General features: G+C 49.2%; 46 protein-coding genes, 2 tRNA genes and 1 other annotated feature (2 of these 49 running past the window's edge). Of the genes, 38 read left to right on the forward strand and 10 right to left on the reverse strand.

The window, feature by feature from the left end; translation table 11 throughout:
- Positions 1–132: the end of a hypothetical protein gene (locus NYE29_RS16520; RefSeq protein WP_038595886.1), read on the forward strand. The gene continues 219 nt to the left of window position 1, outside the view; 132 of the gene's 351 nt are visible here — the last part of the coding sequence; its start codon lies off the left edge, out of view; its stop codon occupies positions 130–132.
- A gap of 280 nt (positions 133–412) precedes the next feature.
- Positions 413–486: transfer RNA gene (locus NYE29_RS16525), tRNA-Arg, on the forward strand.
- 474 nt (positions 487–960) lie between these two features.
- Here NYE29_RS16525 and NYE29_RS16530 read toward each other — a convergent pair.
- The 3 genes from NYE29_RS16530 to NYE29_RS16540 form a co-directional block, all read right to left on the reverse strand.
- Positions 961–3,000 carry an arginine--tRNA ligase gene (locus NYE29_RS16530; RefSeq protein ID WP_340896798.1) on the reverse strand — a complete coding sequence of 680 codons (2,040 nt, stop codon included), beginning with the start codon at positions 2,998–3,000 and terminating at the stop codon, positions 961–963.
- Between the two features lie 88 nt (positions 3,001–3,088).
- Positions 3,089–3,310 (reverse strand) — a binding site (T-box leader).
- Between the two features lie 53 nt (positions 3,311–3,363).
- On the reverse strand, positions 3,364–4,200 hold the full coding sequence (locus NYE29_RS16535; protein ID WP_076110745.1) for a YitT family protein: 837 nt from the start codon (positions 4,198–4,200) through the stop codon (positions 3,364–3,366).
- Between the two features lie 318 nt (positions 4,201–4,518).
- The gene (locus NYE29_RS16540) at positions 4,519–4,734 is read right to left on the reverse strand and encodes a hypothetical protein (RefSeq protein WP_256718105.1); all 216 of its coding nucleotides are present in this window, start codon (positions 4,732–4,734) and stop codon (positions 4,519–4,521) included.
- 320 nt (positions 4,735–5,054) lie between these two features.
- Between NYE29_RS16540 and NYE29_RS16545 the strand changes: the two genes are divergently transcribed.
- The gene (locus NYE29_RS16545) at positions 5,055–5,411 is read left to right on the forward strand and encodes a hypothetical protein (protein ID WP_076110743.1); all 357 of its coding nucleotides are present in this window, start codon (positions 5,055–5,057) and stop codon (positions 5,409–5,411) included.
- 136 nt (positions 5,412–5,547) lie between these two features.
- Here the strand turns inward: NYE29_RS16545 and NYE29_RS16550 are convergent, their stop codons facing one another.
- The 4 genes from NYE29_RS16550 to NYE29_RS16565 all read right to left on the reverse strand — a co-directional run bounded on the left by NYE29_RS16550 (position 5,548) and on the right by NYE29_RS16565 (position 11,670).
- Entirely contained in the window at positions 5,548–8,946 is a 3,399-nt protein-coding gene (locus NYE29_RS16550; RefSeq protein ID WP_340896799.1) for a DEAD/DEAH box helicase, read from the reverse strand.
- Positions 8,947–9,139: 193 nt separating this feature from the next.
- Complete coding sequence (locus NYE29_RS16555) at positions 9,140–9,841, reverse strand: TetR/AcrR family transcriptional regulator (RefSeq protein ID WP_076110741.1); 702 nt, start codon at positions 9,839–9,841, stop codon at positions 9,140–9,142.
- A 57-nt stretch (positions 9,842–9,898) separates the two neighbouring features.
- Complete coding sequence (locus tag NYE29_RS16560; protein ID WP_076110740.1) at positions 9,899–10,942, reverse strand: ABC transporter permease; 1,044 nt, start codon at positions 10,940–10,942, stop codon at positions 9,899–9,901.
- Complete coding sequence (locus NYE29_RS16565) at positions 10,939–11,670, reverse strand: ABC transporter ATP-binding protein (protein WP_340899734.1); 732 nt, start codon at positions 11,668–11,670, stop codon at positions 10,939–10,941. The genes NYE29_RS16560 and NYE29_RS16565 overlap by 4 nt, the downstream gene beginning before the upstream one ends.
- 203 nt (positions 11,671–11,873) lie before the next feature.
- Between NYE29_RS16565 and NYE29_RS16570 the strand changes: the two genes are divergently transcribed.
- The 6 genes from NYE29_RS16570 to NYE29_RS16595 all read left to right on the forward strand — a co-directional run bounded on the left by NYE29_RS16570 (position 11,874) and on the right by NYE29_RS16595 (position 18,837).
- Positions 11,874–12,317 (forward strand): hypothetical protein, encoded by a 444-nt coding sequence (locus tag NYE29_RS16570; protein WP_340896800.1) that lies wholly within the window; start codon positions 11,874–11,876, stop codon positions 12,315–12,317.
- A gap of 270 nt (positions 12,318–12,587) precedes the next feature.
- Positions 12,588–13,934 (forward strand): stalk domain-containing protein, encoded by a 1,347-nt coding sequence (locus NYE29_RS16575; RefSeq protein ID WP_340896801.1) that lies wholly within the window; start codon positions 12,588–12,590, stop codon positions 13,932–13,934.
- A 66-nt stretch (positions 13,935–14,000) separates the two neighbouring features.
- On the forward strand, positions 14,001–14,864 hold the full coding sequence (locus NYE29_RS16580; RefSeq protein ID WP_076110736.1) for a phosphate ABC transporter substrate-binding protein: 864 nt from the start codon (positions 14,001–14,003) through the stop codon (positions 14,862–14,864).
- Positions 14,865–14,946: 82 nt separating this feature from the next.
- Positions 14,947–15,891, forward strand: coding sequence for a phosphate ABC transporter permease subunit PstC (pstC, locus tag NYE29_RS16585; RefSeq protein WP_340896802.1), 945 nt, complete (start codon positions 14,947–14,949; stop codon positions 15,889–15,891).
- Positions 15,891–16,772: a phosphate ABC transporter permease PstA gene (gene pstA / locus NYE29_RS16590; RefSeq protein WP_038595858.1), complete on the forward strand. Its 882-nt coding sequence runs from the start codon at positions 15,891–15,893 to the stop codon at positions 16,770–16,772. The genes pstC and pstA overlap by 1 nt, the downstream gene beginning before the upstream one ends.
- Positions 16,773–16,965: 193 nt before the next feature.
- A complete protein-coding gene (locus NYE29_RS16595) occupies positions 16,966–18,837 on the forward strand; it encodes a FapA family protein (RefSeq protein WP_340896803.1) in 1,872 nt (623 codons plus the stop codon).
- Positions 18,838–18,971: 134 nt separating this feature from the next.
- On the opposite strand, the gene murQ is transcribed toward NYE29_RS16595, so the two are convergent.
- A complete protein-coding gene (gene murQ / locus NYE29_RS16600; protein ID WP_340896804.1) occupies positions 18,972–19,868 on the reverse strand; it encodes an N-acetylmuramic acid 6-phosphate etherase in 897 nt (298 codons plus the stop codon).
- 22 nt (positions 19,869–19,890) lie between these two features.
- Positions 19,891–20,841, reverse strand: coding sequence for a BadF/BadG/BcrA/BcrD ATPase family protein (locus NYE29_RS16605; protein WP_340896805.1), 951 nt, complete (start codon positions 20,839–20,841; stop codon positions 19,891–19,893).
- A gap of 231 nt (positions 20,842–21,072) precedes the next feature.
- On the opposite strand from NYE29_RS16605, the gene NYE29_RS16610 reads away from it, so the two are divergent.
- The 9 genes from NYE29_RS16610 to NYE29_RS16650 all read left to right on the forward strand — a co-directional run bounded on the left by NYE29_RS16610 (position 21,073) and on the right by NYE29_RS16650 (position 31,560).
- Positions 21,073–21,915 carry a MurR/RpiR family transcriptional regulator gene (locus NYE29_RS16610; protein WP_038595850.1) on the forward strand — a complete coding sequence of 281 codons (843 nt, stop codon included), beginning with the start codon at positions 21,073–21,075 and terminating at the stop codon, positions 21,913–21,915.
- 26 nt (positions 21,916–21,941) lie between these two features.
- Positions 21,942–23,294 carry an ABC transporter substrate-binding protein gene (locus NYE29_RS16615; protein ID WP_038595847.1) on the forward strand — a complete coding sequence of 451 codons (1,353 nt, stop codon included), beginning with the start codon at positions 21,942–21,944 and terminating at the stop codon, positions 23,292–23,294.
- Positions 23,295–23,364: 70 nt separating this feature from the next.
- A complete protein-coding gene (locus NYE29_RS16620; protein WP_038595844.1) occupies positions 23,365–24,276 on the forward strand; it encodes a carbohydrate ABC transporter permease in 912 nt (303 codons plus the stop codon).
- Between the two features lie 21 nt (positions 24,277–24,297).
- Entirely contained in the window at positions 24,298–25,131 is an 834-nt protein-coding gene (locus tag NYE29_RS16625) for a carbohydrate ABC transporter permease (protein ID WP_038595842.1), read from the forward strand.
- Positions 25,132–25,185: 54 nt separating this feature from the next.
- A complete protein-coding gene (locus tag NYE29_RS16630; RefSeq protein ID WP_038595838.1) occupies positions 25,186–26,292 on the forward strand; it encodes an ABC transporter ATP-binding protein in 1,107 nt (368 codons plus the stop codon).
- Between the two features lie 46 nt (positions 26,293–26,338).
- On the forward strand, positions 26,339–27,040 hold the full coding sequence (locus NYE29_RS16635; RefSeq protein WP_340896806.1) for a hypothetical protein: 702 nt from the start codon (positions 26,339–26,341) through the stop codon (positions 27,038–27,040).
- Between the two features lie 191 nt (positions 27,041–27,231).
- Complete coding sequence (locus tag NYE29_RS16640; protein WP_340896807.1) at positions 27,232–28,404, forward strand: exo-beta-N-acetylmuramidase NamZ family protein; 1,173 nt, start codon at positions 27,232–27,234, stop codon at positions 28,402–28,404.
- A gap of 34 nt (positions 28,405–28,438) precedes the next feature.
- The gene (nagZ, locus tag NYE29_RS16645; RefSeq protein ID WP_340896808.1) at positions 28,439–30,376 is read left to right on the forward strand and encodes a beta-N-acetylhexosaminidase; all 1,938 of its coding nucleotides are present in this window, start codon (positions 28,439–28,441) and stop codon (positions 30,374–30,376) included.
- Positions 30,373–31,560, forward strand: coding sequence for an anhydro-N-acetylmuramic acid kinase (locus NYE29_RS16650; protein WP_340896809.1), 1,188 nt, complete (start codon positions 30,373–30,375; stop codon positions 31,558–31,560). The genes nagZ and NYE29_RS16650 overlap by 4 nt, the downstream gene beginning before the upstream one ends.
- Positions 31,561–32,692: 1,132 nt before the next feature.
- Here NYE29_RS16650 and NYE29_RS16655 read toward each other — a convergent pair.
- A tRNA-Arg gene (locus NYE29_RS16655) sits at positions 32,693–32,766 on the reverse strand.
- 221 nt (positions 32,767–32,987) lie between these two features.
- Here NYE29_RS16655 and NYE29_RS16660 point away from each other — a divergent pair.
- The 20 genes from NYE29_RS16660 to NYE29_RS16755 all read left to right on the forward strand — a co-directional run.
- The gene (locus tag NYE29_RS16660) at positions 32,988–33,833 is read left to right on the forward strand and encodes a hypothetical protein (RefSeq protein WP_038600573.1); all 846 of its coding nucleotides are present in this window, start codon (positions 32,988–32,990) and stop codon (positions 33,831–33,833) included.
- A 96-nt stretch (positions 33,834–33,929) separates the two neighbouring features.
- Positions 33,930–35,258 (forward strand): trigger factor, encoded by a 1,329-nt coding sequence (gene tig, locus NYE29_RS16665; RefSeq protein ID WP_038595831.1) that lies wholly within the window; start codon positions 33,930–33,932, stop codon positions 35,256–35,258.
- A 290-nt stretch (positions 35,259–35,548) separates the two neighbouring features.
- Complete coding sequence (clpP, locus tag NYE29_RS16670) at positions 35,549–36,139, forward strand: ATP-dependent Clp endopeptidase proteolytic subunit ClpP (protein WP_038595829.1); 591 nt, start codon at positions 35,549–35,551, stop codon at positions 36,137–36,139.
- Positions 36,140–36,151: 12 nt separating this feature from the next.
- On the forward strand, positions 36,152–37,408 hold the full coding sequence (clpX, locus tag NYE29_RS16675; protein WP_340896810.1) for an ATP-dependent protease ATP-binding subunit ClpX: 1,257 nt from the start codon (positions 36,152–36,154) through the stop codon (positions 37,406–37,408).
- A gap of 101 nt (positions 37,409–37,509) precedes the next feature.
- Positions 37,510–38,649 (forward strand): flavodoxin-dependent (E)-4-hydroxy-3-methylbut-2-enyl-diphosphate synthase, encoded by a 1,140-nt coding sequence (ispG, locus tag NYE29_RS16680; RefSeq protein ID WP_038600570.1) that lies wholly within the window; start codon positions 37,510–37,512, stop codon positions 38,647–38,649.
- A 440-nt stretch (positions 38,650–39,089) separates the two neighbouring features.
- On the forward strand, positions 39,090–39,761 hold the full coding sequence (locus tag NYE29_RS16685) for a DUF559 domain-containing protein (RefSeq protein WP_340896811.1): 672 nt from the start codon (positions 39,090–39,092) through the stop codon (positions 39,759–39,761).
- A 1,014-nt stretch (positions 39,762–40,775) separates the two neighbouring features.
- Positions 40,776–42,488 carry an ATP-dependent protease LonB gene (gene lonB, locus NYE29_RS16690; protein WP_340896812.1) on the forward strand — a complete coding sequence of 571 codons (1,713 nt, stop codon included), beginning with the start codon at positions 40,776–40,778 and terminating at the stop codon, positions 42,486–42,488.
- Positions 42,489–42,546: 58 nt separating this feature from the next.
- Entirely contained in the window at positions 42,547–42,969 is a 423-nt protein-coding gene (locus NYE29_RS16695; protein WP_340896813.1) for a VanZ family protein, read from the forward strand.
- A gap of 1,046 nt (positions 42,970–44,015) precedes the next feature.
- A complete protein-coding gene (locus NYE29_RS16700; RefSeq protein ID WP_340896814.1) occupies positions 44,016–44,996 on the forward strand; it encodes a GDSL-type esterase/lipase family protein in 981 nt (326 codons plus the stop codon).
- 78 nt (positions 44,997–45,074) lie between these two features.
- Complete coding sequence (locus tag NYE29_RS16705) at positions 45,075–45,260, forward strand: hypothetical protein (protein WP_340896815.1); 186 nt, start codon at positions 45,075–45,077, stop codon at positions 45,258–45,260.
- Positions 45,261–45,351: 91 nt separating this feature from the next.
- Complete coding sequence (locus NYE29_RS16710; protein WP_340896816.1) at positions 45,352–46,173, forward strand: hypothetical protein; 822 nt, start codon at positions 45,352–45,354, stop codon at positions 46,171–46,173.
- Between the two features lie 899 nt (positions 46,174–47,072).
- A complete protein-coding gene (lon, locus tag NYE29_RS16715; RefSeq protein ID WP_340896817.1) occupies positions 47,073–49,436 on the forward strand; it encodes an endopeptidase La in 2,364 nt (787 codons plus the stop codon).
- 12 nt (positions 49,437–49,448) lie between these two features.
- Complete coding sequence (gene yihA, locus NYE29_RS16720) at positions 49,449–50,114, forward strand: ribosome biogenesis GTP-binding protein YihA/YsxC (protein WP_340896818.1); 666 nt, start codon at positions 49,449–49,451, stop codon at positions 50,112–50,114.
- A 184-nt stretch (positions 50,115–50,298) separates the two neighbouring features.
- Entirely contained in the window at positions 50,299–50,886 is a 588-nt protein-coding gene (locus NYE29_RS16725; protein ID WP_340896819.1) for a non-ribosomal peptide synthetase module, read from the forward strand.
- Positions 50,887–50,989: 103 nt separating this feature from the next.
- Entirely contained in the window at positions 50,990–51,772 is a 783-nt protein-coding gene (locus NYE29_RS16730) for a tyrosine-protein phosphatase (protein WP_340896820.1), read from the forward strand.
- A 140-nt stretch (positions 51,773–51,912) separates the two neighbouring features.
- Positions 51,913–53,913 (forward strand): S-layer homology domain-containing protein, encoded by a 2,001-nt coding sequence (locus NYE29_RS16735; protein WP_340896821.1) that lies wholly within the window; start codon positions 51,913–51,915, stop codon positions 53,911–53,913.
- 99 nt (positions 53,914–54,012) lie between these two features.
- Positions 54,013–54,789: a YveK family protein gene (locus tag NYE29_RS16740; RefSeq protein WP_340896822.1), complete on the forward strand. Its 777-nt coding sequence runs from the start codon at positions 54,013–54,015 to the stop codon at positions 54,787–54,789.
- The gene (locus NYE29_RS16745; RefSeq protein ID WP_038595802.1) at positions 54,770–55,459 is read left to right on the forward strand and encodes a CpsD/CapB family tyrosine-protein kinase; all 690 of its coding nucleotides are present in this window, start codon (positions 54,770–54,772) and stop codon (positions 55,457–55,459) included. The genes NYE29_RS16740 and NYE29_RS16745 overlap by 20 nt, the downstream gene beginning before the upstream one ends.
- Before the next feature lie 42 nt (positions 55,460–55,501).
- Positions 55,502–57,334, forward strand: coding sequence for a polysaccharide biosynthesis protein (locus NYE29_RS16750; RefSeq protein WP_340896823.1), 1,833 nt, complete (start codon positions 55,502–55,504; stop codon positions 57,332–57,334).
- A gap of 51 nt (positions 57,335–57,385) precedes the next feature.
- Positions 57,386–57,671: the 5' portion of a hypothetical protein gene (locus tag NYE29_RS16755; protein ID WP_340896824.1), read on the forward strand. It continues 434 nt past the right edge of the window; the window shows 286 of its 720 coding nt (coding positions 1–286); it begins with the start codon at positions 57,386–57,388; its stop codon lies off the right edge, out of view.

Consider the following 57,671-nt stretch of genomic DNA (forward strand, 5'->3'; position numbering starts at 1 on the left):
CAGGATGTGACGGCCAGTGCTTTTACTGGCAGCATCATTATGAGCCCCGAGGATGAACGCTCCAAATTCCAGCGCGAACTGCTTATCTTCGGCGACTTGAAAAAGCAGCTGGAACAGCATTTCCACAAGTGACTCCTGAAATCCGGCGATTGGATGCGGCAATATTGCCGCAGTCTGCCCCGGGAGTAGAACGGATTGGGGTGAGCGGCTGACCGCCGCTGATTCTGCCCCGGGGACAGAAATGCTGTGGGAGGGTGACTGGTGAGGATAGGCTGATCTGCTGTGCTGCCGTTGCTGTTTCGCCGCATTTTAGTAAATTATATTGCTGCAGCCTTGAAAAAAAATCTGAATGCGGTATAATAGAGAACGTTGCGTGAATACATATGTTTTAGGAATTAATTACTTCACTTTTGTCCCGGTAGCTCAGTTGGATAGAGCATGCGCCTTCTAAGCGCACGGTCGGGGGTTCGAATCCCTTCCGGGACGTCACACAAAACAGCCTTCCTTCGGGAAGGCTGTTTGTGCGTCTGGGGGGGAGAGAAGCCTCTGGGGGCTGGGGGCGTTGGAGCATCCACATGGGGAGGATGAGCATCGCAAGAGGGGCGGCTTTATTACCCTCTTCTTTGGAGCACCCCATTTGCTGGTCCGCCTGATAATGCGCGCCTGCACTAGCGGGCAAACCGCCCGCTAATCCAGCATGCACCGAGGAATTGCAGCAACTAAAAGGAATAGCACCCGCTAATTTTCTACAGGGCGCTTAATCTAACGTCTGAGTGAAATTTATAGGGCAGGATTCCCTCTAAATCTAAAAAAGCAAAGCTTGAAGCAGAATTAACAGGCGTAATTCCCGCTGATCTTTTTCCCGCTCCGGGTAATCAGCTGCAGTGTTAAACATAGGAGAATACGTGTCTAGTCTATGGTTCGCACTGGATCCATACACAACAACTTCGTAATCCTCGGTTACATCCGCTCCGGCTTCGGCAGGCCAAGCACCTCAAGCACTTCGCCGAGCGTTTCCTGGAATGTCGAAGTAAGCCAGAGACGGAAGCGGATGGTAAGTTGCTCCCCTTTGAGAATCGGGCAGGCGGAATAAAAGTTATTGAACAGCGAGGCCAGAGTATGCGCGTAGTTACAGATTGTATTTGGCGTCAGCTCGATGCTCGCGCTGTATAAGGTGTCTTGCCAGATGCTGAGATGTCTCAGCAGGGCAAGCTCCGCTTTGTCCAGTGGGGCCGGGAAATCCGGCACCGCAGCTGGTTCGGATGCCGCATCCGCTGCCCCTTCCGCCGCCGCATCGACTGCCGCATCCGCTGTCCCATCCGCCGCCGCATCGACTGCTGTATCCGCCGCCAGTACCGCTCTCGCCGCCGTATTTACCGCCGACATTGCATCCGTCTTCAACGTTGCAGCTGCCGCTGCTCCTAATACGGCTCCTGCCTCCATTCCAGCGGCTTTACTGAGCACACTGCCTGCACGCGCATAGGTGTACATCAGGTATACGCCGGTATTGCCGGAAATCTCGGTCGCCTGCTTGAAATCAAACACAATCTCCGTCCCCAGATTGAAACGCAGCAGATAGTAACGGATTGCAGCTGTGGCGATCAGCCGGCTGGACAGGCCGTTTTTGTCGGAGCGGGTGGCTTCAATGGTGTTCTCCATGAGCTGCACCAGCTCGGTGACCTTAATGCCGATGCCCTGACGGCCGGACATGGCGTAAGAGGTTTTGCCATCCGAGGTATCGATCCCCAGTTCAGCGGCGGAAGCCGGACTAAGAGAAACCACGCCATAGCTTACATGATGAAGCTTCCCGGCTTGCCCGGCATATCCCAATACCTCTAAAGCCTGCTTCACCATCGCCTGCGGATACTCCTGCCGGTAATCAATGACGTTAACCACCATATCTGCCTCTCCAAAAGGCATCTGCTGTCCACTTGGACCCGTCGTCCAAACGCCTGCATTAAACTCGCTGTAGGAGAAGTTTTTGTCCAGCAGTCCAAATTTCCAGAGATGATAGGCAATGTCCTTGGCGGTGTAGGTTAAAATCCCGTTCGAGCGCACCAGCACCTTATCTTTCTGATGTTCCTCTGAATCCGCCCCTGTGCCTTCTGCTGCCGATTGCTTCAGAATCCAGCATCCCTCGAGCTTGCCCTCGGTTTCCTGAACAAAAACGGCCGTCTGTTCCAGCAGCGCAAAAGCGGAGGACCAAAATCCCTCTTTTAAAATACTGCTCTCCCACACCAGCAAATCGTAGGTGATGCCGAAGTTTTTCATTTCCTCAACATGCTCTCTCACAATCCGTTCAGCCACAAGGCTGCCGAGCCAAGCGGTATTGCTGTTTCCTTCTTCCAGTGCGTGGAGAATCTCCGTCCGTTTATGGACCGTCTCAGGATGCAACTCGTATTCCTTATTGATTCCGGCGTAGATATCCCAGCAATAATCACCGAAGCGGACATGATCACCCGCGAGCGGCACATTCATTAGCCCGACCACCGTATCTGCCAGCTGATTGCCAAGGTCATCCACATAGTTGTGAACTTCCACGTCGTAACCTGTTTTTTTCAAAATCCTAACCAGCGCATCTCCAATACAGGAGTTTCTCAGATGTCCAATATGCATGGATTTATTTGGGTTCACAGAAGTATGCTCAATGATCACCTTATTCCCGTTCCCTGGCGGCAGCTCAAAGCTGTGATTTGCCCATTCCTGCCAATTCACGTACATATTGATGAAGCCTGGAGCCGCAACTTCGATTCGCTGCAGCAATCCCTTGATGGCCTCCTGTTGCCCAAGCTCTGCTGTGATCAGCTCGGCAATAGCCATTGGGGCCTTGCGCAGGACTTTGGCCAGCTGCATGGCAATATTGCTGGAGTAGTCGCCGAAATCCGGATTAGCGGGCTGTTCAAGAGCGATGGTTAAATGTTCTGGTGCGGCAGCGCTCAGGCTGCTGAATACCTGCTGGACGCTTTGTTCCAAGCTTGTTCTGATAAGTTGGCTTAACACGGGATGAACCTCCTTTAAAATTCTTGAAGCAGATTTGCGTTACATGTACTTAGCGGGCTAAAAAACATCAAAAAAAGCCCACGTCTCTAAAAGAGACGAGGGCTTTAGCGCTCGCGGTACCACTCTCGTTGCTAAACACCTTGGTTTAGCCACCTTACAGGTTAACGGTCTTCAGCCGGGGCTTCCTACTATCAGTTCAGAAGTCCATCTCCCGGGTGCGCTTCATTAACTGGCCTGTACCGGCTCTCACTCTTCCGGCTCGCTGGGGACTAGGGTCCAAGGCAACTACTTTCCCGTTCATCGATTGTATATTGATTTTTATCAGTATAGCGAATTTCTGGAATAAATCAATAGCCGGTTGGCTTATTTAGAAATATCAATAAATCCTTCACCAAACACGTCGCGTACATCGTGGATCGTGACAAAAGCATTTTTGTCCTCAGCACGTACGATTTTTTTGAGCATGGAAACTTCCTGCTTGCTAATTACGATATAGAGGACTTCCTTTTCTTCGCCGGTGTAATAGCCGTATCCCCGCAGCACCGTTACTCCGCGGTCCATAATCTCCGTAACCCGTACGGCAATGCTGTCATAGTGTGCCGAGATGATGGTCACTGCTTTTTTAGGATTCAAGCCCTCGATAATGAACTCCATGGCTTTGGTTCCGATATAGAGGATGACGAACGTAAACATCATCTTTTCGATACCAATCACGAAGGCGGACAGTGCGGCAACGATAAGATCAAAGAACAGCAAGGCATAGCTGATATTCCAATCCCAATATTTATTGGCAAGACGAGCCAGAATTGTTGTACCTGCAGTCGTGCCGCCGACCCGGATGATCAGTCCAATCCCGACCCCGGCAAACAGACCCGCGAAAATAGCGTTAATCACTGGCTCATCCGAAGCGATCTGCCAGTTCTTGGTCAAGTACAGGAACAGAGAGTTAAAGGCAACGGCGATAATGGTATAGCCCGTCGTCTTTTTATCCAGCAGCTTGTAGCCGATGATCAGCAAAATCCCGTTCAAGATGATGCCGACCAGCGCAGGTGACCAATTCAGCAAATAATACAGAATGATCGATATCCCTGTCACGCCACCCTCACCAAAGTCATTGGGAATCACAAATAAATTGACTGCCAGCGCAAAAATAAATGCCCCGAGAAGCAGCATAACCATATCATGTACTCTTTTGTTCATACGATATACCTCCATGATTTTAAAGCTCACACAAAAAAGCGATTAAAGGAAAAAATCATCCTTTAATCGCTTTGTAGCAAACATAAGTTGCGCAGCTCTTTTGATACTTTAATCATAACAAGCCTTATATGGGATGTAAATGATTTTAATTCAAGTAAGGAGTCCCGTTTCAATCGGAAGTGGGCGCAGCGGTAAGATCCTTAATATCCGTTGAACCAAAGATAAGCAGCGCAATTACAATGACCAGCAGGATCCCCCCGGCAAAATCTTCACCGTCAAAATTGTCCATACGTGCTAGGCCTCCCTTTATTCCTCCACTCAAGAGTTGTCTGATTTTTTCTTCAAAGCGGCCATGATCTCGTTCAAGGTCAGGCTGCTGTTGTCGTCGAGAAAGCTGACCAGTTTATCAACGTTGCTGTCGCTCAAATTGCCAAGTGATTTATATTTGCCAACCAGGCTGACAAGAAGCGAAGCGTCCGTGAACATCTGGACAGAATCTACCTTTAACTTGCCTGATAAAAGAAGTGCAGCCACTGCAAACTCCAGCCCCTTTGGACTTTGCGTTTTAGGGTTTGCCGGTTGTTTTTTTATGCTCGTTTTCTTTCCTTTTCCAGGAGGGGGCATGGACTCCCTTCTTCCGTATACATTCTTTCAGAACAGCGGCCACTAGTGGGCGAACTCTCTTTTGTACACTTTATGCACTACTGCAGGATTTGGTGAATGGAGCCTGTCTTCTGTCCACACCGTCAGGGTAGCGCACGAATATTAATATATTGTGCGATCAATTAACACTACCGCTAGAATCAGAGTTTGATATTCACAAATGAGTGGGTTGAAAGGAGGAGTAAGACGGGATGACCACATTATCTACTGGACCTATAGAGAATAATCCTGTTCTTGGAGTAAGACCGGCGCAGCTTGTAACTGTAAAGATTGTGAATCGGGCTGCTGAAGAGGTACTGGTTATTAATATTCTAGGTTACTTCCTGGGCAATACAAGAACTTTATATGTGAGTGAAGTCGTCGAAATCGCACCCGACGAGGTGGTGACCAGAGACTACTTTGCCGATCTGGATTCTTTCGAATTTCTCTTTACAGGCGATGACCTAGGAGAAAAAGCAGGGATTTCAGTATGGGGCAAACAAGCTGACGGTCAATTGGTGGATGCCCATCGTGTTGTAACGCATGAGAAATGGAGTGACGAGTTGTAATATCTGCGGAGTCCGAACCCGGTAGAGTAAGAAATCCTTATGTCATTCTAAAAAATACAGCAAACAGGGACATCCCCAGCTTTAGGCTGTGAAAGTCCCTGTTTGCTGTGCAAGGAGATAAGCATCCATGGCCAACTTATGAAAGCATCAGGATTTCACGGATATCCTGCTCGCTTAAGGCAGACATGGCCTCCTGGCCCGGTTGGATGACTTCATCGATCAGGTTCTTCTTCTTCTGCTGAAGCTCGTACATCTTATCCTCGACAGTCCCCTGTGCTACGAGGCGGATCACCTGCACCACCTTCTTTTGCCCGATCCGGTGGGCCCGGTCGGCAGCTTGCTGCTCGACAGCGGGATTCCACCAGAGATCGTAGAGAATGACCGTGTCCGCTCCCGTCAGGTTCAGTCCGGTGCCGCCCGCTTTTAGTGAAATCAGGAAAAGATCGCGTTCACCCTCATTGAACCTGTTGCAGAGCTCCACCCGCTGGGCTGAAGGCGTCTGGCCATCGAGGTAGAAATGCTGTACACCCAGCAGGCCCAGTTCACGGCCGATCAGGCCGAGCATTTCGGTGAACTGGGAAAAAATCAGCATCCGTTTGCCGGAGCTGCGGCATTCTTCAATAATCTCCAGCAGCTGTTCGAATTTCGCCGAGCCGCCGGTATAGCCTGCAATGAACAGCGCGGGGTGGCAGCAGAGCTGGCGCAGCCGGGTCAGCCCGGCAAGCACCTTGATTCTGCCGTTGCCAAACCCGTCGTTGTCCAAATGCTTGAGCGCTTCCTTGCGCAGCCTGGCAAGATAGGCGACATACAATTTTTTCTGCTCAGGCAGCAGCTCCGAGGCCTGCAGAGATTCGATTTTGTCCGGCAGCTCTTTCAGTACATCGCTTTTTAGGCGGCGCAGCAGAAAAGGCCGTGCCCGCCTCGCAACCGTCTCCCGGGGCAGGTCATGAAAGGCCTTTTTGCCCGGAAACAGCCCCGGAAACACAACTCCGAAGATCGACCATAGATCCTCCAGAGCATTTTCTACCGGCGTTCCGGTAAGCGCGAAGCGGTAGCGTGCCTGCAATATTTTTACCGCCTGAGCCGTCTGGGTGGCATGGTTTTTGATGACCTGCGCCTCATCCAGAAACAGGGTGTGGAAGGAATGCTTGGCGTACTCTTCAATATCACGGCGCAGCAGCGGATAGGAGGTGATGATTACATCGTTTCCTGCGGTGTTCTTCAATGTCCGTCGGCGTTCGGTTAAGTTCCCGTCGGCTATGGCCGCTTTGATCTCCGGGGCGAATTTCTTCAGCTCATTCTGCCAGTTGTAGAGCAGGGAGGCCGGAGCGATGATCAGCGCAGGGTGGCCTCCCTGCCGGATATCCTTAAGCTCTGAGAGCAGGAAGGCGATGCTCTGCAGCGTTTTGCCGAGACCCATATCATCGGCGAGGATGCCGCCGAACCGGTAGTGGGCCAGCGTCTTCAGCCACTGGAAACCATATTGCTGATAATCCCGGAGTACGGGAACAAGGCTGTCCGGCACAGGGAAATCAAGATTTTCGGGATTCCGCATGTTGGCCAGAAGCCGGCGCAGGGAGCGTCCCATGGTGACGGAGTCCCCCGCGCTGTCGCCATTCAGATGCAGGCCGCGGGCCAGGGGGAGGGAGAACTGCGGGCTTTTGAGCTCATCCTGCCGGATTCCGATTTCGTTCATAAAGGTGATGATTTCTAAGAATTCCGCACTCTCCAGCGGCAGCAGCGCCCCATCCGGCAGCCGGTAATAACGGCGTTTCTCCTGCAGCGATTTCAGCACCAGTACAATTTCCGTTTCGGGGATTCCTTCCATGGCAAATTTGAAGTCCAGCCAGTCGGTTTTTTCATTCCAGCTTAAGGTTACCTTCGGCAGAGCTGTTCCGGTGAGCAGTCTTCCCTTGACAGCAGTAGTGGCATATACCTCAAGCAACGGCTCCAGCAGCGGCACGGTATGATAGAGAAAATCAAATTCGCCGTCCTCATCGCTCATAATATAGCCGCTTTCCGTTTGGGTAAAAGAAGCATGATCCATCAGTGCAAGAATCCGCCCTTCGGCTTCCCCGTCCCGCATCAGAATCACCTCATTGCCCCGTTCTCGTGCTTTCTCATCGAGCGGGTTAATCACAATATTGCCGTATTGAAACTCAAGGCCTGCGAGCAGCCGGTCTCTTATCCGGTCAAGATAAAGTCTGGCTTGAAGCTGTGCCTGGATGATGCGGCCTTGGATAGCCTCGGCAATATGCACATGGCCCAGCTTTTTCAGCCCGGGAATCACCTTGTCCATAAAAGGCTCCATTTGCTCCGGGGCAATGGCAATTTCATCTTTGCGGGAGGAGGCCAGCATTTTCTTAAGCTCGGAGAGACGCTGGCATTCCTGAACCGGCAGCTTCAGCAGCCTGCCTTCAGACAAGATAAGCCCGTAATCCTCCATGACTGTAAGCTGCGCAAGCCCCTGGATATCCAGCCGGTAGCTGTTATCCGTGGTTTGATCGAATTGAAAGCTCAGCGGAGGGGGAGCGTTTGTGATCTGAAGCCCTTCAGTGCTTATTCCCCCTTGCTGCAAATGGACAGAGGATACTGCTGTTAGCGCAGGCTGAACTTGCTCCCAGAAAAAAGGCGGAACCGGCAGCAGCCGCTCCCCTCCCGGGCCACCCGAATAATGCGTATGAGGACTGACAGCTTCATGGTACATCTTTTCATTTAAAAGGACTTCGATCAGCTTCAGAATCACCGCATTGTCTTCTTTATTGAAGCTGTGCAAGGAAGGGTCATAGATAAAATGCTTGGTGAACTCAAAGGACTCCCCGCGGTGGATGCGCTCTAGAAAAGCTCTGATTTTCTGCACAATATAAAGCCGCTCTAGTCCGATCTTCAGTTCAATTCCAAGCTTATGAGTGCCATCGGTGTACAGAACCGGCTTGCAGATGAACTCGACTTGAAGCGGAGTTCTGATATCGCTATAGGTTCCGGTGCCGCTCGGACGCTTCCGGGAGCTGCCGAACATATCCAGCATGCTGGTCACCAGTTTCCGGTCACCCGTATGTTCCCCTGAGCTAAAGGCTGCAGTTTCCGGATTACGCGGAGTAAGTCTGCCGCTCTCTCCGGTGGAGCCTCCGTGAAGGTGGAGACTGGGGCCGGCCATACTTCTGGAGAGTTCCGTGTCCATTTCCTGACGGAGTATATTCACGAGAACAGCTGCGATATGCTTGCAAAAAGCTCCGCCGTGGTGGTATGCAGGGCAGGTGCATTCCCCATTCACATCACCGTCACTGTCTATAGCAAGCACCACTTCGTAGCTTTCGAGGCCTTGAACCTCAGCCCGGTATTTTGAATATTCCAGCTCAACATTGTTCTCCGCATAGGTCAGCGTGACCTTATCCGCTTCATAATAAACCGTCCCCTGCTCCAAAGCAGCACCGCCGCATAGCAGCCTGATTACCCGTTCCGGCACATAGAAACCCACAGCGCTAATCACTTCCTTTTGTCTTGTCCATAAGTCCGAATTTGCTATAGTACCCATAATAACAGAACAGGCGTACGCCTTCAAAACCATTTACCGGAATCTCTGAACAGATGCTGCGGTGCGGGATCACTATAAGTGTTTACAATGTAAAAAAAGGCCATCTCCAAACTGCATTTCTGCCGCTTGGAGATGGCCTTCTATTGAAAGTGTCAGTGTAAATTTCCGGTGTCCTCAAAAGATCAGCCTAAGTTCACTTCGTTTCTGGGCGTACTGCCGGTCCGCTGATACCGTACAGCATGAAAGCCAAAGTCTGCTCAATCTCTTCTTCATCATTCCAATCGCTATCCGGCAGGAACAGCAGACGGGCCAGCAGATATCCGATTACAGAAGAGACCGTAAACCGGATAATTGCGGGTGTGGGCATGTCGATAATTTCGCCCTTTTCCTTGAAATGCTCGGTAATGGCGGTTACCCGCTCCAGTACCTGGCCGAGAACATTCTCGGCGAACTGTTCCCTTAATGCGGGCTGAAAGGGGATTTCCTGAATAAGAATTTTCAGAATCTTAAAGTTCTTGCGGGCGAATTCCAGCCGGTTGACCATAAAAGCCCGCAGAAATGCTTCATAGCTCTCGGGAGGACCATCCAGCACGCCGTCGAAATTGCGCATGACAAAGGGCGCGATCATGCGGCTCATCGTCGGCCCGACAATGGACAGCAGCAGATCCTTTTTGGTCTTGTAATAGCGGAAGATCGTCCCCTCCGCCACCCCCGCCTTCTGGGCAATTTCACTGGTAGCCGCAGCCGAATATCCTTTATCTGAAAATATTTCAATCGCCGCCTCCAGAATGGCGATCTGCTTCGGCGTCATTTTTTCTTCCTGACTGATGGCCAGCAGCTCCTCAATCCACTGCTCCCCCTCATGCTGCTGCTCCGCAGCATTGTCCGTCTCCATTCTTTTGCCCTCCAAACCTCGTATTTTCCGTTTATATTATCATAGCTGCATGCGTATTTACATTTTGCGGTGTTTGCGCAGGGCCAGCACATTCAGCAGCATGAACAGCAGAGAGAAACCGATCAGAACAAAGACATCCAGCGCGATGTCGCTCCAGCCTTTGCCGCGGATCATGATGTCCATCAGCGCCTCCGAGCCGTAATAGATCGGTGTCGCCAGCCCGATCCGCTGCAGCCACACCGGGAGCGTATCCATAGGGAACAGCCCGCTTAAGAAAATCTGCGGCACGATGATTAGCGGAATGAACTGCATCATCTGCAGCTCATTGGCAGCAAAAGCCGAGAGCAGCGTACCGAGCGTCAGCGCTGTCATTGACAGCAGCAGTGTCACAAGCAGCACATAACCGAAGCTGCCAGCCATCATAATTCCTAGCACCTGAATGGAGAACCAGGAGATCAGCAGCGCCTGGAATACGGTAAAAATCCCGAAACCGCACACGTAGCCAAGAACGACTTCCCAACGTTTCAGCGGGGTGGAGAGCAGACGTTCCAGGGTTCCGGTAGTCCGTTCCCGCAGCAAGGAAACGCCGGCAATCAGAAAGACGAAGAAGAAGACAAAGACGCCGATCATAATCGGACCGAAGCGGTCGATCGTACTCATATCTTCAGCGCCGTACAGATAGCTGATCTGCGGCTTCAGCTGACCTTGTCCCTGGCCCGGTATAGCAGGCTGCAGGCTCTGTACTGCTTCCTGTAAGGCCATCAGTGCCGCGCGGTTTGCCGTGGGATTGCTGCCTTCCAGCACAACTTCGGGAGCAGCGCCGCTTACTGTGACAAGCGCATCGATCTCGCCCTCCTTCAAAGCTTCGTTGCCCAGCTCTGCCGTGGTGTATTCGACAACAGCAGTGCTTTGCTTCTCAAACGCCGCAGAGATGGCTTGGGTATTTCCGTAAACACCAAACTTCGGTTCATAGTCATCGCCGTTAAACACAAGACTCATTAAGCTGAGAACAAGCAGGGGGGCAATGAACATCAGCGCCATCGTTCTTTTGTCATGAATAAACTGCTGGAGAATTCGCAGGGTGATCGCCCGGATTCTCATCGGCGGACACCTCCATAATATAGAAAGGCTTCTTCAAGAGAAGCAGAAGCGGTAGCGTTCAGCAGACCTGCAGGTGTATTCACCGCCAGCAGTTCACCGTCACGGATCATGGCCAGGCGGTCGCATTTTTCGGCTTCATCCATTACATGGGTTGTGAGTACAATGGTAGTTCCTTTGCGGTTCAGCGCCTTCAGTTCCTTCCAGATGGACTGGCGCAGCACGGGATCAATGCCAACCGTGGGCTCATCAAGAAGCAGAAGCGGAGGCTCATGCAATAAGGCGATCGCCAGTGACAGACGGCGTTTCATCCCCCCGGAATACTGATCAACTCTTTTGCGCAGATGATCCTGCAGATTGACCAGCTCCAAGACATCCCTGATCCGGCGGGTGCGGTTTCCGCCCTTTAGTCCATAGAGAGCGGCGAAGAATTCCAGATTCTCTTTTGCGCTCAGCTCCGTATACAAGGCGTCAGACTGAGCCATATATCCGATTTGCTGCAGCATGGCAAGCTTAGGCATGGGTATCCCCAATACACGCACTTCGCCCGAGGTCACTTCATCAATGCCGGTCAAGAGCTTCACCAGCGTAGTTTTGCCGGAGCCGGAAGGGCCCAGAACGCCGAAGGTTTCCGCCTTTGCAACCTGCAGGGAAATATCCTTCAACACTTCCTTGCTGCCAAACGTCCGGCAGACGTGGTTTACGGAAACAACAGAAGTTCCCTGATTCATAACTATCTCCTCAATTCTCATAATAATGAGTGAGTACTCACTCATAATATTAATGCAATCGGCTGCCGATGTAAATCTTTTTTCTGCGGATAGTTAAATATTTTAAATTTTAGAATATTGGTTTTCACAAGAATAAATCAGGGTAATTATGGGTATTGGTTAAAGCCCGACAACTCTATTTCATACAGGAGGAGGTTTATTTGATGTTCAACAAGAAGTTCGTTTTTCCCATGCTGGTGCTGTTTACTGCAGCGGGTCTCAGCGGTTGCAGCAGCTCCGGTCCGGGAACAGGCAGTGAGCATTTTCGCACCTTAGCGCAAGAAAGTGTGGACCAGGCGGAATATCTGCCCGGGGACTTTCCGATTCCTGTGGGTGCAGGCATTACGTTTACGGATGGGGAGCTGGTGGGCGGAAAGAAGTCATCCATGCTGATCTTTGAGACAGAAGAGAGTATGGACGCACTAGGTAGTACATATAAAGAGTATGTTAAGGCCAAGGAACTGGACCGGGGCACACAAATTGTGGATTCGAACAATCTGATTATTAACGGCAAAGTTCAGGGCGATTACTCTTATTCTATTATAGGGAGCAGCCTGGACACGAAACCGGGCGGTGCCGAAGTGATTGTTACGTGGATCGAGAATTAAGATATTCACACTGTTTTACATATATTGCCGATTTAACCCCAGTTTTAATAAAGCCGACCCAGAGGTTCCGGGGCCGGCTTTATTTATTCTTAAGGATTTGGCCCACTTAACATTTCCATAACATTCCTCTAGAACAGAATTGACATTCGTAGATGAAAATAACATTAGCAGTTACCTAAGGGAAAAGGGTGAATCTAATTGAAGAATAGTAAATGGTTGAGTGCGGCTTTGGCTTCTTCGCTTCTTGTAACAGGAGGAGTGGTAAGTGTTTTGGCAACAAGTAACAGCGCTGAGGCCGCCGCCGTCCAGTCAGCTGCAGTCAAAGAAGGTACGACTACGTGGACTGTGAACGGTACACCGGTTGCACTCAGCACAATAGACAAAAACGGCTATAAATTATATTCGTTAAGTCAGGTTGCCGGGGAGCTTGGAGCCCATGTGAAAGTCAGCAGCAGCGGTTTTGAACTCAACGACAGCAAAGGATTACATACTATACAAATTCAAACGGGAGCTAAAAGCTATCTGGTAGATGGCACCAAGCAGGAGTTCACTGTAGCACCTGTTTTCTATAATGGTAAAACCTATGTAGAATTGACAAAATTGGTCACTGGTCTTGGCGGTGAGCTGCAGGCGGATTCGGCTACTGTTCTCAGCTTTGCCCTTCCGGAAGGTGATTTTGATACACTGCACTGGAGTGCGGATGGAAGCCTGATCGCCAATAAAAGTGATGCGGAAACAACCCAGCTCTTGAAATTCAGCAACACGCCGGGGAATTATGAGCTGTTCTCCTCCAATGACGGAGCTGTCGATTTCGCCGTTTCCGCTGACCAGAAGTGGGGTGCGTTTAGTGACGAGACAGGCCAGCTTAAGCTGATCAATCTGTTCAATGGGGTGATCACACCGCTCGGCAAGGATACCAGTGTTAAGACTGATTTGGTTTGGTCGCAGGACGGCAAGAAGATTTACTTCATCCAGGGCGACAAGCAGGAGAAGATTGCTCAAATTTCGCTGGAAACCGGAACGGTTAAAACCTTGCTTGAAGATAAAGTAGAGAATAAATCCGAGCTCCGCGTATCCGCCGACGAGAAGAACGTGGTCTATATCGTCAACGTTACCGGTGTAGCTAAAAATGATGCGGACAGCACCGAGGATTCGCTGACGGTAGATTTCAGCAAGGCTGGAGAACAGCTGTACAAGCTGGATCTGATAACCAAAGATGCGAAGCCGGCAGCATTGACGACTGAACTGGATAACAAGCTCTACCCGGAAATTTTGAATAACGGCAGCATTGTGTATCTGAGTGCAGATCCCGAAGGCAACTCGGCGAACAGCCTGAAATCAATCGGAGCCGATGGCAAAAGCTCGAATATTGCCCTTGATGGCGAAGCGAACTGGGCAGCTGGTGTAAGTGGTGGTCTGGTTGTATCCGCTGTGACGGCGGACGGAAGTACCGTAATTTATGCTATCAGTGCTGACGGGGCCAAGAGTGAACTGTTCCGCACAGCCGAAGACGTGACTGAAGTTTCTGCATCCCATGACGGCAGCAAGCTCGCTCTCGTTAGCGGCGGCACACTCTGGCTGGTTCAGAACGGCAAAGCCCTGCAGCTGTCGAAATAAGATTATATTCCCTGCTTCAGAACCAACAACATTTAACGGCGCAACCGCCGGGAGGAGATTTTACTCATGAAGATTTTTAAAAAATTTACAGTTACAGCATTGACCGCGGTTATCGCGGTAACCGCATCGTTTGCCGGAGTGGCAGCCGCCGCTGACACACTTAAAGGCAAAATCACAGTGAACGGCTCGACAGCGCTGCTGCCGTTGACGCTGCAAGCAGCCAAGGAGTTCCAGAAGCTGCACCCTAAAGTGAAGATCGCTGCTTCAGGCAAAGGCTCCGTTACCGGACCGCAGGCCGTGAAGAAAGGCATCGCCGACATCGGCGCTTGTGACTGGGATGCCAGCATTGACGTTCCGGGCTTTAAAGCTTTTGACGGACAAGTAGCAAACAAGGTAGCTGTCATTCCTTTCGCCACCATCGTGAACAAGAATGTGGGCGTAGACAACCTGACGACGGAACAGCTGCAAGGCATTTACTCCGGTAAAATCACCAACTGGAAGGAAGTCGGCGGATCGGATGCGAACATTGTCGTGATTACCCGCGCTTTCGGTTCCGGTACACGCGTAAACTATCAGGCTAAAGCTCTTGCGGGCGGAGATATCGTCAAGAAAGAGAAGAACTACAAGGAGACCGGTTCCAGCGGTGACATGAAGACAGCCGTTGCCACTACACCTAATGCCATCGGTTATATCGACCTTGTCTATGTAAGCGGCAGCGACATCAAAGCTGTGAAATTCAATGGCATTGAAGCATCTACTGACAATGTAATCAATGGCTCGTACAAAATTTGGGCCTATGGTTATTACATGACTAAAGGTCAGCCAACCGGTGTTACCAAAGAGTTCATCGATTATGTTCAGAGCAAAAAGTTCCAAACCGGCTCGCTCAAAAAGCTTAAATTCATTCCGATCGCAGCAATGAAATCCTAGTCATCATTCTTCACTATATTGAACGGTACATGCGGCCAGCCCCGGATTCCACACGGGGGTGGCCGCTTACAGGAGGGAACGTATGGGGGCACCAGTCCAGGGCCTGGCATCAAGGGCACAAAAGGGTCTATCCGAAGTTAAAGTCAGTGAGAAACGCCATAGCAGACATTTGTTCAGCAATACCTTATCCCGCTATTATTTTATATTCAGCATTCTTGCGCTTTGCTTTGTGCTTGGACTTGTTATTATTTTCATCGGCAAAACGGCGCTGCTTCTGTTCGCTCATCTCTCACCGGCTGAATTTTTCTTCTCCTTTAACTGGACGCCGGAAGAGGATGCCTTCGGGGCTGCTGCCTTCATTGTAAATACATTGTCTCTTACAGCACTGACGCTGCTGATTGCCGTGCCGATCTCCGTAGGCATGGCCGTGCTGTGTGCCGAAATTGCTCCGAAATGGATGAAGAACTTTATCCGGCCAGTGCTCGACCTGCTCGTCGGAATTCCTTCTATAGTATATGGTTATCTGGGCCTTACGGTCCTCCTGCCTTTTCTGCGCAGAGTCAGCGGGGAAGGGCTGGGTGACGGATTGCTCGCCGCTGCGCTCGTACTGGCATTGATGGTGCTGCCGACGATCTGCCGGATCAGCGACGATGCCATTGTTGCCGTTCCGCGCAAATACCGGGATGCCGCTTATGCCCTCGGTTCGACCCGCCTTCAGGTCATTATGCGGGTGATCCTGCCTGCGGCCAGCAGAGGCATCATCTCGGCCATCATCCTCGGGATGACCCGGGCTGTCGGGGAGACCATGGCCGTTGTTATGGTCATCGGCAATACCCCGCAGCTGGCCAAGACGCTGTTCACGCCATCATCTGTGCTGACCAGTAATATCGTGATGCAAATCTCCAATGTGGAGTTTGACTCTACCTGGAACTATGCATTGCATATGATGGCTTTCCTGCTGCTGCTCATTTCCTTTGTGCTGATCCTGGTGATCCGCATCCTGGGACGGAAAAGGAGGGATGCGTAATGAACGGTTTCACACGTACCCGTTATACTGCCCGTGCCCAGCGGCGCAACAAAATTGCGACCTTTGGTTTTTATACCCTCGGTGCTCTCGTGATGCTGCTGATCTTCTGGCTGCTCTTTACGATCCTGAGCAAGGGACTGCCGGCGCTTAGACCCGATTTCCTGATCAAGCAGCCGGAGGAGATTGATCCCGGCGGAGGGATCGGACCGGTCCTGTTCAACTCCTTCTACATCCTGTTCATTTCGTTGTTGATTTCCATACCGATTGGGATCGGCGCCGGCATCTACATGGCGGAATATGCCCCGGACAATCGCTTTACCGGCGCGTTGCGCATCTGCGTGGAGTCGTTGTCCTCGGTACCCTCGATTGTGTTTGGGATGCTGGGTCTGGCGATTTTTGCCGAATACTTCGGTGTCGGCCTGACGATTCTTGGCGGCGGTGTCAGCCTGGCGCTGCTTAACCTGCCGATGCTGACCCGGGTGACGGAGGAAGCTGTGCAGGCGGTTCCCCGTGAAATCCGTGAAGCCGGATATGCGCTTGGCATGACCAAATTCCATGTCATCCGCAAAGTGGTGCTTCCGGTAGCCATGTCGTCGATTGTCACCGGTGTCTGTCTTGTGGCCGGCCGTGCCTTCGGCGAATCGGCGGTTATTATTCTGACCGCAGGACTCAGCACCTCCGGAGAAATGTGGGACTTTAATCTGTTCTCGCCTGGAGAGACGCTCGCTGTGCATCTTTGGTATGTGCAATCCGAAGCCATTGTCGAAGACGCGCGGCAGATCGCTGACAAATCGGCGGCGGTGCTGGTCTTCGTAGTCCTGCTGATCAACTTTGTCTTCCGCTTTCCTTTATGGCTCGGAAATCGCCGCAAGGGGCGCTGAACAATTAAATTTCATTGAATACAAAAAACAGACTGCCAGCAGCAGCTTCATGCCGCGAGTGCAGTCTGTTTTTATATGGCGGATAGGGAAGGGAAGAGAAGAGAATCCGGAATGTTAATTGCTTAAAATTCTTAATAATACTAAAATGAAAGCAGTTACATAGTAGGTAGTCCCTAACCAGGAGGTGCGAGTGATGGCGGAGCACATGTCCGAGAAGGAACTCAATAAACTGATTAACATGCTGGAGCTTTCACGGATTGAGAGTGAGGTGAGCATCGAAGAATCTTTTATGAAAGACGATAATTCCGACAATGAAAGGGATGGACGGCTGCTGGTCCGGGCGGGAAAGATATTTGTTCAGGACCCGCTTCCAGGCGGATCACCAGCAGTGATATCGGCCCTGCTCCCGGTGCTGCTTCATGTAAACGGTCAAGTGCTTACAGAGCCGTCAGCTGTCACCTCGCAAGACATCATAGAATGGGAGATCGTCGAACCGCCGCTTTATACCATTACTGTTTCCGAGGACAGGCTGCTGGCCTTTTTCACCCTACTTGGATCTAAAAGATTTCCCTGGAAATTAAACGACCATTTCACAGCCAGCATAGTAGAGGTGAAAGCATCGCAGGATCCGGCGAATGTCATCGGCATGCTTGGCCTGAATCAGATCATTGTTGATTTTGAGCAAAAGAAGATCATCCAGAACCTGAACATCTCCGGCATTCATGCCGAACTTCAGAATCCGACCTATCAGCCGATTACTGCTGCCAAAGGGAGAGCGGCTGTGCCTGGGGAGAATGCGTATCTGGAATTGTTTTTCTCCGAGACGATTGAGAATGAATTTAGTGAAATTGAAGGACAGGTGGATTACCGCAGCCATCTCCGCATTCCTTCAGTGATCCGCGGTGAGGTCATTGCCCGCAAGATTCCGGTCGTCGAAGGGATTCCCGGCTATGATGTATATGGAGAAATTCTTTATCCGCCTGAGCCAGCTGATGTCACGGTGACTGCAAGGAATAACACAGTGCTGCTAATCAACAATGAGGTCCGCGCGCTGCGTGAAGGCAGGCCCAGAGTGACTGGTGACAAAGTCAAATGTTTTGACATCTGCACTTCATACCTCGTTCCCGGCAATGTGAGCATCCACACCGGCAATATCGTCTTCTCGGGTGATGTGATTATCCGCGGCAATGTAGAGGACAACATGATTATTGAATCCTTGGGCAATGTCTATGTTTCCGGAAGTGTCTACAACTCCACAATTACTGCTACCGGGAGCATTCTAGTGAAAGGAAACGTGGTTAACAGCAAGCTGTATTCCGGTTATTTCGGCGTCATGTACAACCGGATCTACAACTTCTCCAAGCAGCTGATTGAGGAGTGCAAGGTCTTGCAAAATGCTACTCAGATGCTCGTACAGGCCGTACAAAGCCACAAAAAGAGTGTCAAGTACGGACAGGCTGTGCTGCTGCTGCTGGAAAGCAAGTTTCAGAAAATCCCCCAGCTCATTAAAGAGCTCCTCTTGGTGCTGGATACGGTGAAGGCTTCCTTTCATCAGGATCTGGAACAGACCCTGCATTTTCTCAATCTGTTCCTGAAGCCGGTGCAGCTGGTCGATTTCCTGACGGAGACTTCGCTCAGTGGTGTTATCGGTATATTGGAGGAGCTGCATGTTGGTGTGGCACGGATGCAGGAATCCAAAGTGGAGGTTAATATCGGCAAATGCCAGAACAGCACACTGAAATCGAATGGGGATATTAACATCCACCGGGACGGCATTGTGCAGAGTGAACTGTTTTCTTCGGGGAATATTACGTTCCATAAGACGTTTTCGGTTTGCCGTGGCTCCAAGCTGGAGGCAGGAGGGAACATTTTAGCCTATTTTGTCGGCGGGGAGAGCGGGGCGCAGTCTTACCTGAAGGCCAAACAGAGCGTTACTGTCCGCAAAATGTACATGGGTAAAGTAACGATCGACCGTTTTACAGCCGATATTATGGAGCCGGTAGAGAATATCGTATTTGATATCGAAACTGTCCGGATGATTAAGCTCCGCATGGAAGCCAAGTGAGCATAAGGGCAGGGAATGGGCGGCTTAATCATACCCTGTTGAATGGCCAGTAATCCTTAGATATGGCGAACAAGCCTTTCCGGAAGAACCCGAAGAGGCTTGTTCGTATTGTCCTGAAGGAATTGAAGTTTAGACTACTGCAGTGCTCCGCGCACGAATCCGTCTGCAGCCAGCAGTCTGCTCCGCGCTTCCTCAGCATCCACATTGGCCAATATCATAATAATGGCAGTCTTTACATGGCCTTCTGCGCCATGATAAGCCGCTTCAATCTGTTCGTCGGAAGCATCGGTGGCCAGTCCGATAATCCGTTTGGCCCGGTGCACCAGTTTTTTATTGGATGGATTCAAATCAACCATGAGATTACGGTAGACCTTCCCGATCCGGATCATGGCGGTGGTGGTCAGCATGTTGAGAATCATTTTTTGCGTGGTGCCTGATTTCATCCGGGTAGAGCCCATGATGACTTCCGGGCCAACCACTGCTTCTATGGTTAATTGACCGAGGCCTGCCATCGGTGTTCCGGGGTTGTTGCATAAGCCGATGACAACCGCTCCAAGTTCTCCGGCACGTTTCATCGCCCCCAGAACATATGGTGTACGCCCGCTGGCGGCAATGCCGATAACCACATCCTTCGCCGTGATGCCGGAGGAGTCGATATCGGCTGCGCCCAATTCCTCGCTGTCTTCCGCACCCTCAACGGGATCTTTAATCGCCTGAAACCCTCCGGCAATTAATCCCTGCACCATAGCCGGGTCTGTGCCATAGGTGGGCGGACATTCGGAGGCATCAAGAATGCCGATTCTTCCGCTCGTTCCAGCACCTACATAGAACAATCTTCCGCCCTGCTGGAAGGCATGGACGATATAGTCCGCAGCAATGGCAATCTGCGGGATAAGCCCTTGAATACAATCGGCGACCAGCCGGTCTTCATTATTAATCAGCTCCATGATTTCAGTGGAATTGAGGTTATCGATATCGCTTGTTTTATCATTGAGCTGCTCTGTAATCAGGTTGTCCAAAATAGGATTCATGAGGTTTCTTCCTCCTGCCAGTCTATTCTTGTCTGTAGTCATTAAACAGCTTGCGTGCAGTCATGGCTGCTCCGGTGGATGGCGGAGCCCCAAGGCTCCCATCTACGAAATTCAACCCGCCAAAAGTTTTCTGCAGGCTGCTGCAGAAGATCCCGCGGAAGATCGGGGAATACCTGAACACCGAGCCGCTGAGCACTACGGGATAGTTTTGCAGAGTGGGGCTGCGGCGAAGCAGGGCCGCAGCGGTATCGCTTAAGGCCGCAGCTTCTTCGGAAAGAATGGCGATAGCAGCAGCATCTCCGGCTTCAGCCGCCTGAATGCAAACTTTTGAAAAGGCGGAAATTTCTGCTTTGGAATGGGAAGGGATATAAATATATCCCTTCAAATCCGTAATGAGCTTAAATCCGTATTCCTCCATAATCATATCGGTCATTATCGTGGGTTTACAAACACTGTCATAGCTGCGCATCACCGTTTTGAGTGTACGGAGCCCGATTTGATATCCGCTTCCTTCATCTCCAAGGTAATGCCCCCAGCCGCCGGTGCGGGTGCCGGATCCATCCGGAAGATAGCCGTAGCAAATCGATCCGGTACCCGAGATGACCAGCACCCCGTGATTGCTTCCCACTGCGGCCATCAAAGAAATCTGTCCTTCTGATTGTATGAACACCGGAATAGGTAGTCCTTGTTTCAATACATGCTGCTGAACGGCCCTCTTAAGGAGGGTTTCTTCATCGATGCTGGAGAAACCTGACACAGCGAGACATATTGCTGTAATTTCATCGACATTTATCGACAGTCTCTCTATCAATCCGTCAATAGCTGACATGATTTCTGTAAGCGCTGTCCCGAAGGAGGCACTATGCGGATTGGATGGACCTCCAATATAGCGGGCGAGTAATGTTCCCCGCTCATCCAAAGCGGCTGCATCGGTCTTTGTGCCACCTCCATCAAGGCCTAAGAACACTTTCATCGATCAATCACCACTTTGATTTTTTACTAATTATATGAGATGAAGAGCATAAAGTAAAATAAAATTTCACAAGAAAAATAAATGTTGAAATTTTATTTTACAACTCATATAATGAATTCATTCCAAGGTTTTGGGAGAATATCAAACCTTATGAGTTAACAAAGCTAACATTGTTTTGTGGGGTGTCGGTTCAAAGAGAGTTCTATTCTATAGGGAGGTGCATTGATTCCAATGAATGGCGGTTTGATTCGTTTGCGGGAATTGTATGAAACACTAAGTCCGTCGGAGCACAAGATTGCTGCGTATATCCTGCAGAATCCGGATGAAATGATCCAGCTCTCCATCGCTGATTTGGCTACGAAGAGCGGATCCAGCCAGGCGGCAATCGTCAGGCTGTGCAAGTCCATCGGCTTTAAGGGATACCAGGATCTGAAGATTAAAGTGGCCGGTGATCTTCAGGGCAGAGATCCGGCAATCATTGGCTACCAGGAGATTCGTCCCAATGACACGATTTCAGCCATTATGCAGAATGTATCCAATAATAATATTCAATCGATCCGGGATACTCTCACGATTTTGGATGAAGCCATGGTTGAGCGGGCGGTTGAAGCGATTGACCGGGCGAAGGTGATTTATTTCTTCGGAGTGGGAGCCTCCAACCTGATTGCGATGGATGCCCAGCAGAAGTTTTTGCGGATTAATAAGATGAGCTTCTCTTTTGCCGATCCGCATGTCCAGTTAACGAGCGCCATAACCGCAACTGCTGACGACGTGGCTGTATGCATTTCATACTCCGGCGAGACCAAAGAGGTTATCCGGGCAGCATCCATTGTGAAGGATAATGGGGGAACCGTGATCAGCATCGCGAAATATGGAAATTCCACCCTAAGCCGGAGCGCGGATATTCCGCTATGCACCTCCGCCACCGAAAATGAAATCCGCAGCGGAGCGATGGCTTCGCGGATTACACAGCTTAATCTTATCGATATTTTATATCTCGCCGTTGCAAGCCGGAATTATGAACAGTCCGTTACTTATCTGGAAAAGAGCAGACAACATATCAAACGGCTGTAGCCGGAAAAATAAGGGGAGAAGAAATAATGAAGAAAAGTTTATTGCTTAGTATGGTACTGGTTATGATGCTGATCAGCGCATGTGGCAACTCCGGAGGCAAGGAGGCGGCAAGCAGCCCGGATGCCAAAGATACCGTTACCGTCTGGACTTATCCGGTGCACGGAGCCTATGAGGATGAACTAAAGGGTCTGGTAGCAGATTTTCAAAAAGAACATCCAAACATCACCGTGAAGACGGAAGTGCTGTCTTGGGCGGAGGGTCCGAAGAAATTCGACGTAGCCCTGAATGCCGGCAGCCCGCCTGATCTGTACTTCCACAGTGTGGATGGCACCTATGTCAACACCGGGCTTGCGCTTGATCTGGATCCGTACATGACGGACGACATCAAGAATGACTACCTTCCGGGAACACTGGAGCTCGCCCAGATTGGCGGCAAACAATACGGCCTGCCGCTCTACCAGTTCCAATGGGGCTGGGGCGGGAACAAGCGGATTCTGGAAGAAGCAGGCATTGACTGGGCTTCGATTCAGCAAAAAGGCTGGACTTGGTCTGAATTTGAAGCCGCTGCTGCTAAGCTGACCAAAACCTTGGGCGACGGTTCCACCCAATATCCGCTGGTGACAGACGGAACATCGCTGGATTTCATTGAAATGCTGTCCCGCAACAACAATATGCCTGATGTTCTGGATGAATCCGGTGCTTTCCAGTGGAACGATGAACGTATCCTTGACACGCTGAGCTTCATTAAAGGCCTGCTGGACAAAGGCTACATGCCCAAAGAGACCGCAGCCATTGCTCCGGCCAAACGTTCCGATATGTTCTATGCCGGACAAGCCGCCATTATTTCCAAAGCCATCCCTTATTATGACGTAATGATTCAGAACCGGAACAAGGATATTGATGCGGGTACGATCACAGGCGAGAAAATTAATTTCGTTCTGCTGCCGGTTCCGCACAATGATGCTGCTCCAGCCAAAACTACGATGGGCGCGGAAGGCTATATCGCCTTTAAACAGAAAAATGACAAAGGCGAGCAGCATGCCAAAAATACATTCCTGGTGTTGGATTATCTGAGCAGTGCTAAAGCCGGTAATTCCTCCAATGAGCTGGTGCTTCCATTTGTACGTAAATCGCAAGCTGATCTGTTTGCAGGCAAAGCGCTTGGAACGGAAGAGACAATCAAAGCTTCCGCGATCATGGCTGAGAACATTGCAATGCCTGTAACACTGAAGCTCGACACCGCTATTGCAGCCCAAATGAAGCAGTTCAAGGAGCAGGTTGTAACACCGAATATCCAAGCCCTGTATTCCGGGGAGAAATCACCTGAGGCTATCGCAAAAGAATTCAACAGTAAAGGAAGCCAAATGCTGAATAAGTAGTTTTCTAAGGGGGGCGCCCATCGCATTTGTTGAATTTGGCGCCCTCTCTTACAAGAGGAGGAGGAAAGGGATGACGACAATCGCGCCAAAGCGGACGCGCAGTTCCGCCGGCAGGTTATGGCGTGAATATGGATGGGCGTACCTGTTTATCCTGGCACCCGTTCTGCTGTTTCTGGTGTTTACACTATATCCGGTCGTATCTGCCTTGATCATGAGCTTCCAGCAGTACAACATTATGAACTCCACCTGGATCGGCTTCGACAATTATGAGCGGCTGTTTCAGGATTCAACCTTCTGGAAATCGATGTGGAATACCGTTATTTTTACGGTGTGCACGGTACCGGTTAATATTGTCATTACGTTTGTGCTGTCCTATTTAATCTACCAGATGAAGACCAAATGGCAGACTTTCTTCAAGGCTACATTATATCTTCCGGCAGTTGCGTCCGGCGTCACGATATCGATCGTCTGGCTGGCAATTTTTGATCCGACGAATGTCGGGCTTCTGAACCGGTTTCTGGAATGGTTTGGCCTTGATCCGGTGATCTGGCTTGGACAGTCCAAGACTGCACTCTTCTCGCTGATTCTGATGAACTGGCTCGGCTCGCACGGAGCGGGAATTATTCTGTATCTGGCATCGATGGGCGGAGTTCCGAAATCACTCTATGAAGCGGCTGATATTGATCATGCCAGCGGCTGGACCAAATTTACACGGATTACCTGGCCTTTGCTGAAACCGACCACTCTATATCTGCTTGTAACGGGAGTGATTACTTCCTTCCAGGTCTTTATCTCGGTGTACATGATGACCCAGGGCGGGCCGAACTTTGCGACAACGACGATTGCTTATCTGATCTACCAGACGGCGTTCCAGTTTTATGAATTTGGCCTGGCTTCGGCGCAGTCGTTCGTGCTGGCGTTTCTGATTATCCTGGTCTCTGTCATTCAGTTTAAATATTTCTCGAGTGATGTCGAGTATTAGGATGGAAGGGGCGAACCTGTAATGAAAACTAGATCAAAGACCATCTTTTTATGGGTGGCGGTGGCTTGTCTTGTAGTGTGGAGTATAGTAACGGTTATTCCGCTTTACTGGATGATTGTCGGTTCCGTGCAGGACTCTGCTGCATCCGCCAGTTTCCGGCCAAGCATGCTGCCGGAGGCTTTCTCGCTCGCTCCATATGACCGTTTTTTTGCCAAAACAGCGGCCTGGCGCTGGCTGTTCAACTCTTTGCTGATTTCATCGATCCTTACCATTACCAATGTGTTTTTCGCTTCCCTTGCGGGATATGCTTTTGCTAAATTGAAATTTCCCGGAAGCAACGCGATTTTCTGGGTGCTGCTCAGCACGATGATGATCCCGGCACAGGTAACGTTGATTCCGCTCTATATTCTAATCGTCAACGTGTTTAATCTCGGTGACAGCTATACCGCGATTATTCTGCCGACGGCGATCACGGTTGGCAATATCTTTTTGATGAAGCAGTACATGTCCTCTCTTCCGACCTCGCTGATTCATGCGGCGCGGATCGATGCCTGCAGCGAGTTCGGCATCTTTTGGAAGGTTATTCTTCCGCTGGCAAAGCCCGGGCTTGCCGTACTCGCAATTTTCACTTTCGTCGCTTCCTGGAACGAATTTTTCTGGCCTTTCCTGATTACGAATTCGACGGAAATGCGGACGATCCAGGTCGGACTGGCTTCCTTTGTATTTGCAGAGTCTACGGATTTCGGAGCGATTATGGCAGGGGCGACAGTTGGTGCGCTGCCGATGCTGATTCTGTTCTTCTCGCTGCAGCGCTATTTCCTGCAGGGCATTACCATTGGAGCTGTAAAAGGCTAGGTTAATTGTTGATATTCTCAAAATTCACAGGGTTAGATATGAGGGGGAAGAGCAATGGCACGAGTTGAATTCCGCAATGTGCGCAAACAATTTGACGATCAGAACAAGCAGACCTTTACTGCGGTGGCGGGTTCCGATTTTGTTATTAATGATAAAGAATTTGTTGTGTTCGTCGGACCTTCAGGCTGCGGCAAAACCACCTCGCTGCGGATGATCGCAGGCCTGGAGCAGCAGACAAGCGGGGATATTATCATCGGCGAGCGTATCGTAAACAACCTTCATCCTAAAGACCGCGATATTGCGATGGTGTTCCAGGATTACGCGCTGTATCCGCATATGAGCATCCGTGAGAATCTGTCCTTTGGACTGAAGAACCTGAAGAAACCGAAGGATTATATTGAGAAAAAAGTTCAGGAAGCCGCGACCATTCTCGGACTTGAAGAGATGCTGGAACGCAAGCCGCGCGAGCTGTCCGGAGGACAGCGCCAGCGTGTGGCCGTCGGCCGGGCGATTGTGCGTGATCCTCAGGTGTTCCTGTTCGACGAGCCGTTGTCCAATCTGGACGCGAAATTGCGGATTCAGATGCGTGTTGAGCTGGGCGAGCTTCATAAACGTCTCGGCGCTACAATTGTATATGTTACGCATGACCAGGTAGAAGCAATGACACTTGGTGAGCGGATTGTTGTTATGAATAAAGGTGTCATTCAACAAGTGGCTTCTCCGACCGAACTGTATGCTAATCCCAAAAATATGTTCGTAGCCGGATTCATCGGCTCTCCGGCGATGAACTTTATTGATGCCCGGATTGAACAGGGACGTGTAGTTATTGATGGTGCGGAATTCCTGCTGTCAGAGGATGCGGCAGCCGGTCTGCAAGGCTATAACAACAGAGAGATTATTCTTGGCATCCGCCCGGAGCATATCTACGGCGATGACTTCGCACCGGGAGTTTCTACAGAACATCAAATGCAGGCGCATATTAAGGTAGTAGAGCATCTGGGTTCCGAGAATTTGGTCTATTTTAAAATCGGCAGCCGAACGGTAACCGCCAAGGTTCATCCGGAGACGAAAGCCTACAATAATCTCGATAAGCAGTTTATTTTCGATCTCAGCAAAGCGCGTTATTTCGATCCGGCAACAGAAGAAAGAATTGTCTGGTAGAACAAGCTGGCTATAAGGGTTGCAAGGTAGAAAGGGGAGACAAGCAATGCAGAAACTGAATCAAGTCTTGGTGAGTACGGGAGTGGAGTCATTCCGGGAGATTGTGCCGATTGCGCTGCTCAGTCTGGCCAGTTCGGCTATGCTGGTGCCGGTGGTCATCTTTGCGCCTATAGCATTGTCATTTATCCTGATTCCGCTTCTTTACATGCCGCTGTTTTTCGGTGTGTTCCATGCGTACCACCGGAGAACGGAAGGAAAGAAGCTGAGTGTTCGGGAGATGCTCAGCGGTGCGCGCAAGGGTTTTGGGCCGGCAGTGGCGTTCGGTCTGCTATGCTCCCTGCTGGTGCTGATTTTATGGTCAACCTGGTGGTTCTATGGAGGCCGTGACGGGGCGGTAAGCTGGACGATTGCCATTTTCCAGACGTATTTTGTCGCTATGGCGCTTGTCTCCCAATTCTACACGCTGCAACTGGTGATTCAGCGCCGAATGGGCATCTTTAAGGCCATGGGGGAAAGCGTCAAGCTGTTCCTCCGTTATCCGGCTTATACTATCGGGGCCTTCTTCCAGGCGCTGGTTGTGGGGATCATGTTGACTGTGACTCTAGTTGGTTTCATGGCTCTGTTCAACGGTATGCTTGCCGTCTATCTGCATAAAGCTGCTTACAATGTACTTCATCCCGATGAGGATGATGAGCAGGAGGGTGTGCCTGAGACAAGTGAGCTCTATGCCGGAGGGAGATTGCTATGAACCGGAGGATAATGCACAGCGGTTGTCCTCAGTACTCCTATATGCCGGAAGGGGGATTGTCATGCGCCTACAGGTAAGCTGCGGGGTGGATAGCTCCGCTGGTGTCATTGCCGGAGGTGGATTGTCATGAGTCTACAGGTGAGCTGCGGGGTGGATAGCTCCGCTGGTGTCATTGCCGGAGGTGGATTGTCATGAGTTTACAGGTGAATTGCGGGGTAGACCGGCTGGCCTCAGGTTTGTCTCATCCGCTGCTGGATGGGCGGCGGATCGGGGTGGTTACAAATCCTACCGGCATAACGGCGGACTTCCGCTCGAGTGTGGAGGTGTGCCGGAGTCTGGAATCTTCTAGACTTACGGCACTTTATGCGTGTGAACACGGCATATACGGCCAGCACCAAGCCGGTGTGAAGTTCACGGATGAGCTAGACACGGGGCTGGGGATTCCGGTGTACAGCTTGTACGGGATGCATAAGAGGCCGACGCCTGAGATGCTGGATGAGGTGGATACGCTTATTTTTGACATTCAGGATCTGGGCGTGCGGTTTTATACGTATGTATCAACCTTGCTGTACGTGATGGAGGCCTGCGCGGAAAACGGTAAAAGTCTGCTCGTACTCGACCGTCCTGCCCCGCTTGGCGGAACCGGCAGCGAAGGCGGGCTTTTGGGGGCTGGCTACGAATCCATGGTTGGCGCCTGGTCCATGCCGATCCGCACGGGGATGACCATCGGGGAATTGGCGCTTATGGCGAACGACAAGAGAGGGATTGGCTGTGTCATGGATGTCATCCCGCTAGAAGGCTGGAATCGCCAGCTGGAATTTATGGACACAGGTCTCCCGTGGATGATGCCCTCCCCCAATGTGCCGACGATCGACACGGTGAGAGTTTATGCTGGAACCTGCTTTTTTGAAGGAACGAATCTCTCAGAAGGGCGGGGAACCACTCGTCCGTTTGAATGGGTTGGCGCACCATGGCTGGATGGGGCACTTCTTGCCAAAGCGATGGAGAAGCATAAGCTTCCGGGTGTGCACTTCCATCCTGTGTATGCAACACCAACCTTCTCCAAGCATCAAGGAGAACTATGCGGTGGTGTGCGATTATTCGTGACTGAGCCGCAGGCTTATGAATCCGTACGTACCGGACTTGCCATGCTGCATGAGGTGTGTGCACTCTATCCGGAGCAATTTCAGTGGCTTGCTCCGCCGAAAGAAGGCGGGAGATACTTCATTGATTTATTGACCGGCGGCGAAGCGGTGCGCAGGCGCATTGGCACCGCAGAGGGGCTGCGGGAAATCATTGGACAATGGCAGGAAGAAAGCGAAAGATGGCTGATGTTGCGGAAGCCTTATCTTCTGTATAGATAGCTAAAATCTGATTTGGGGAAGGCAGGCGGTGGCAATGGATTGGCGTGAGGCAGCGGTACAAGAGAGCGGCCTTGATGTGGTGGTCGCCGAAATGAGTCTCAGTGACAAAATCGGGCAAATGCTGATGTGCGGTTTCGAAGGAACCGTTGTGCCGGACGACGGAATTCGCGAGCTTATTGCAAAAGGCGGGATCGGCGGCGTCATTTACTTCGCCCGCAACGTAGAGACGCCGGAGCAGGTAGCCGGAATGACCGCTGAGTTGCAGCAGGCTGCAGCGGAAGGCGGCAAGGCTCCTCTCTGGATCTCCATCGACCAGGAAGGCGGCATGGTCGCCCGTATTACTGAAGGTGTGGCCCTTATGCCCGGCGGAATGGCTATCGCAGCGGCCGGTTCAGTAGAGGATGCCTATCAGGCGGCTTTGATCAGCGGGCGGGAACTGAGCGCCATGGGCATTAATTTGAATTATGCTCCTGTGCTGGACGTGAACAATAATGCCCGGAATCCGGTGATCGGCGTCCGTTCCTTCGGCGAATCGCCGGAGAAGGTAGCCGATTATGGCGCAGCCACGATCCGCGGATTTCAGGATGCAGGTGTCGCGGCTACGGCTAAACATTTTCCGGGCCATGGCGATACCGATGTGGATTCCCATCTGGATCTGCCGACCGTTAGACATGACCGGGCGCGTATGGACAGCGTAGAGCTGGTTCCTTTCCGCAGAGCAATTGCCGAAGGTGTGGATGCCATGATGTCGGCGCATATCTACTTCCCGGCACTTGAGCAGGAGAAGCTTCCGGTTACGCTCTCGAAGGCGGTTCTGACCGGTCTGCTACGAGAAGAACTGGGCTTCGGCGGGATTATTATGACCGATTGCATGGAGATGAACGCCATCGCCGAGCACTACGGCACCGTTGAAGCTTCGGTGCTGGCCATTGCAGCCGGGGCTGATATCGTTCTAATCAGCCACCGTGCTGACCGCCAGCTGGCTGCCATTGAAGCCATTCTTCATGCGGTCGCTGAAGGCAGAATCAGCGAAGCCCGCATTGACGACTCGGTGCGGCGGCTGCTCGCGCTGAAGGTGAAGCGGGGTGTGATCGCAGCCGGACCTGTTGGTGGGGCCGGGGCGGCGGAAGCCGATGCTGCGGATTCTTCGGCAGCGGGTTCAACGGCCGCAAGTGTAGGCGGCGTTGGAGCTGTGGGTGCAGGAGGTGCGAGTGCTGTAAGTGCAGGAGGTGCGAGTGCTGTGAGTGCGGAAGGTGCGAGTGCTGTGAGTGCGGGAGGTACGAGTGCTGGGGGTTCCAAGCTTTCTGCGATCGAAGAGGGGGATGCTGTAAATCCCGCTGCTATGGATGTTGAATACAGACACGCGGTCAGCTCTGCTACTGCATATGCAGGTCTCAGCCTGCTGGAAGCTCTCCCGCATGTAGAAGTGGCGCGTCGTATCAGTGAAGCCAGCATCACCCTGGTCCGCAATCATTCCTCTGTGCTTCCCCTACAACGGAAGAAGACGCTAGCAGTTACGGCAGCGCCCGTAGTAGCCACACTTGTGGATGAAGCTTTTGGCGAAACCGCGGGACTTGGTGCGATGCTTAGTAAATATGGACTGGATTGTATTGACCGCGTCGTTCCGGCAGGTGATATTTCCAGCTATGCTGCGGACCTGCTGGAGGTAGCGCGGGTTGAGGACATTGAGCAGATCGTTGTCGGCACCTACAATGCGCAGTTTAATCCCGAACAATGCAATTTGGTGGAATCCTTGCGGGCGCTTGGCAAGCCGCTTGCGGTTGTTGCCCTGCGCAATCCTTATGACCTGCTGGCAATGCCGGAGATAGAGACTTATGCCGCTGCATATGAAGGGCGTCCGCTTGCGCTGGAAAGTGCAGCTAAAGCATTGCTCGGGCAAATTCCGTTTCAGGGACGACTGCCGGTATCGCTCGGGGATAAATATCCGGCAGGCTGGGGCCTTAGCTTATGATTGGCCCGCTCTGGACTAAACAAAAATCTGTCGTTGTTGGTTTAATGTCCGGCACTTCGCTGGATGGCATTGACGCAGCGATAGTCTCGATAGAAGGAAGCGGACTGACTGCCAAGGCTGAACTGCTGCATTATTCCTCTGTGCCCTATGACGACGGGCTTCGGGAGCGGCTGAAGGAGCTATGCACGATAGAACATTCATCGGTGGACTTGGTATGCGGCATGAACGTATATCTCGCGGAACGGTTTGCTGAGGCGGCCTTGGAAGCGATACGCAGTGCCGGAATGGAGCTTGATGAGATTGATCTGATCAGCTCCCATGGCCAGACTGTGTGGCATATCCCGGAGGCGGCAGCCGATGATCCGCTTCTGGTCCGTTCCACGCTCCAGCTTGGCGACTTGTCTGTACTGGCCAAGGAAACAGGCCGGCTTGTGGTCGGGGATTTCCGCCCGGGTGACATGGCAGTTGGCGGGGAGGGAGCGCCGCTGGCACCTTATGGAGATCTGATTCTGTTCCGGCATCCGGAGAAAGGGCGGCTGCTACAGAATATTGGAGGAATCGGGAATTGTACAGCACTTCCTGCCGCAGCGGGTCCGGAGGATGTGTTTGCCTTCGATACAGGCCCCGGGAACATGGTCATTGATCAGACTGTATATCTGCTGAGCGGCGGACAAATGTCTTATGATGACGGAGGATCGTGGGCCGCGCAGGGAACACCAGACGAAGTGCTGGTGGATCAAATGATGCAGCACCCTTACTTTGCACTGAAGCCGCCTAAGTCTACAGGCCGGGAAGTCTTCGGCAAAGCTTATGCCGAACAGTTTGTAACCTTGGCCCGGGCGCGCGGCTTGAACGATGCGGATATTGTAGCTACTGCTACCGCCTTTACCGCGCGAACGATAGCGGAAGGGTATTTAAGGTACGTATTCCCTGTATGCGAAATTGACGAGGTCATTGTCAGCGGCGGCGGTGCGCACAATGCTGCACTGCTGGCTATGCTTCAGCAACAGCTGCCGGAACAGGCTGTAATAACCTCAAGTGTGCTGGGTTTCAGCGACGACGCGAAGGAAGCGATTATTTTCGCCTTGCTGGGCAATGATTTCATGCACGGAGTCGCCAATAATCTTCCTTCGGCCACAGGAGCCTCCCGCCCGACAGTGATGGGCAAGCTGGCGTTTCCCTAGAGGGGTTTGACTTTTACATGCGAAGCTAACTGTTGCTGCATAAACGAAGGTAGTAGAAAAACTCAGACAGCAGGTAAACGCAGACAGCGGTTGAATGCAACCGTTAGATTACTCATTCGGTAGGTGAACACAACCAGTAGGATAAAAGCAGTCGGTAGGTGAATTCAACGAGTAGATAACCGCAGCTGATAGGTGAATTCAACGAGTAGATAACCGCAGCTGATAGGTGAATTCAACCAGTAGGATAAACGCAGTCGGTAGGTGAATTCAATCAGTACGATAACGTAGCCGGTAGGTGAATTTAACCAGCAGGATAAACGTAGCCGGTAGGTGGATTCAACTAGTAGATGAACGCAGCCAGTAGGTGAATTTAACCAGTAGGATAAACGCAGTTGGTGATAGAGAAATGCCCCGCTTGTTATCAGGCGGGGTTGTTTCTTTTTATGCATGGAGCTCGAGGCGTTAAAGGAAGGAGGACAAGGAAAGAATTCAAGCAGAATCTGTATCTACTGACGAAAGGCGCTATTGCTCACCCGCTCGGACCCAGGGGGCCTTATTATTGAAGATCAGGCTGTTTTTAGGCGCATCCGGACTGAGGAGACGTTATTTGTGCTGAAATCCCCGATTTAGGTTAATTTCTTTTAAATAACGACTCTGGAGTCCGCGACTCCCCCGGATGTCTGGTAATTGACTAAATAGCGTCTCCTGAGTCCGCACTAGCCGAGTTACCGCTGAACTGAACCACTAGTATTTTCGTTTATGGTCCCTCAGCACCCAACGAACCTCATTCAGAGATATGGTAGTTCACCCAATGGACTTCCCTCGTCGTTCCAAACGTCTAACGATTCCCAACAGACTTCACTCGTCATTCCAAACGTCTAACGAATCCCCAACGGGCTTCCCCTCGTAGTTCCAGACGTCAAACGAACCCCCGAGGGCTTCACGATTCTTGATACCTAACGTCCACTCAGGAGGCATTGCGTTGCCGGACACGCCAACGTCCAGCTGACTTCGTGTTCCCGACATTCTAATTCCGAACTGCATCGCGTTCTTGGACGTGCCAGCCCGCAGCGGGCTCCGCTCGCCTGAACGCAGAAACAGCCTCCCCGAAGGAAGGCTGTTTCTGAAAGGACGTCCCGGAAGGGATTCGAACCCCCGACCGTGCGCTTAGAAGGCGCATGCTCTATCCAACTGAGCTACCGGGACATAATAGCTTGAGCGAAAAGCAAGCAAAAATTATGTTATCATACATAGATAACTTTTTCAACTTGTTTTTTTGAAACCTAGCCGGGATATGCTATAATCTACAATTGATTAAGGTTCGGAGAAAAGGAGGTGCCCTCATTAATCATTCGAATTCCCCTGCCAAAGAGAATGTCGTGCTGTTTCCGAAGACGCTGGATTACTATCAGATTCAGCTCACGGTGATGCTGGAGAGTGAACGTTACGGGGAAGCGATGGAACTGCTGCGCTTTTTGCTGCAATGCCAAGGTCAGGAAGAGCGGCACTACGAGGAATGGCAGTCGCTGCTTAGCTGGCTGGAGGCGGCCTTTCCATACGCTGCCCAGGGCGGAGATGCGAAAGATGCCGCTCCCGGTGAAGAGCAGGATCTTAAGGAAGAGGACATGGCCCGCATACTGGCTAAATCGAAGCAGGAAGAGGATGCGGATTATCCTGATAAGTTATTGAAGCGTATCATGAACGAGCCGCTGTCCGAAGCGACGATCCTGGCACTGGAGCAGCTTTCTTATCTGGAGGGCGGACATGTCGACGAGACGCTGACAGACTGGCTGGAGAAGGCGACGGTTCATCCGCTGCTGCAATTCCGTACACTCCAGACCCTCCGGCGGCGCGGCGTACAGGGAACCATTAAGCTGATGCGCGGACAGGAAGCGTCGATTGTGGAGATTGAGACGGTACCGCTGCAAAATGAGGATTTCCCGCTGCAGGTGAGCCAAGTGATGGAACGGGTGGCTGAGCAGGCGGAGGTTCATGAGCCTACACTTTATTATTTTGCCCAAGAGCTTTGGGGACAATTTATCATGTCGATTTACGGTTCGGCCGAATATCGAAAATTGTTGGACGGAGAGGATGCGCTGCTCGATATTTGGGCGGGTGCGCTGCATCAAATGGTGTCAGAAAGCCTGAACGGAACGCGGCAGGAGGAAGAAACACGCGGGATGTACGGGATAACAGGCGGCATGCGCTTTCAATTTGAAGGAGCCTATCGTTCTCTCAAAGGATTTGTAAAGAGTTCTCTACTTGATAAATAAAGCGATGTTGTATATAATATAATGGTTATTCTGTGCGTGAATTGCGTGATTATTTAAAGTAAACATGTAACCTATTTTTGGAGGGAAAAGTATATTATGAAGGCAACTTGGGAAAAAATAGAGAAGAACCTTGGAGTTCTTGAAGTCGAAGTAGAAGCAGAACGCGTAGCTGCAGCACTCGACAAAGCTTTTAATAAAGTGGTTAAGAAAGCAAACGTACCTGGTTTCCGTAAAGGTAAAGTGCCTCGGCCGATCTTTGAATCCCGTTTTGGTGTAGAAAGCCTGTACCAGGATGCCATCGACATTCTTCTTCCTGAAGTTTACGGCGAAGCTGTTGAGCAAACCGACATTTTCCCGGTAGACCGTCCTGAAGTAGACATCGAGCAATTCGCTAAAGGTCAAGCATTTATTTTCAAAGCGAAGATCACTGTTAAGCCTGAAGTGAAACTGGGCGAGTACAAAGGCCTGGAAGTTCCGGTTCAAAAAGCTGAAGTTACTGAAGAAGAGCTGGATGCCGAACTGAAACGTCTGCAAGAACGTCATGCTGAACTGGTTGTTGTTGAAGATGAAGCGGCAGCTAATGGCGATATCACTGTAATCGACTTTGACGGTTCCGTAGATGGCGTGCAGTTCGAAGGCGGCCAAGCAGAACGTCATTCTCTGGAACTTGGCAGCAACTCCTTCATCCCTGGTTTTGAAGAGCAGGTTGTAGGCATGTCCACTGGTGATTTCAAGGATGTAGAAGTTACTTTCCCTGAGGCTTACCATGCAGAGAACCTTGCAGGCAAAGCTGCTGTATTCAAAGTGAAGCTGCATGAAATCAAACGCAAACAGCTTCCTGCCCTGGACGACGAGTTCGCTAAAGATGTAAGTGAATTCGACACACTGGAAGAATACAAAGCAGATCTGAAAGCACAGCTTGAATCCCGCAAACAGGAAGAGCTGAAAGGCGTTCGTGAAACTGCAGTAGTTGACAAAGCAGCAGCTAATGCTGAAGTGGAAATTCCTGAAGCAATGATCGCCAGTGAAGTTCAAAACATGGTTCGCGATTTCGACAACCGTCTTCGCCAACAAGGCATGAACATGGATATGTTCCTCAGCTTCTCCGGTCAAACCCGTGAAGATCTTGAGAGCCAAATGAAAGACGATGCCGAAAAACGCGTCCGCAACAACCTGGTGCTTGAAGTGATCGCGAAGGAAGAGAAGATCGAAGTTTCCGAAGAAGAAGTGAACCAAGAGCTCGCTTCCATGGCTGAATCCTTCAAACGTTCTCCTGAAGAAATCCGCAGCATCCTTGCAGCTAACGGTTCCCTGAGCAGCTTGAACGAAGAAATTTCGCTGCGCAAGACCATTGAACTGCTCGTATCCAGCAGCGTGGAAGTTGAAGCAACTGAAGAAGCTGCTGAAGAAACAAGCGCTGAGTAGTATTTTCTGGAGTTACAATTTTACCTAGAGCGGCCAAGCAGTAGTACGGCCTCCATAGACAGTTGATAAGGCACGTAAGTTTGTTACGTGCCTTATTTTTATCGGGTGCTGGTGTTTGGAGGTACATAACCGAACAGAGGATTGGCAATGTGTCTGAAATTGCGCTATAATGGCAGGCACATGACCAATGCGGATTTCCTCAGCAGTGAAAAAATGACATACCGCCTTGAACGTGTTAAAATATTTCTGAACGGAAAGACTAATCTGTATAGAGAAAAGAGGTTGGTGGCATGAGTCTGGTACCAATGGTTGTGGAATCCACAAGTCGGGGAGAACGGTCATACGATATCTATTCCAGATTGCTGAAGGATCGCATCATCTTCCTGAGCAATGCAATTGACGATGATGTCGCCAATCTGATTATTGCCCAGTTGTTGTTCCTGGCAGCAGATGACCCCGAAAAAGACATTCACCTGTACATCAACTCGCCTGGTGGTTCTGTGACAGCCGGCATGGGTATATATGATACGATGCAATACATCAAACCCGATGTTTCTACGATTTGTGTAGGAATGGCAGCCAGTATGGGATCGCTGTTGCTTACTGCTGGAGCTCCGGGCAAAAGATACGCGCTGACCAACAGTGAGGTCATGATTCATCAGCCGCTCGGCGGCGTTCAAGGGCAGGCATCCGATATCTGGATTCACACAGACTGGATCCTCAAGACTAGACATAAGCTGAATCAAATATATGTGGATCGCACAGGTCAGCCCCTTGAAAAAATCGAACGGGATACGGACCGCGATAACTTCATGAGCGCGGAAGAAGCGAAGGAATATGGGCTTATTGACCAGGTACTCTCTTCACCGATCATATCTTAAAGGGGTGGTAAGATGTTTAAATTTAATGATGAAAAAGGGCAATTGAAATGTTCTTTTTGCGGCAAATCACAAGAGCAGGTTCGTAAGCTTGTAGCAGGACCTGGTGTTTATATATGTGACGAATGCATCGAGCTGTGCACGGAAATCGTGGAGGAAGAGCTCGGCCATGAGGAAGAGCTGGACCTGAAGGATATCCCGAAACCAAAGGAAATCCGTGATATTCTTGATCAATACGTAATCGGCCAGGAGCAGGCGAAGAAATCGCTCTCCGTTGCTGTATATAATCACTACAAGCGTGTGAACAGCCAAAGCAAGATCGAAGACGTTGAACTGACGAAGAGCAATATTCTCCTGCTCGGTCCAACAGGTTCGGGTAAAACGCTGCTGGCGCAGACCATGGCGAAGATTATCAACGTTCCTTTTGCTATTGCAGATGCCACTTCCCTTACGGAAGCGGGCTATGTGGGTGAGGATGTTGAGAATATTCTACTGAAGCTGATCCAGGCTGCGGATTATGATGTGGAAAAAGCCGAACGCGGTATTATCTATATTGATGAAATTGATAAAGTAGCACGCAAATCCGAGAATCCGTCCATTACACGCGACGTTTCCGGTGAAGGTGTACAGCAGGCCCTGCTGAAGATTCTGGAAGGCACTGTAGCTTCCGTACCACCGCAAGGCGGACGCAAGCATCCTCACCAGGAGTTTATCCAAATCGACACGACGAACATCCTGTTCATCGTTGGCGGTGCTTTTGACGGTCTGGAGCAAATGATCAAACGCCGTATCGGCAAAAAAGTCATCGGCTTCAACGCTGCTGTTGAAGGTCAAAAGGACCTGAAGACAGGAGAATACCTGTCCATGGTATTGCCTGAAGATCTGCTCAAATTCGGTCTCATTCCTGAGTTTGTCGGCCGTCTGCCGGTAATCTCCACGCTAGAGCCGCTTGATGAGAATACGTTGGTTCGCATTCTGTCCGAGCCGAAAAACGCGCTCACCAAGCAGTATATCAAGCTGCTGGAAATGGACAATGTCGCGCTGAAATTTGAACCGCTGGCGCTTGAAGCCATCGCTAAGGAAGCCATCAAACGTAACACGGGTGCCCGTGGTCTGCGTGCAATCATAGAGAGTATTATGCTTGATGTGATGTATGAGGTTCCTTCACGCGATGACATCAAGGACTGCGTGATTACGGAGCAGGTCGTTCAAGATAAGGCGTTGCCTGAGCTGGGCATCAAGAAAGACAAGAAGAAGGAAGAAAGCGCCTAATTAAACAATACAATTCACAGACTCCACCTTTTTGCCGCTATCCCGCTTCACAAAGCGGGAGCGGTGGGGGTGGAGCTTTGATCGTTATGGGGGAGAAAACCATGTTCTTGAGACACCAGACCCGTCCTGTCAATGTTGGCGGAGTTATTATCGGGGGAAACAATGAGGTTGCTATTCAAAGCATGTGTACGACCAAAACCGCTGATGTGGAAGCTACGGTCGCTGAAATCCTGCGGCTGGAGGAAGCGGGCTGCCAACTCGTGCGCGTAACTGTCAACAATGAAGAAGCGGCTGCTGCGATCAAGGAAATCAAGAAGCAGATTCATATTCCGCTTGTAGCGGATATTCATTTTAACTATAAGCTAGCTTTGCTGGCTATTGAGAACGGCATCGACAAGGTCCGGATCAATCCCGGCAACATCGGCCGCCGCGACAAGGTGGAAGCTGTAGTCAAAGCCTGCAAAGAAAAAGGAATTCCGATCCGTATCGGTGTAAACGCCGGTTCGCTGGAAAACCACTTGCTCGAGAAATACGGCTATCCGACTCCGGAAGCAATGGTCGAGAGCGCACTTTATCATATTGGAATTCTCGAGGAACTCGATTTCCATGACATTATCGTTTCCCTGAAGGCTTCGGATGTGCCTATGGCTATTGAGGCTTACCGCAAGGCGGCAGAAGTCATTCCTTATCCGCTGCATCTGGGCATTACAGAATCCGGCACGTTGTTCGCCGGAACCGTGAAGAGCTCGGCAGGTATCGGGGCACTGCTCTCTATGGGCATCGGCAGCACCGTGCGGATCTCACTCAGTGCCGATCCAGTCGAGGAAGTGAAGGTAGCGCGTGAACTGCTCAAGACTTTTGGTCTGATCTCCAACGCTGCCACCTTGATCTCGTGTCCGACCTGCGGACGCCTGGACATTGATCTCTTCTCAATCGCCAACGAAGTAGAAGAGTATATTTCCAAGCTGAAGGTGCCGATCAAAGTATCGGTGCTGGGCTGCGCCGTTAACGGCCCCGGAGAAGCCCGTGAAGCCGATATCGGCATCGCCGGTGCCCGTGGTGAGGGATTGCTGTTCCGTTACGGCAAAATGATCCGCAAGGTTCCTGAGGCAGAGCTTGTCTCCGAACTGAAGAAGGAAATCGACATCATTGTCGCTCACTTTGAAGCAACGGGCGAAATCCCCGGCCGCAAGCATGCCGGACTGGCTCCTGCTATAGGCGTGGGTAATCCGGAAGAATAGTAGAACTTATTCTAACCAGTCTAACAAGCTGACTCCTTTTAACCAATCATCCTTCATTCAGTTGCTGATTGGAACTCGTTGCTCTGCAGTTTGGCTATACTATTATTGCACTAATTAAATTTACAAAGGGGAAATACTCCCGTTAATTTGTTATTATTCAAGGGAATGAAGATATAAGGGGAATTCGTCCCTTTAATTCAATCATCTTAGGACGATTCGGAGATTTAGAAATAATTAAAGGGCAGTATTCCCTTTATTGCTCGAGAAACAAGCATTCTGGATATAATAGCGGGCGTATTTCCCTCTAAGTATAGATAGTTGTTCCTAATTTTTTTATAGCATCAAGCAAGGTGGCGAAAAACGTCCCATTGCACCACGGGTGATCCGGCGGTGAAATGGGGCGTTTTTTATTTTGTATAACCAAAGGGGGATTAGCGGATATGAATCACAAGCCGAATATTGAAGAGTTTATTCAGCATCATCTAGATTCTAGGAGCGGAGAGCGAAGGGGGAGGCTGGAGAGGGGGCATCGGCATGCCGAAGCATTATTTCTGCAAAATGTATGGTGGCCGCTGCGTGGTGACTTCTGCGATCTTCATCCGGAATATGAAGTCATGGACTGGCGCGGCCGTTCCTACTTTGCTGATTTTGCATTTTTGCCGGGAACGTTCAGACTCCTGTTGGAGATCAAAGGTTATGCTGCACATGTAAAGGATATGGACAGACAGAAATATAGCAATGAGCTGAACCGCGAAACGTTTCTGCGTGCAATGGGTTACCAAGTCATCTCCTTTGCCTACGACGATGTGGAGCGGCGTCCTGAATTATGTGTTACATTGCTGCGCATGGTGTTGAGCAGATATATAGCACCAGTTGTTCCAGTGGAGAAGTTGCTGCTGGTTGAGAGAGAAATTATGCGTTTTGTAATCCGTCAGGCCGGAACCGTACGACCGCAGGATGTAGCTGAATATTTCTCACTCGATCCTAAAACGGCCCGGCACATGCTGTATAAGATAAGTGAAAAAGGTTGGCTGACGCCTGCAAAACGTGGCGATGGTGTCCGGAGGGTAAGGTATGAGCTGGCGCGCAATGTTCTCACTTACTGGGAATAGTAGAGTGAGTGCAGCAACTAAGTGGTGGTCGAACATGGAGAAATAGGATGGAGGGTTTTAGTAAGCGAAGAACAGATAAATTCACGGGATAGCGGGAAATGTACCCTATAAATTTGCTGTGATGTGCCCGTACTTACAAGTTGCGGGGAATTTGCCCGCTAACTTTTAATGGAGAAGCTGATTTCACAATAATCTTTAAAAACATAGGGAGAATATCCCTCTATTTCAGCTATATAGAACAAATCACTTGAAATAGAGGGAGTATTTACCTTTGGTAAAAAGTCTGTTCAAAAGTTTGTGAGGCTGCTCCATGTATGGCCCGCAGCAGCAACATTTAGAAGTACATATCAACGCCTGGTGACCGCGGCTACTCGAGGAAGTTGCATCAACGTACTATCGCCCAGTTACAGCTACGTTTAGTGGTGCACATCAACGACTAGTGGCCGTAGCAACGCCAAGACGTCCTCATCAGCACTATCGCCCACAGCTACAGCTACAGCTACGTTTAGTGGTGCATCAACGACTAGTGGCTGCAGTTACGCCAAGACGTCACATCAACGAACTATCATATCACCCCGCAGCAGCAACGTAAGACATCATCCTTATCAACGGTCTAGCGCTCGCAGCTACACTTAGTTAGATGTCAGCAGCAACGCTCGATCACCCTCAACAACGCCAGTCATCCGGTCTCTCCTGCCCCTAGGTGCAGCATTAGCACGAAGGCGAACCGCGTCTGACCCTCATTACGATTGCCCAACTCCTTACCGATCTTATCCGCCCATACCCTTTCCTACATCACCCACTTATTCATTCCTGTAACATTCAGCTATAAAATTCAGATAACCATCCCGTCAATCTGACCTTCGGTCATACCCCTGATTTTTTTATCCAAAATTTAGTTAATTATTCATAAATACTGCCCCACTGCGTTTACGAATGACCGAAACGGCTATACTACCTAGTAGTAGCCAACGGTATAGACCAGGTAGACTGAATGAAATGGGAGGATGACCTATGGAATTAAGCTCATTGAGCATATTGCTGATGATCGTGCAGCTCTTTTTCGCGCTGGTTATCGGCGTTTATTTTTGGAATTTGCTGCGGGGACAAAAGACCAATAAGACGGCGGTGGATCGTGAGTCGCGCAAGGAGTTGGATAAGATGCGGAAGATGCGGATGATTTCTTTAACCAAACCGCTCTCGGAAAAGACGCGGCCGGCCTCCATTGGAGATATCGTCGGGCAAAAGGATGGGCTGCGTGCCCTGAAGGCGGCGCTCTGCAGCGCCAACCCGCAGCATGTTATCATTTACGGACCTCCGGGAGTCGGCAAGACTGCTGCTGCCCGTGTCGTCATGGAGGAAGCGAAAAAGAATGTGCTATCCCCCTTCAAAAGTGATGCCAAATTTACAGAAATTGATGCGACTACAGCCCGTTTCGATGAACGGGGAATCGCCGATCCGCTAATTGGCTCAGTGCATGATCCGATCTACCAAGGGGCCGGTGCAATGGGGGTTGCAGGCGTGCCCCAGCCGAAGCCGGGAGCTGTGACCAAGGCGCATGGCGGGATTCTTTTTCTGGATGAAATCGGTGAGCTTCACCCCATTCAGATGAACAAGCTGCTAAAAGTTCTTGAAGACCGCAAAGTGCTGCTGGAGAGCGCCTATTACAATTCCGAGGACAGCAATACACCTGCGTATATCCATGATATTTTTCAAAATGGTCTGCCAGCCGATTTCCGTCTTGTCGGAGCAACCACCCGTTCTCCTGATGAAATTTCACCGGCGCTGCGTTCACGCTGCATGGAAATCTATTTCCGTCCTTTGCTGCCTGATGAGATCGCCGTGATCGGTCGTGATGCGATTCAGAAAATTGGTCTGAAGCCGAGCCCGGAAGCTGTGACTGTGGTGCAGCAATATGCCACTAACGGCCGGGAAGCCGTCAATATGATTCAACTCGCCGCAGGGTTGGCCTTGACCGAACAACGTGATACTTTAACAGCGGCCGACGTAGAATGGGTGGCTGGCAGCAGTCAGCTGCCGTTGCGGACGGAACGTAAGATTCCGTCATCGCCACAGATAGGGCTAGTCAACGGCCTAGCAGTGTATGGACCTGGTATGGGTACTTTGCTGGAGATTGAAGTTTCGGCTGCACCTGCTAGCGGTCAGGGACGGCTAAACGTTACCGGTGTGGTCGATGAAGAAGAGATTGGCGGGGGATCGCGTACGATCCGTCGCAAGAGTATGGCCAAAGGATCTGTAGAGAACGTGCTGACGGTCCTGCGCACGATGAATTTGGAGCCGGACCGTTACGATCTGCATGTAAACTTTCCCGGAGGTACGCCGATTGACGGTCCATCCGCTGGAGTGGCTATGGCTGTTGCCATCGTCTCCGCAATCCGCCGTCTGCCGGTTGACAACACTGTTGCCATCACCGGTGAGATCGGGATTCACGGACGTGTGAAGCCAGTCGGCGGCGTAATCGCCAAGGTAGAGGCAGCTTTTCAGGCTGGAGCAACTACTGTGCTGATTCCGAAAGAAAACTGGCAATCCTTATTCGCCGACCTCGCCCCCCTGCGGGTCATTCCGGTGGAGACGGTGGAAGAGGTATTCCGTCACCTGTTCGGCGCAGAGACCGCGGATGTAAGGCTGCCTGCAGTCTCCGGCGAGACGTTCTCTGCGTCACCTTCGCTCTTTAAGGCTGACGCTGCAGGGGATATGCAAAATTAGATTTTTGATTACAAATCTGCGATACTATAAACACTGTAATTTGAAAGTGGGTATTGTAATGAAAACTTTTGTGCTTATCGCATGGGCCATGCTGTTGCTTGTATTCACCTGTGCTTCTGACTCCAGCTTTTGGGTGAACGGCACCGTTCCATCTTTCCGTTGGCTGGGATCAGCCGATTTCCACGAACTGACGACGCTGGATTTGAAGTATACCTCAGGGTATATCATCAGAAAGATAGGGCATTTCTCAGGATTTGCTGTGCTGGCAGTCCTGTTCTATAGACGGAGTAAGAGCACCGTCCTGAGTATTCTTGTATCTATTGCTTTTGCCCTGCTGACAGAGCTGCTCCAATTATACTTTGGACGTGACGGCAGACTGTATGACGTAGCCATTGATTCTGCCGGTGTTTTGTTGGGAGCGATGGTTGTACAGATAGTGAACAGAATTAAGTTTGATCGCAATTTAAGCAATGCGAATTAGATGTTACAGTGCAACAAAAGAGCGGGGCTGTCCTAGGAGCCAAGAAATGGCTGCTTGGGACAATCATTTCTTCGTATTATTAGGTCAGCCAGTAACTTCTGGTTGGCCTATTTTTCTAGGTGTTTTAAGATGGCGGTAACAGGAAAAGTGTAGGCTTTTTTTTGGGGGGGGGGGCGACCCCGTCACAAAAACTGTTCTCCCGCTGCCTCCAATGCCCATGTTGGAGCTGGTAGAGGCAATGACCTCGCATCATAAGCGAATCTACGGGTATGGAACCATTAGTATCCCGTCCTTAAGCCAAGACATTAAGGCTTGACAAGTATTAACTGGTTTCTTTTTGTGTTCATCATTGACCAATTTTTCCAATGGATTTAGAAGAAGATATTCCACTAACCCTCTCCTTCTTGCCATCAATGACGCCATAAACCGGCTAGATAATGCGACTTTTGACGCATCCTACCACAGAGGTGGCTGAAACGGCTCCCTCCCCAAAATATATTTACCCAAGGCATATTTACGCCTACATCCAGCGCATTTAATCCCCTAAGAATTCGCCATAGCGGTCCAGTGAAACAACCCCATTCATGTGGCTTGTTAAACGGTAACTCATGGATTTCTGCACCGTCAATCGTTTTTGCTCCGAGTGGATGTAACGTCCTCGAACCGTATTTACATCAATCCTTCAATTTCTTACGGACGAAAAGTACTTCTTGCTGGAACATTGCTTTGTAGACAGTACGAAGCTCGAAGAGAATGCGAATAGCAACACTTTCGTGTGGGGCATAGTTGTCATGACGAAACAGAGGCCACCTGGACTTGTACAGCCAGACAGAAGCTATAATTCCGCTATGAAAGCGAGAAGAAATCAGACCAGTGTGTTTGGTCAACTAAAGAAAAACGTCAGATGTGAATTACTAGTCATGCTATCCTGAAATAATCACGTGGACGATTAGACATCTTCAATCTTATGTGATTGTGGATTTATTGATTGAACTTGAAATTAATCTTCTGATGCCCAGTTGGCGGATAACCCGTACCGGATGTTGTTGAGATTTCTGGATTTATTAGAGACTGGACAAATCACTAAGATCAAAGGGAGTGGAGACAGCATCACAGTAGGTCAGGGCGCAGTTGGCCACAACGTACCGCCATCCAATCCGGTAATCTACACAGACGGCACAGAAACGTTTCGTGAAGGCGATTATACTTGTCGCTGCTGGGTTAACCAATTCCGAGAGTATATCCCAGGCATTCAATTTGTTAATGCAGGCATCGGCGGAAAATCTGCCAAATGGGCTAATGCTCACAAGGCACATTGGGTCGAAGATGACGAGGATGTCGTATTTGTTATGCTTGGTACTAATGACAGGTGGGATTCGGCAAATCTTGAGGAATTTAAGACGAATCTGGAGCAGTTTTTGTCATACGTCAAAGCCCGAAGTAACCTCATGATTGTGATGACTGCAACGCTAACCCTTAACGATTCTGATGGGTATTATTTTGGGAGGCGGGAGGTAGATCGGGTGATTTCTCAAGTTTGCCTCGAGAATTGCTATCCTCATATCTCTCACTACCGCGAGTTGCTGAAACAAACAAACCTAAAACGCACGCAACTTAACTCAGTGTTGGAGACGTCAGGGAGCCATCCCATAGACGGTGGTCATAAGATTATCTGGCAAAGCCTACAGCAAGCATTGGGGCTGATAGACTCCACTCAGGCCTGGGAGGATGCGTCAGATGATGGATTTTTAGTGCGTCTTTCAGGATGGGATGTTACCAACAGTACAAGTATACTGGATTTTAAGATTGATAAACTGACCATACACCTGGTTCCTAATGCACATGCCGAAGTGTCCGGATTTCCTGAAGGTAAGGGTGGGTCACTCATGACATACAAGCTTACTGAGAAATTGACTTACAGCTATCAGATCTATAGCATTTACCAGTCTAACGCAACTTACAAACGCTATTGGACTGGCAGCATTTGGACCGCTTTAGTATTCTTCAGGAGTAATATTACGTCGTGAAAACACTTAAAAGTCAAGATTTTTTATCCTATTTTAGAAATGTTAGATATTTAATTATCTAGGAGGAGTGATTTTTGAATGAAAACGTTCAAGGTTTTTATTCAAGTTGGTGGTACTCTAGAAGGTCCGGATTTTCACAATGATGATGTTTTAGAAATTCGTGAGATGACAGCAGATAAAGCAATAGAAAAATGGCTTGAACTAACAAATTCCGATGATCCATCTTATTTATCAAGAGGGGGAAACGGAATAGGTTGGTCATAATATTTCCCGATAATTTGTTAAGAAATTTAATATACATTAACCTCCGAAATGTTATTATTATCTTAATAACATTTCGGAGGTTAATTTCAAAATGATTAATTTACCACATGGTATCACCATGCAAGATTATTTGTTTAATATGGATATACACATACTTCTAAATAAAATTGACAGATTCAGAAAATTAAATATAAAAAAATTATCACCAGGAGAAATAAGTAAAGAAATCTCAAACGTTTTAATGTTTGATCGTAGATCTGTACTATTATCTTATATAGACAATTTTAAAACTGGTACTTTAGTTTATAGAATAAGAAAACTCAAGAATAGTGAAATTCCAAATAACGAATTGAATATAATTCAAGATTTGTGGAATCCTCCCAGCAAATTTGTGAAACGTATGAGATTGAACAAACCGCACGAATCTTTATTATATGCGTGTTTTGGAATTGATACAGCATTAGAGGAAACTAAAGTGAATGATAACGATTCATTTGCTTTAATTGCTTATGAAGTAATTGATGATATTAAGGCAGTACGTATTGGGAACGATGATGATTTTTCATCATATAGTAGTGATGATAGGTTGAAATTGAGAATTATAAACAATTTCCTTAAAGAAGAATTCATTAGAGAAGCAGGAGAGGGAAATGAGCACTTATATAGAGTTTCAGAGATAATAGCAAAGGACTACTTCGATCTTCCCCCTAGAGATGTACAAGATGCTTGGAGTTATCCTTCTGTAGCAAATAAACCGTCTATAAATATATGTTTTAGACCAGATATTGCAAAAGAAAAACTGAAGGTATTAAATGTTCAAATAGTAAATGGTTATAAAAGAACATCCACCGACTTGAGTTTAAATATCATTGGGAATATTAAAGTCGTTAATGAAAAATTAATATACTTTTAAAGGATAGTTGGACGATACTGTTCACTAATGTGTATCAGAGTGTATAGATAATCACCAGTGGGTAATATACAATATTACCGTGCTTTAGGAGGTGGTAATGCTAGCCACTTCAAGACACATCGTGACGATCGAGGACAAGGTTTGTGATGAGTTCTATCGGTTGCTTGCAAGAAGGGGACCGAGATTTCGACCTGGATGAATTGGAAAATGAAAGAATTCATCGAAGAAGAGAAGATAATTGAGGAGTTTTGGAAGAAGCGCTCATATTGGGTGCTTCTTTTGTTTTATAAATATTAAATTGGAGGTAATCATCAACAAGGCTGAGAATATCGATTCGTAGCTAGCCTACTTCAAAAAAATATGATGAGCAGTTGAACACAAGTTCGTGCCATACGTTCAATTATAGGCTTTTCCTTCGGGAAGAACTTCTCCAATACCAAGCACGAGCTTATTACTCAGTAGTGGTTTTTCGCCCTTACAATTACCGTTAAATGCTGATGTATCAATAGTTATAGTGTGTTCGGAGTGAGGAATGTTGCTGACAACAATTGAAAAAGTTTCCTCTTTTTTCGCGAATTTCTATTGTGGTAGTGATATTAGCTCTTCGCTAGATGTAACGAACTTTTTAATGCCCTTGTCTCCCCTTGGCTTTGTCATATTTCCCACGGGTATACTCCACAAGGGACCCGCAAATACTAAAAACTCCGTCATTCAGATATCAATATGGTTGTTAAGAAAACGGTCCCGATTAATCTGCATAAACCCCACACCAACCTTCAAGTATCATTTACAGATAAGGAACGTATGTATGGACTGGCAGCCTGTTGGTGTTTTGATGCCGCTTTTGTTAGAATGAATGCATATGACACTACTTGAGAACCATGGGAGGTGCGAAAGCGATGATACCAAACAAAACAAAAGGTCGTCGTTTTCCTTTATTGCCCCTTAGAGGTCTTCTTGTGTACCCCAGTATGGTTCTTCATTTGGATGTGGGCCGCGAGAAGTCCGTTCGGGCGCTGGAAAAAGCTATGGTTGAAGATAACCTGATTCTCCTCTGCTCACAGTCGGAAGTGAATATTGAGGAGCCGGGACAAGAAGATATTTTTCGGGTCGGTACCGTCGCGAATGTGCGGCAAATGCTGAAGCTTCCCAACGGCACGATTCGTGTGCTGGTGGAAGGTGTGGAGCGGGCCGAAATTATTCATTATATGGATAATGAGGAGTTTTACGAGGTGATGGCGCGCGAGCTGCCAGAGCAGGAGGATGTGGATCAGGAGAGTGACGCTCTAATGCGCACCGTACTGAGCCAATTCGAACACTACATCACTTTGTCCAAAAAAGTCACCCCAGAAACGCTTGCTGCTGTTTCCGATATTGAAGAGCCAGGAAGACTCGCCGATGTCATCACGAGCCATTTGGCACTGAAGATTAAGGATAAGCAGGAGATTCTGGAGACCATTGATGTCAGCAAACGCTTGGAGAAGCTGCTCGATATCCTTAACAATGAGCGTGAAGTGCTTGAACTTGAGCGCAAAATCAACCAGCGTGTGAAGAAACAGATGGAGAAAACCCAGAAGGAATATTATCTGCGTGAACAGATGAAAGCGATCCAGAAGGAGCTCGGTGAAAAAGAAGGCCGGGCCGGTGAAGCGGATGAGCTGCGCAGCCTGATGGAAGAAAAGAATCTGCCGGAACGTGTGCAGGAGAAAATCGAGAAGGAAATCGACCGCTTGGAAAAAATGCCGGCTAGCTCAGCGGAAGGCAGCGTCATCCGCAACTATGTGGATTGGCTGCTGAGTCTGCCTTGGAGCGAATCGACAGAGGATGATTTGGATATTCTGAAGGCGGAGCAGGTGCTGGATGCGGATCATTACGGTCTGGAGAAGCCGAAGGAACGGGTGCTGGAATATCTGGCCGTCCAAAAGCTGGTCAAGAAGCTGAAGGGCCCGATTCTCTGTCTGGTAGGACCTCCGGGTGTCGGCAAGACTTCGTTAGCTCGTTCGATTGCCCGTTCACTGAACCGCAAGTTCGTGCGCATTTCTCTGGGCGGTGTGCGGGATGAAGCTGAGATTCGCGGCCACCGCCGCACCTATGTCGGTGCAATGCCGGGCCGGATCATCCAGGGGATGAAGACAGCGGGCAGTGTTAATCCGGTCTTTCTCCTCGACGAAATCGACAAGATGGCGGCGGACTTCCGCGGCGACCCTTCGGCGGCACTGCTAGAGGTGCTTGATCCGGAGCAAAACAATACATTCAGCGATCACTTCGTCGAGTTGCCGTTCGACCTGTCGAATGTTATGTTCGTGACAACTGCGAATGCTGTGCATAATATTCCACGTCCACTGCTTGACCGGATGGAGATGCTCTTCATTCCCGGTTACACAGAACTGGAGAAACTGCAAATTGCCAGCCGTTATTTGCTGCCGAAGCAGCGTAAGAATCATGGCTTGGAGGATGAACAGCTGTCCATTGAAGATGACACCCTGCTGAAGATCGTCCGCGAATATACCCGGGAATCCGGGGTGCGTAATTTGGAGCAGCAGATCGCGGCACTATGCCGCAAAGCAGCAAAGCAGATTGTATCCGATGAGAAGAAACAAGTCAGTATCCTGCCGGGTGAGGTCAAGGACTACCTCGGTGTATCGAAGTACCGTTACGGTATGGCCGAGTTGGAGGATCAGATTGGCACAGTAACCGGGCTGGCATGGACCGAGGTTGGAGGCGACACGCTGCTGATCGAAGTGACGGTTGTTCAGGGCACTGGCAAGCTCACGCTTACGGGACAGTTGGGTGATGTGATGAAGGAGTCGGCTCAGGCCGCTTTCAGCTATACCCGTTCAAAGGCGGAAGAGCTGGGACTGGCGCCGGATTTTCATGAGAAGAACGATATTCACATTCACATCCCTGAAGGTGCAATACCGAAGGATGGCCCCTCTGCAGGGATCACCATTGCTACTGCGTTGATCTCCGCACTGACCAAACGCTATGTATCTAAAGACGTGGCAATGACGGGTGAGATTACGCTACGCGGGCGTGTCCTGCCGATTGGCGGGCTCAAGGAGAAATCGCTGGCTGCCCACCGTGCCGGTTACAAAAAAATCCTTCTTCCGAAGGACAACGAGCGCGACCTCAAGGATATCCCGGAGAGCGTACGCAATGATGTGGAGTTTGTGCCGGTATCACATATGGATCAGGTGCTGCAGCATGCGCTTGTTGAACATCATACAGAAATTAGCAGTGAAGCGCCGAGTAGTGTGCATTAGAAAGGAAGTCCTATGAAAGTTAACAATGCCGAATTTATCATCAGCGCCGTAGGCCCTGATCAATACCCAGTTGACGCCTTGCCGGAGATTGCTCTGGCAGGGCGCTCCAACGTAGGGAAGTCCTCCCTGATCAACCGGATGATTAACCGTAAAAATCTGGCCCGTACCAGCTCCACACCGGGCAAGACACAGCATATGAACTATTACCGTGTCAACGAAGATATGTATTTTGTTGACTTCCCCGGATACGGGTATGCCAAAGTTTCCAAAACCCAACGTGCCTCATGGGGAAAAATGGTCGAAAAGTATATGGCAGAGCGGGACACGCTAAGGCTTATTCTGCTTATAGTGGATTTGCGCCACCCGCCGACCAGTAATGACAAAATGATGTTTGATTGGCTGAAGCATTATGATCTGCCGCTCTGCGTGGTGGCAACCAAAGCGGACAAGATTCCCAAGACCCGCTGGCCTAAACATATCAAAATTATGAAACAGGAGCTCGGTGTATTGCCGGGTGATAATTTCATATCCTTTTCCTCGGAGCTGGGCCTCGGCAAAGATGAACTGTGGGAACTGATTGAGAGGTACTGCCTTCCTTCCGAAGAAGATATAGAGGATGAGCAGGAAAGCGAGGATTCCATGGAAGCATCTCAGTCTGTGGATACCTCAGAAGAATAAGTTGGTCCTGATATATGGGGAATTTGCGTATATCATAGGATCAATGCGAATTCCTCACCTATTCTCCCATTTCCACGCCATAATAGGGATTAACGGTCTTTAGCCTGTTCTAGCATGAGAGAAACCCGCCGCTCTACGTTGTATAATCAATCTAATGATTGCTATAAAGAATAGAGGGATGGTTATGGCTCAGCGATTGGCGACGGAATATGTGAATACAACTCTGCAAATGACAGAATTTCAGATGAACCAGTTTCTGCTCACAGCCGATACCTGCTTTATCAGTCACCGTGTTAAGGTCCTCGGAGGTGGAGAACAGGAGATTGTACTGGAAGAAAACGGGGGAGAAGCGATTCGCCTCAATGTAGAACGCAGGGGACATCTCTATATCTGCACGTTTTCCTGCCGGGTGGTGAACCCTCATCTGAATAATGCAGTCCGCAAGCTTTTCGTCACTTATAAAGGGTCGGGTTCAGTAAATAGGATTTATCAAGGTTTCACAATGGAGTATTATTATGAGAGTGGATCGGTCCGCCGGATTTCAGAGCTGACTGCTAATGGCAGCAAGCTGATCTATCAGCATAAACAGTCCTTATCGGAGATGATGACTCTCTTTAAGTCTGATGTTATAGAGCGGGAGATTGCGGCACTGCGCCTCGAAATTGATAGTTTATTAGATTGCAGACTCACCTTCCAAAGCGATGAAATGATAGCTGGAATTGACAGTAAACTTGCAGCGATCAACCGGCGTTTGATAGAATTGGAATTATAGGAATAAATTACACATTGATTCTAGCAAATATTCCCCAGTGAAATGGTTGTGTTTTTTCGAAAAATCTATAAAATAAAGCTAGAAAAGGAACGATAAAAAGTATATGATAGATATCCATAACCACATTTTACCTTTTATGGATGATGGAGCTGCAGACTGGGAAGCGGCTCTCGCCATGGCGCAGGACGCCCAGAAGGATGGTATTTCTACGGCGATAGCTACACCTCACCATGCCAATGGTGTATATATGAATCCCGCTCCAAATATTGGACAAGCTGTGCAGCTTCTGAATGAGAGACTTCAGCAAGCTGGTATTAACCTGCTTGTACTGCCTGGTCAGGAGATCCGCATATACGGGGATCTCCTGATTGATTTGGAACAAGGCCAGTTGCTGACGCTTGCGGGTTCAAAGTATATATTGCTAGAAATGCCTTCTTCTCGGATACCACGCAGCATGGAGGAAACTTGCCATGAGCTTATGATTCAAGGTTTTGTCCCAGTCCTTGCCCATCCGGAGCGCAATGCTGAAATTGCTGAAGATCCCGCCAAATTAGAAAGATTAATAGAGCTGGGAGCACTAGGGCAAGTCACAGCGCAGAGTATTGCCGGAGTCTTTGGAAACAAACTGCAGAAGCTCTCACTCGACCTGTGTCGAAGAAACGCTGTTCATGTGATCGCTTCCGATGCGCATGACAGCCGTCATCGGCCCTTTGGTCTCAGTGAAGCTTACAAGGTTGTGGAGAAAGAACTGGGGGCTGCCGTTTCCGACTGTTTTCGCCACAATTCACAGAGAATTATCGCCAACGAGGAGATGGTTCGAGTGCTTTATACGGGTTCCCGCAAAAAAAGTCAAAAAATCTTCGGAATATTTTCTCGTAAAGCGTGACCAATCTCTCGAATAGTGGTAGAATGGGTAATACTGGGTTATTGTTACATTTTATTTGAATAGAGTTGGCTTAGTATGACCTATTCTAACAGCAACAGCAGTAACAGATTCAACACTACATACAAAGAGGTGGATGAAAAGTGACTTTGAAGAAAAAATTAGCAGTATCAACACTAGCAGTAAGTATGGCAGCAGCATCTGTAGCAGGCTTCCCTTTCAGCAGCCAAGGTTTGGCTAAACATTTGAGTGGCGTTGCATCTGCGGCATCAGTAGATAACGCAGCATTACAAGCTCGTGCAGATTTGTTGTATAAAAATCTGGGGGATCCCGGACGAGCAGCACTGAGAGCTACACGTGCTGAGATTAATGAGAAAATTGATTCCGCGAAATTCAATGCTCTGTTCGCACCGGTGCTTGACAATCTTCAGCCCGATGTAAATAAAACGGAATTGTACAATTTGTTCAACGATGTTGCCAATGTATATTATGACCTGAATTACACTGATCTGAAGGATATTCGAAATAACGAAGCCTATATTGCAGTCTTGAAACAAATTGCAGCAGATGCAGGTGTAGCGGATCTAACGGTTGACGATGTAATTGATTTTGTACTTGGTGTGGAAACATCTCTTAAGAATTTGGTGAGCAATAAGACCACTGCTGAGTTGGTTGCGCTTGCCAAGAACCCTAGTGCTCAAGAAAAATTATTCGATGATGCGATCGATGTTGTTCTGGGAGCAACTGCAGGTGCTAATAAATACACCGTAAGTACAGTGCTTACTAATCTTGGGGTTTCCAAAGCGGACATTAAGGCGTCTGTTAATGCTGTAAGAGCAGAACTTACAACCGATAAAGAAGCTGCAACTCAATTGGCTCTTGCTTACATTTCTGCATTTGGATTGGGTTATAATCCGGGATCTGGAAATGGTGGCGGCGGTGGTGTTGCTGGTGGTGGTACTACTACAACTACATTGACTCCTGCTGAAGCTTTTGCCAAAGCCTCGATATTTGATGCGTCCAAATACGTTGTGATCACAGGTGATAAAGCCACAGTTAAATTGGTTGATGCTGACATCCTTGCGGCGTTTGATAAATTGGTTGCAGCTGCAAAAGCTGTAGGTTATACCGGCCCGTTGACACTGACGCTTGATCTTGGTCCAATTAAAGTGTCGACAGTAGAAGTTCCACTATCCAAAGTAATCGTTGATGCTGCGACGGCTAAAGGTATTGCCAACATGGGTGTGACCTATAACAGCCTGACAGTAACAATTCCGATGGCTCAATTTAATACTGAGGTTGCCCTGACAGTTACAACAGCCGCTGATACTACGGTAACATCTATTACTAAGCTGAAACTGGCGTCAAGTGTATATGATTTCGGATTTACTGTGAAGAACGTTCCAACAACAACGTTCAAGCAACCATTGACTATTAAGCTTCCACTTAAGGATACTACTGGTCTCGATAAAGAATTGTTGTCTGTAGCAAAAGTGGTTTATAGTAATTTGCAATTCCAAGGCGGCGTGCTTGACGGTGAATATATCGTTGAACCGCGCGACACATTCTCTTCCTATGCTGTTCTCGAGAACAAGGTGAGCTTCAGTGATATTGCTAAAGTTCAAGCTTGGGCTGGAAGACAAATTCAAGTCGTAGCTGCTAAGGGCGCGATTGAAGGTATCGGAAATGGTAAATTTGCTCCTAAGAACAATGTTACCCGTGCGGAATTTGCCAAGATGCTAGTTCGTGCGTTGAACTTGGAAAACAGCACAGCAACTGAAAACTTCAGTGATGTGAGCTCAACTGCTTGGTACGCTCCTTACGTGGCTGTTGCTGCAGAGAAGGGGATTATCCAAGGCCGCAATTCTACTACATTCGATCCAACAGCAACAATTACCCGTGCTGAGATGGCAACACTGATCTCCCGTGCATTGAAATTGACTCACCCGGATGCAAAAACGGATGCTTCTGCGTTGAGCAAATTCTCCGATGCAGCTAAGATTAGCGCTACTTTGAAAGATGGAGTAGCATTTGCAGCTAGTAACAACTTGGTAATTGGTGACGCTGGTAAGTTCAACCCTACGAACACAGCTAGTCGTGCAGAAGCTGCAGTAATTATCTATCGTACAATTAACTTCAAGTAAGTAATAAGCAAGTGGAGAGCCTCCTCTCGTCTACGTGAGAGGGGGCACTTTTTTAGCGTGGATTGAAATATTACAGAAATAGCTTGGAGGGAAATTCACTTGTCAGCACAAGAATTGGATCTTCGCGATTATTTTCAGATTGTCAGGAAGAGAGTTTGGCTAATTGCAAGTATTGTAATAGTGGCATGTCTTCTTGCCGGAATTTACAGTTTGTATATCAAGAATCCCGTATACGAAGCTTCTACGAAAATCATTGTGAATCAGACGCCTACACAATCTACGGCGGGTCAGTTGGACCTTAACCAAATTAATACGAATATACAGCTGATTAATACGTACAAGGAAATTATCAAGACACCGGCGATTTTAGACGTCGTAGCCAAGGAATATCCGCAATTCAATATCACTGCGGAGGAGTTGTTGAAGAAGGTAAACGTGAGTTCCGTAAATAATACGCAGGTGATGACACTTGTCGTTCGAGATAATTCGTACCAGAGAGCTGCAGAAATCGTGAATGCCATTTCGCTTGTATTTAAACAGGAAATTCCGTCATTATTCAATGTTCAGAATGTATCTATTCTTAATGAGGCTAAGGTTAATCCATCTGTAGAACCAGGACCTGTGGAACCAAATGTAGTGATGAATCTTGCCATTGCATTTATTGTTTCTTTAATGCTTGGTCTCGGAATTGCATTTCTTCTAGAATACATGGATGATACGCTGAAGACTGAAGCGGATATTGAACGTTATCTGGGATTGCCAACTATTGCGATGATCACAAGAGTTGGACAAGATGAAGCCAAAGGTACTGAGACACAAGCTCAGACACAAGTCAGAAAGTCGGGGGAACTAGAGCATGTCACAGCAGCCAAATAAACAACAACGTCATCTGATTACTGTTACGAACCCACGATCACCGGTATCGGAGGCGTTCCGGGCATTGCGTACGAACATTGATTTTTCCTCGGTCGATGAACAAATTCAGGTCATTATGGTGACGTCCTCGGGTCCAGAAGAAGGTAAATCTACAGTCTCAGCCAATTTGGCGGCAGCTTATGCCCAATCCGATAAAAAGGTGCTTTTGATCGATAGTGACTTGCGTAAGCCAACAGCACATAAGACGTTCTCTTTAAGCAACAGGTTAGGCCTATCCTCGCTATTATCTCAGCAAGCGAATCTGGATGAAGTCATTCAAGAATCTGGGGTGGATAACCTGTATCTGATGACTTCAGGACCAATCCCACCTAATCCGGCTGAAATGTTGTCATCTAACCGCATGAGCAGTGTGCTCCAAGAACTTCGGCAACGGTTTGATATTGTTCTTATTGATACACCGCCTCTGCTGGCAGTTACTGATGCACAAATTGTATCTTCCAAGAGTGATGGAGTCATAATGGTAGTGAGTTACGGCAAGGTTAAACGTGATATCGCGGCCAAGGCCAAGGCTAATCTTGATCGTGTAGGGGCCAAAATGCTGGGCGTAGTCCTAAATAATGTGAAGCGTAAAGCCAGTGAAGGTTATTATTATTATTATTATGGAAATTGAGTTGTTCCATAGACAAAATTGTTATTTTTGGAGGCACTAAAAATGACAGCGAAAACCAGAGTGTATTTATTGTTCCTCATTGACCTTGCGATCATCTGGTTCAGTATTATAACTTCTTATATGTTCCGGTTCCCTAACGGCGTCCCTGACGAATATATGCTTCAGATGCTGATGTTCGGTCTCATTGCGACTGTCACTTTTGGGGGGAGTCTGATCTACTTCGGGCTCTACCGCAGATTGTGGCAGTATGCCAGTATTGGTGAGATCGTCTCGGTCTTCAAAGCTATTGTCGTAGGCGCCGTTCTTGCATTTGCAGTGGCATTTCTTATTTTGCCTGAGCGGGTCCCACTCAGTATTGAGGTACGGGCGACAGAGACCATCCTGCTGCTGGTCGGCGGAGTGCGCTTCTGCTGGAGAGTGTTCAGGAATGACCGGATTAACGCCAAGGATACAGAAACGCACACCTTGATTGTTGGTGCCGGTGACTGTGGAATTCTGATTGCCCGTGAAATGATGGGACCTTCATTTGCTCACACTCGAATCGTTGGATTCATTGACGATAGTGCAGATAAATATCATTTGTCTATTCTGGGTGTGCCCGTTCTTGGCAACCGATATGATATTCCCAGAATTGTGAAGCAAAGTGAGATTCATGAGATTATTATTGCAATGCCTTCAGTCTCAAGAACGGAAATCTCTGAGGTTATTAATTTAGCGAAGGCGACTGGAGTTAAACTAAAGATTATACCTGCGTTAAATGATTTGATTGCTGGCAAAATCTCAGTGAAGAAGCTTCGTGATGTCAGCGTGGAGGATCTACTTGGTCGTGAACCTATTGTGGCAGACCTGAACAGTATTCTTGGATATGTGCACAACAAGACGGTAATGATTACTGGTGCTGGCGGTTCCATCGGTTCGGAGCTGTGTAGACAAATTTCACCATTTTCACCAGATAAACTCTTGGTTCTTGGACATGGAGAAAACAGTATTTATACAATAGAGATGGAGCTCCGCAAGAAGTTTCCTGAACTGAACATTGTTACTGTTATTGCCGATGTACAGGACCGCGCTCGGATGATGGAATTATTCGATAGTCATAGACCGCACGTAGTCTTTCATGCGGCAGCACATAAGCACGTTCCTCTGATGGAGCGTAATCCTTCCGAGGCTATTAAGAATAATGTTTTCGGTACACGCAATGTAGCGGACTGTGCAGATAAATATGGGGCGGAACGTTTCGTACTAATCTCTTCTGACAAGGCAGTCAACCCAACGAGCGTAATGGGAGCGACGAAGCGGATCGCCGAGATGTATGTGCAGAGTCTTAACACTTCAAGTCCAACGAAGTTCTCGGCTGTGCGGTTCGGTAATGTACTGGGCAGCCGTGGCAGTGTAATACCGGCGTTCAAACAGCAGATTGCTGCCGGTGGACCTGTTACCGTTACCCATCCAGAGATGGTGCGTTATTTCATGACCATTCCAGAAGCGGTACAGCTTGTTATCCAATCCGGATCTTTCGCGAACGGCGGGGAAGTCTTTGTGCTGGATATGGGGCAACCTGTCAAGATTCTGACATTGGCGGAAGATTTGATTACCTTATCTGGCTATGAGCCTTACAGGGACATCGCGATTACCTTCTCTGGAATACGGGAAGGTGAGAAGCTGTATGAAGAACTGCTGACTGCTGAGGAGAATCTGGGTTCCACCCAGCATGACCGGATCTTCATCGGCAGACCCAATGTGCTAAGCCAGAACCAGCTTGAACTGGAATTCAAACGTTTGGAACGTGTGTTGTCTGAAGACGGAGAAGCCATTCGTGAAGTCATCAACCAAATTGTTCCAATGCAGCCAGTAGCTCAAGCTGCAATTAGCTAATTCTTTGATATGGAGGTGCCTGAAGTGTTCAACAAGAGATGGAAGAAGATATTGTTCTGGACGCTATCGGTGATTGTAGTGCTTGGTGTGGGCGGCTTATTTGCAGCCAATTACGCAGTGGACAAACTAATGAGTTCAATGGCCGATAGCTTCGATGTGGAAGGGGATCAGACTACTGATAATGTAACCAAGGGAGAGCAAGTTGAACCTGCTGTAGTGGCGGGAGATGCGACTGCGGAGCCAACAGCAAGTGGAGAACCTAAAAGTTTAGAGCCTATAGCAACAACTCAATCCACAGCAATCACCAAATCTACAGATGCAATTGCTGCGGAGGGTA

The organism is Paenibacillus sp. FSL M7-1046, from assembly GCF_038007405.1.
In the GTDB taxonomy this organism is placed as follows: Bacteria; Bacillota; Bacilli; order Paenibacillales; family Paenibacillaceae; genus Paenibacillus_AQ.

What these genes read in the sequence shown, in the direction of transcription:
- NYE29_RS16710 (WP_340896816.1), top strand. Translation starts at nt 45,352, where the DNA reads ATGATTAATTTACCACATGGTATCACCATGCAAGATTATTTGTTTAAT.
- lonB (WP_340896812.1), top strand. Translation starts at nt 40,776, where the DNA reads ATGGAATTAAGCTCATTGAGCATATTGCTGATGATCGTGCAGCTCTTT.
- murQ (WP_340896804.1), bottom strand. Translation starts at nt 19,868, where the DNA reads ATGAATCCTATTTTGGACAACCTGATTACAGAGCAGCTCAATGATAAA.
- pstA (WP_038595858.1), top strand. Translation starts at nt 15,891, where the DNA reads ATGAACGGTTTCACACGTACCCGTTATACTGCCCGTGCCCAGCGGCGC.
- ispG (WP_038600570.1), top strand. Translation starts at nt 37,510, where the DNA reads ATGTTCTTGAGACACCAGACCCGTCCTGTCAATGTTGGCGGAGTTATT.
- NYE29_RS16695 (WP_340896813.1), top strand. Translation starts at nt 42,547, where the DNA reads ATGAAAACTTTTGTGCTTATCGCATGGGCCATGCTGTTGCTTGTATTC.
- NYE29_RS16625 (WP_038595842.1), top strand. Translation starts at nt 24,298, where the DNA reads ATGAAAACTAGATCAAAGACCATCTTTTTATGGGTGGCGGTGGCTTGT.
- NYE29_RS16615 (WP_038595847.1), top strand. Translation starts at nt 21,942, where the DNA reads ATGAAGAAAAGTTTATTGCTTAGTATGGTACTGGTTATGATGCTGATC.
- NYE29_RS16545 (WP_076110743.1), top strand. Translation starts at nt 5,055, where the DNA reads ATGACCACATTATCTACTGGACCTATAGAGAATAATCCTGTTCTTGGA.
- NYE29_RS16605 (WP_340896805.1), bottom strand. Translation starts at nt 20,841, where the DNA reads ATGAAAGTGTTCTTAGGCCTTGATGGAGGTGGCACAAAGACCGATGCA.
- NYE29_RS16555 (WP_076110741.1), bottom strand. Translation starts at nt 9,841, where the DNA reads ATGGAGACGGACAATGCTGCGGAGCAGCAGCATGAGGGGGAGCAGTGG.
- NYE29_RS16730 (WP_340896820.1), top strand. Translation starts at nt 50,990, where the DNA reads ATGATAGATATCCATAACCACATTTTACCTTTTATGGATGATGGAGCT.
- NYE29_RS16705 (WP_340896815.1), top strand. Translation starts at nt 45,075, where the DNA reads ATGAAAACGTTCAAGGTTTTTATTCAAGTTGGTGGTACTCTAGAAGGT.
- NYE29_RS16610 (WP_038595850.1), top strand. Translation starts at nt 21,073, where the DNA reads ATGAATGGCGGTTTGATTCGTTTGCGGGAATTGTATGAAACACTAAGT.
- NYE29_RS16745 (WP_038595802.1), top strand. Translation starts at nt 54,770, where the DNA reads ATGTCACAGCAGCCAAATAAACAACAACGTCATCTGATTACTGTTACG.
- NYE29_RS16630 (WP_038595838.1), top strand. Translation starts at nt 25,186, where the DNA reads ATGGCACGAGTTGAATTCCGCAATGTGCGCAAACAATTTGACGATCAG.
- nagZ (WP_340896808.1), top strand. Translation starts at nt 28,439, where the DNA reads ATGGATTGGCGTGAGGCAGCGGTACAAGAGAGCGGCCTTGATGTGGTG.
- NYE29_RS16595 (WP_340896803.1), top strand. Translation starts at nt 16,966, where the DNA reads ATGGCGGAGCACATGTCCGAGAAGGAACTCAATAAACTGATTAACATG.
- NYE29_RS16725 (WP_340896819.1), top strand. Translation starts at nt 50,299, where the DNA reads ATGGCTCAGCGATTGGCGACGGAATATGTGAATACAACTCTGCAAATG.
- tig (WP_038595831.1), top strand. Translation starts at nt 33,930, where the DNA reads ATGAAGGCAACTTGGGAAAAAATAGAGAAGAACCTTGGAGTTCTTGAA.
- NYE29_RS16750 (WP_340896823.1), top strand. Translation starts at nt 55,502, where the DNA reads ATGACAGCGAAAACCAGAGTGTATTTATTGTTCCTCATTGACCTTGCG.
- NYE29_RS16580 (WP_076110736.1), top strand. Translation starts at nt 14,001, where the DNA reads ATGAAGATTTTTAAAAAATTTACAGTTACAGCATTGACCGCGGTTATC.
- NYE29_RS16570 (WP_340896800.1), top strand. Translation starts at nt 11,874, where the DNA reads ATGTTCAACAAGAAGTTCGTTTTTCCCATGCTGGTGCTGTTTACTGCA.
- NYE29_RS16620 (WP_038595844.1), top strand. Translation starts at nt 23,365, where the DNA reads ATGACGACAATCGCGCCAAAGCGGACGCGCAGTTCCGCCGGCAGGTTA.
- NYE29_RS16650 (WP_340896809.1), top strand. Translation starts at nt 30,373, where the DNA reads ATGATTGGCCCGCTCTGGACTAAACAAAAATCTGTCGTTGTTGGTTTA.
- clpX (WP_340896810.1), top strand. Translation starts at nt 36,152, where the DNA reads ATGTTTAAATTTAATGATGAAAAAGGGCAATTGAAATGTTCTTTTTGC.
- yihA (WP_340896818.1), top strand. Translation starts at nt 49,449, where the DNA reads ATGAAAGTTAACAATGCCGAATTTATCATCAGCGCCGTAGGCCCTGAT.
- NYE29_RS16565 (WP_340899734.1), bottom strand. Translation starts at nt 11,670, where the DNA reads ATGAATCAGGGAACTTCTGTTGTTTCCGTAAACCACGTCTGCCGGACG.
- lon (WP_340896817.1), top strand. Translation starts at nt 47,073, where the DNA reads ATGATACCAAACAAAACAAAAGGTCGTCGTTTTCCTTTATTGCCCCTT.
- NYE29_RS16635 (WP_340896806.1), top strand. Translation starts at nt 26,339, where the DNA reads ATGCAGAAACTGAATCAAGTCTTGGTGAGTACGGGAGTGGAGTCATTC.
- NYE29_RS16660 (WP_038600573.1), top strand. Translation starts at nt 32,988, where the DNA reads ATGCTGGAGAGTGAACGTTACGGGGAAGCGATGGAACTGCTGCGCTTT.
- pstC (WP_340896802.1), top strand. Translation starts at nt 14,947, where the DNA reads ATGGGGGCACCAGTCCAGGGCCTGGCATCAAGGGCACAAAAGGGTCTA.
- NYE29_RS16535 (WP_076110745.1), bottom strand. Translation starts at nt 4,200, where the DNA reads ATGAACAAAAGAGTACATGATATGGTTATGCTGCTTCTCGGGGCATTT.
- NYE29_RS16560 (WP_076110740.1), bottom strand. Translation starts at nt 10,942, where the DNA reads ATGAGAATCCGGGCGATCACCCTGCGAATTCTCCAGCAGTTTATTCAT.
- NYE29_RS16685 (WP_340896811.1), top strand. Translation starts at nt 39,090, where the DNA reads ATGAATCACAAGCCGAATATTGAAGAGTTTATTCAGCATCATCTAGAT.
- NYE29_RS16640 (WP_340896807.1), top strand. Translation starts at nt 27,232, where the DNA reads ATGAGTTTACAGGTGAATTGCGGGGTAGACCGGCTGGCCTCAGGTTTG.
- clpP (WP_038595829.1), top strand. Translation starts at nt 35,549, where the DNA reads ATGAGTCTGGTACCAATGGTTGTGGAATCCACAAGTCGGGGAGAACGG.
- NYE29_RS16550 (WP_340896799.1), bottom strand. Translation starts at nt 8,946, where the DNA reads ATGGGTACTATAGCAAATTCGGACTTATGGACAAGACAAAAGGAAGTG.